General features: G+C 71.2%; 48 protein-coding genes, 1 tRNA gene and 1 pseudogene (1 of these 50 cut by a window edge). 31 read left to right on the top strand and 19 right to left on the bottom strand.

Annotated features, from left to right (window positions below; all coding sequences use genetic code 11):
• The 5 genes from ACGFWI_RS02505 to xerC form a co-directional block, all read left to right on the top strand.
• Positions 1 to 183, top strand: partial view of a hypothetical protein gene (locus tag ACGFWI_RS02505; protein WP_393904049.1) — the 3' portion only. It extends 198 nt beyond the left edge of the window; only the last 183 of its 381 coding nucleotides appear in the window; its start codon lies beyond the left edge, outside the window; it ends in the stop codon at positions 181 to 183.
• 116 nt (positions 184 to 299) lie between these two features.
• A complete protein-coding gene (locus ACGFWI_RS02500; RefSeq protein ID WP_393904048.1) occupies positions 300 to 1,199 on the top strand; it encodes a bifunctional DNA primase/polymerase in 900 nt (299 codons plus the stop codon).
• Positions 1,196 to 2,359 carry an AAA family ATPase gene (locus tag ACGFWI_RS02495; RefSeq protein WP_393904047.1) on the top strand — a complete coding sequence of 388 codons (1,164 nt, stop codon included), beginning with the start codon at positions 1,196 to 1,198 and terminating at the stop codon, positions 2,357 to 2,359. Before ACGFWI_RS02500 ends, ACGFWI_RS02495 begins: the two co-directional genes overlap by 4 nt.
• Positions 2,356 to 2,577, top strand: a complete 222-nt coding sequence (locus ACGFWI_RS02490; protein WP_393904046.1) for a helix-turn-helix domain-containing protein — start codon at positions 2,356 to 2,358, stop codon at positions 2,575 to 2,577. The genes ACGFWI_RS02495 and ACGFWI_RS02490 overlap by 4 nt, the downstream gene beginning before the upstream one ends.
• Positions 2,574 to 3,740, top strand: coding sequence for a tyrosine recombinase XerC (xerC, locus tag ACGFWI_RS02485; RefSeq protein ID WP_393904045.1), 1,167 nt, complete (start codon positions 2,574 to 2,576; stop codon positions 3,738 to 3,740). The genes ACGFWI_RS02490 and xerC overlap by 4 nt, the downstream gene beginning before the upstream one ends.
• A 77-nt stretch (positions 3,741 to 3,817) precedes the next feature.
• Here the strand turns inward: xerC and ACGFWI_RS02480 are convergent.
• The 3 genes from ACGFWI_RS02480 to ACGFWI_RS02470 all read right to left on the bottom strand — a co-directional run bounded on the left by ACGFWI_RS02480 (position 3,818) and on the right by ACGFWI_RS02470 (position 6,021).
• Positions 3,818 to 3,891: transfer RNA gene (locus ACGFWI_RS02480), tRNA-Pro, on the bottom strand.
• Between the two features lie 12 nt (positions 3,892 to 3,903).
• Positions 3,904 to 4,632, bottom strand: coding sequence for an integral membrane regulator (locus tag ACGFWI_RS02475; protein ID WP_393904044.1), 729 nt, complete (start codon positions 4,630 to 4,632; stop codon positions 3,904 to 3,906).
• A gap of 462 nt (positions 4,633 to 5,094) precedes the next feature.
• The gene (locus ACGFWI_RS02470; protein WP_393904043.1) at positions 5,095 to 6,021 is read right to left on the bottom strand and encodes a metallophosphoesterase; all 927 of its coding nucleotides are present in this window, start codon (positions 6,019 to 6,021) and stop codon (positions 5,095 to 5,097) included.
• 129 nt (positions 6,022 to 6,150) lie between these two features.
• Here ACGFWI_RS02470 and ACGFWI_RS02465 point away from each other — a divergent pair, with 129 nt between their 5' ends.
• Positions 6,151 to 6,615 carry a GatB/YqeY domain-containing protein gene (locus ACGFWI_RS02465; RefSeq protein ID WP_393904042.1) on the top strand — a complete coding sequence of 155 codons (465 nt, stop codon included), beginning with the start codon at positions 6,151 to 6,153 and terminating at the stop codon, positions 6,613 to 6,615.
• A gap of 134 nt (positions 6,616 to 6,749) precedes the next feature.
• Here the strand turns inward: ACGFWI_RS02465 and ACGFWI_RS02460 are convergent, their stop codons facing one another.
• Positions 6,750 to 8,954, bottom strand: a complete 2,205-nt coding sequence (locus ACGFWI_RS02460; RefSeq protein ID WP_393904041.1) for a transglycosylase domain-containing protein — start codon at positions 8,952 to 8,954, stop codon at positions 6,750 to 6,752.
• 382 nt (positions 8,955 to 9,336) lie between these two features.
• Between ACGFWI_RS02460 and ACGFWI_RS02455 the strand changes: the two genes are divergently transcribed.
• On the top strand, positions 9,337 to 9,678 hold the full coding sequence (locus tag ACGFWI_RS02455; protein WP_159482098.1) for a WhiB family transcriptional regulator: 342 nt from the start codon (positions 9,337 to 9,339) through the stop codon (positions 9,676 to 9,678).
• 260 nt (positions 9,679 to 9,938) lie between these two features.
• Here ACGFWI_RS02455 and ACGFWI_RS02450 read toward each other — a convergent pair whose 3' ends face one another.
• On the bottom strand, positions 9,939 to 11,351 hold the full coding sequence (locus tag ACGFWI_RS02450; RefSeq protein ID WP_393904040.1) for an ArsA family ATPase: 1,413 nt from the start codon (positions 11,349 to 11,351) through the stop codon (positions 9,939 to 9,941).
• Positions 11,348 to 12,406: an ArsA-related P-loop ATPase gene (locus ACGFWI_RS02445; RefSeq protein ID WP_393904039.1), complete on the bottom strand. Its 1,059-nt coding sequence runs from the start codon at positions 12,404 to 12,406 to the stop codon at positions 11,348 to 11,350. The genes ACGFWI_RS02450 and ACGFWI_RS02445 overlap by 4 nt, the downstream gene beginning before the upstream one ends.
• Before the next feature lie 209 nt (positions 12,407 to 12,615).
• On the opposite strand from ACGFWI_RS02445, the gene ACGFWI_RS02440 reads away from it, so the two are divergent.
• The 4 genes from ACGFWI_RS02440 to ACGFWI_RS02425 all read left to right on the top strand — a co-directional run bounded on the left by ACGFWI_RS02440 (position 12,616) and on the right by ACGFWI_RS02425 (position 15,143).
• Entirely contained in the window at positions 12,616 to 12,774 is a 159-nt protein-coding gene (locus tag ACGFWI_RS02440) for a DUF4177 domain-containing protein (protein WP_003967454.1), read from the top strand.
• The gene (locus ACGFWI_RS02435; RefSeq protein ID WP_393904038.1) at positions 12,771 to 13,247 is read left to right on the top strand and encodes a RidA family protein; all 477 of its coding nucleotides are present in this window, start codon (positions 12,771 to 12,773) and stop codon (positions 13,245 to 13,247) included. Before ACGFWI_RS02440 ends, ACGFWI_RS02435 begins: the two co-directional genes overlap by 4 nt.
• Before the next feature lie 124 nt (positions 13,248 to 13,371).
• A complete protein-coding gene (locus ACGFWI_RS02430) occupies positions 13,372 to 14,310 on the top strand; it encodes an NUDIX hydrolase (protein ID WP_393904037.1) in 939 nt (312 codons plus the stop codon).
• Positions 14,307 to 15,143: an MBL fold metallo-hydrolase gene (locus ACGFWI_RS02425; protein WP_393904036.1), complete on the top strand. Its 837-nt coding sequence runs from the start codon at positions 14,307 to 14,309 to the stop codon at positions 15,141 to 15,143. The genes ACGFWI_RS02430 and ACGFWI_RS02425 overlap by 4 nt, the downstream gene beginning before the upstream one ends.
• A gap of 103 nt (positions 15,144 to 15,246) precedes the next feature.
• On the opposite strand, the gene ACGFWI_RS02420 is transcribed toward ACGFWI_RS02425, so the two are convergent.
• Complete coding sequence (locus ACGFWI_RS02420) at positions 15,247 to 16,065, bottom strand: nucleotidyltransferase domain-containing protein (protein ID WP_393904035.1); 819 nt, start codon at positions 16,063 to 16,065, stop codon at positions 15,247 to 15,249.
• 237 nt (positions 16,066 to 16,302) lie between these two features.
• A complete protein-coding gene (locus ACGFWI_RS02415) occupies positions 16,303 to 16,977 on the bottom strand; it encodes a Crp/Fnr family transcriptional regulator (protein WP_006604164.1) in 675 nt (224 codons plus the stop codon).
• A 182-nt stretch (positions 16,978 to 17,159) separates the two neighbouring features.
• On the opposite strand from ACGFWI_RS02415, the gene nth reads away from it, so the two are divergent.
• Genes nth through ACGFWI_RS02400 form a run of 3 tightly spaced genes read left to right on the top strand, consistent with a single transcriptional unit; the run spans position 17,160 to position 20,497 of the window.
• Complete coding sequence (gene nth, locus ACGFWI_RS02410) at positions 17,160 to 18,503, top strand: endonuclease III (protein WP_393904034.1); 1,344 nt, start codon at positions 17,160 to 17,162, stop codon at positions 18,501 to 18,503.
• A gap of 52 nt (positions 18,504 to 18,555) precedes the next feature.
• Complete coding sequence (locus ACGFWI_RS02405; RefSeq protein WP_393904033.1) at positions 18,556 to 19,284, top strand: NUDIX hydrolase; 729 nt, start codon at positions 18,556 to 18,558, stop codon at positions 19,282 to 19,284.
• Between the two features lie 13 nt (positions 19,285 to 19,297).
• Complete coding sequence (locus ACGFWI_RS02400; RefSeq protein WP_393904032.1) at positions 19,298 to 20,497, top strand: MarP family serine protease; 1,200 nt, start codon at positions 19,298 to 19,300, stop codon at positions 20,495 to 20,497.
• 111 nt (positions 20,498 to 20,608) lie between these two features.
• Here the strand turns inward: ACGFWI_RS02400 and ACGFWI_RS02395 are convergent, their stop codons facing one another.
• The 7 genes from ACGFWI_RS02395 to ACGFWI_RS02365 all read right to left on the bottom strand — a co-directional run bounded on the left by ACGFWI_RS02395 (position 20,609) and on the right by ACGFWI_RS02365 (position 30,302).
• Complete coding sequence (locus ACGFWI_RS02395; protein ID WP_393904031.1) at positions 20,609 to 20,806, bottom strand: hypothetical protein; 198 nt, start codon at positions 20,804 to 20,806, stop codon at positions 20,609 to 20,611.
• A gap of 242 nt (positions 20,807 to 21,048) precedes the next feature.
• Positions 21,049 to 21,987, bottom strand: a complete 939-nt coding sequence (locus ACGFWI_RS02390; RefSeq protein WP_393904030.1) for an alpha/beta fold hydrolase — start codon at positions 21,985 to 21,987, stop codon at positions 21,049 to 21,051.
• Positions 21,984 to 22,442 (bottom strand): phage holin family protein, encoded by a 459-nt coding sequence (locus tag ACGFWI_RS02385; protein ID WP_393904029.1) that lies wholly within the window; start codon positions 22,440 to 22,442, stop codon positions 21,984 to 21,986. Before ACGFWI_RS02385 ends, ACGFWI_RS02390 begins: the two co-directional genes overlap by 4 nt.
• A 44-nt stretch (positions 22,443 to 22,486) precedes the next feature.
• Positions 22,487 to 23,881, bottom strand: a complete 1,395-nt coding sequence (nhaA, locus tag ACGFWI_RS02380; protein WP_393904028.1) for a Na+/H+ antiporter NhaA — start codon at positions 23,879 to 23,881, stop codon at positions 22,487 to 22,489.
• 320 nt (positions 23,882 to 24,201) lie between these two features.
• Entirely contained in the window at positions 24,202 to 26,166 is a 1,965-nt protein-coding gene (gene acs / locus ACGFWI_RS02375; protein WP_393904027.1) for an acetate--CoA ligase, read from the bottom strand.
• A gap of 148 nt (positions 26,167 to 26,314) precedes the next feature.
• Positions 26,315 to 28,651, bottom strand: coding sequence for a SulP family inorganic anion transporter (locus tag ACGFWI_RS02370; RefSeq protein WP_393904026.1), 2,337 nt, complete (start codon positions 28,649 to 28,651; stop codon positions 26,315 to 26,317).
• A 664-nt stretch (positions 28,652 to 29,315) separates the two neighbouring features.
• Positions 29,316 to 30,302, bottom strand: coding sequence for an ATP-binding protein (locus ACGFWI_RS02365; RefSeq protein ID WP_393904025.1), 987 nt, complete (start codon positions 30,300 to 30,302; stop codon positions 29,316 to 29,318).
• Positions 30,303 to 30,403: 101 nt separating this feature from the next.
• On the opposite strand from ACGFWI_RS02365, the gene ACGFWI_RS02360 reads away from it, so the two are divergent.
• Positions 30,404 to 31,306: an oxidoreductase gene (locus tag ACGFWI_RS02360; RefSeq protein WP_393904024.1), complete on the top strand. Its 903-nt coding sequence runs from the start codon at positions 30,404 to 30,406 to the stop codon at positions 31,304 to 31,306.
• Positions 31,307 to 31,672: 366 nt separating this feature from the next.
• Here the strand turns inward: ACGFWI_RS02360 and ACGFWI_RS02355 are convergent, their stop codons facing one another.
• Entirely contained in the window at positions 31,673 to 32,581 is a 909-nt protein-coding gene (locus ACGFWI_RS02355) for an HAD family hydrolase (protein WP_393904023.1), read from the bottom strand.
• Positions 32,582 to 33,065: 484 nt separating this feature from the next.
• Here ACGFWI_RS02355 and ssd point away from each other — a divergent pair, with 484 nt between their 5' ends.
• The 7 genes and pseudogenes from ssd to ACGFWI_RS02320 all read left to right on the top strand — a co-directional run.
• On the top strand, positions 33,066 to 34,322 hold the full coding sequence (ssd, locus tag ACGFWI_RS02350; RefSeq protein ID WP_393904022.1) for a septum site-determining protein Ssd: 1,257 nt from the start codon (positions 33,066 to 33,068) through the stop codon (positions 34,320 to 34,322).
• Positions 34,319 to 35,485, top strand: coding sequence for a TadA family conjugal transfer-associated ATPase (locus ACGFWI_RS02345; RefSeq protein ID WP_393904021.1), 1,167 nt, complete (start codon positions 34,319 to 34,321; stop codon positions 35,483 to 35,485). Before ssd ends, ACGFWI_RS02345 begins: the two co-directional genes overlap by 4 nt.
• Positions 35,482 to 36,402: a type II secretion system F family protein gene (locus ACGFWI_RS02340; RefSeq protein ID WP_393904020.1), complete on the top strand. Its 921-nt coding sequence runs from the start codon at positions 35,482 to 35,484 to the stop codon at positions 36,400 to 36,402. The genes ACGFWI_RS02345 and ACGFWI_RS02340 overlap by 4 nt, the downstream gene beginning before the upstream one ends.
• Before the next feature lie 13 nt (positions 36,403 to 36,415).
• Positions 36,416 to 37,252 (top strand): type II secretion system F family protein, encoded by an 837-nt coding sequence (locus ACGFWI_RS02335; protein WP_393904019.1) that lies wholly within the window; start codon positions 36,416 to 36,418, stop codon positions 37,250 to 37,252.
• Between the two features lie 185 nt (positions 37,253 to 37,437).
• On the top strand, positions 37,438 to 37,644 hold the full coding sequence (locus ACGFWI_RS02330) for a DUF4244 domain-containing protein (protein ID WP_393904018.1): 207 nt from the start codon (positions 37,438 to 37,440) through the stop codon (positions 37,642 to 37,644).
• On the top strand, positions 37,631 to 38,053 hold the full coding sequence (locus ACGFWI_RS02325) for a TadE family type IV pilus minor pilin (protein ID WP_393904017.1): 423 nt from the start codon (positions 37,631 to 37,633) through the stop codon (positions 38,051 to 38,053). The genes ACGFWI_RS02330 and ACGFWI_RS02325 overlap by 14 nt, the downstream gene beginning before the upstream one ends.
• 55 nt (positions 38,054 to 38,108) lie before the next feature.
• Positions 38,109 to 38,300: pseudogene (locus ACGFWI_RS02320) on the top strand (Rv3654c family TadE-like protein); the annotation flags it as partial.
• Between the two features lie 123 nt (positions 38,301 to 38,423).
• Here the strand turns inward: ACGFWI_RS02320 and ACGFWI_RS02315 are convergent.
• Positions 38,424 to 40,787, bottom strand: coding sequence for a DEAD/DEAH box helicase (locus tag ACGFWI_RS02315; protein ID WP_393904016.1), 2,364 nt, complete (start codon positions 40,785 to 40,787; stop codon positions 38,424 to 38,426).
• A 162-nt stretch (positions 40,788 to 40,949) separates the two neighbouring features.
• Between ACGFWI_RS02315 and bldG the strand changes: the two genes are divergently transcribed.
• From bldG to ACGFWI_RS02280, 7 genes are all read left to right on the top strand, one after another.
• Positions 40,950 to 41,291, top strand: a complete 342-nt coding sequence (gene bldG, locus ACGFWI_RS02310) for an anti-sigma factor antagonist BldG (protein ID WP_004571875.1) — start codon at positions 40,950 to 40,952, stop codon at positions 41,289 to 41,291.
• A gap of 111 nt (positions 41,292 to 41,402) precedes the next feature.
• The gene (locus ACGFWI_RS02305; RefSeq protein ID WP_393904015.1) at positions 41,403 to 41,846 is read left to right on the top strand and encodes an ATP-binding protein; all 444 of its coding nucleotides are present in this window, start codon (positions 41,403 to 41,405) and stop codon (positions 41,844 to 41,846) included.
• A 950-nt stretch (positions 41,847 to 42,796) separates the two neighbouring features.
• Positions 42,797 to 45,202 carry a sodium-translocating pyrophosphatase gene (locus ACGFWI_RS02300; protein ID WP_393904014.1) on the top strand — a complete coding sequence of 802 codons (2,406 nt, stop codon included), beginning with the start codon at positions 42,797 to 42,799 and terminating at the stop codon, positions 45,200 to 45,202.
• Between the two features lie 217 nt (positions 45,203 to 45,419).
• A complete protein-coding gene (locus tag ACGFWI_RS02295) occupies positions 45,420 to 46,004 on the top strand; it encodes a small secreted protein (RefSeq protein WP_393904013.1) in 585 nt (194 codons plus the stop codon).
• A 140-nt stretch (positions 46,005 to 46,144) separates the two neighbouring features.
• The gene (locus ACGFWI_RS02290; protein WP_393904012.1) at positions 46,145 to 47,683 is read left to right on the top strand and encodes a methyltransferase; all 1,539 of its coding nucleotides are present in this window, start codon (positions 46,145 to 46,147) and stop codon (positions 47,681 to 47,683) included.
• 129 nt (positions 47,684 to 47,812) lie between these two features.
• Positions 47,813 to 48,010 (top strand): hypothetical protein, encoded by a 198-nt coding sequence (locus ACGFWI_RS02285; protein ID WP_030088845.1) that lies wholly within the window; start codon positions 47,813 to 47,815, stop codon positions 48,008 to 48,010.
• A 328-nt stretch (positions 48,011 to 48,338) separates the two neighbouring features.
• The gene (locus ACGFWI_RS02280; RefSeq protein ID WP_393904011.1) at positions 48,339 to 48,743 is read left to right on the top strand and encodes a hypothetical protein; all 405 of its coding nucleotides are present in this window, start codon (positions 48,339 to 48,341) and stop codon (positions 48,741 to 48,743) included.
• Positions 48,744 to 48,803: 60 nt separating this feature from the next.
• On the opposite strand, the gene ACGFWI_RS02275 is transcribed toward ACGFWI_RS02280, so the two are convergent.
• Positions 48,804 to 49,250: a DUF2752 domain-containing protein gene (locus tag ACGFWI_RS02275; RefSeq protein ID WP_393904010.1), complete on the bottom strand. Its 447-nt coding sequence runs from the start codon at positions 49,248 to 49,250 to the stop codon at positions 48,804 to 48,806.
• Positions 49,247 to 49,912 (bottom strand): hypothetical protein, encoded by a 666-nt coding sequence (locus ACGFWI_RS02270; RefSeq protein ID WP_393904009.1) that lies wholly within the window; start codon positions 49,910 to 49,912, stop codon positions 49,247 to 49,249. Before ACGFWI_RS02270 ends, ACGFWI_RS02275 begins: the two co-directional genes overlap by 4 nt.
• Before the next feature lie 507 nt (positions 49,913 to 50,419).
• Between ACGFWI_RS02270 and topA the strand changes: the two genes are divergently transcribed.
• A complete protein-coding gene (gene topA, locus ACGFWI_RS02265) occupies positions 50,420 to 53,263 on the top strand; it encodes a type I DNA topoisomerase (RefSeq protein ID WP_393904008.1) in 2,844 nt (947 codons plus the stop codon).
• Positions 53,264 to 53,395: 132 nt separating this feature from the next.
• Positions 53,396 to 56,686, top strand: a complete 3,291-nt coding sequence (gene tmk, locus ACGFWI_RS02260) for a dTMP kinase (RefSeq protein WP_393904007.1) — start codon at positions 53,396 to 53,398, stop codon at positions 56,684 to 56,686.
• Positions 56,687 to 56,824: the final 138 nt, after the last annotated feature.

Here is a 56,824-nt window from a genome sequence, read left to right as displayed (position 1 = left end):
CTCACGTGCCTGCACCTGGAAGGCACCCTCACCGCCGACTACGGCCTGGTGGCTGATCACGTGAGCGCGGCCACGACCGCGCTTGCAGATGCGTCCCGCTGCGCGGACATGCTCGCCGACGCCCTCAACCGCGCCCACAGCGCCCTGTCGCCCCTCGGCTACAGCGGCGAAATCGAGGACTGAATACGCCCGGGGCGGTCGCCTCTCGCCAAAGACCGCGACCGCCCCGGCCGGCGCCCTGGCCTCTCGGCCAGTGCACCGGTTCTCCGTCCCTTCGACAGAAACAGGAGACCTCCAGCATGACGCATGACCGCAAGACCACGTTGCTGACCGCAGCTCTGGACGCCGCCGCCCGGGACTGGAACGTTTTCCCGGTCATCCCCGACGACAAGCGCCCGGCGGTAAGCGACTGGGCCGAGCGTGCCACTACCGATCGGCAGCGCATCACCCGCTGCTGGACGCACGCCCCGTACAACATCGGCGTTGCCACCGGGCCCTCCGCGCTGGTGGTCATTGACCTCGACAGGCCCAAGCACCCGCAGGACACCCCGCCGGCGGACTGGGCGGAGCACGGCGTCTCTGACGGCGCTGACGTGCTCGCCGTGCTCTGCGAGCGTCATGGCCAGCCCTTCCCGGCACAGACCTACACGGTGCGTACCTGGAGCGGAGGCACCCACCTCTACTTCGCCGCACCTGGCGGCGAGCCCCTGCGCAACACCACCGGAGACAGTGGCCGGGGACTGGGCTGGAAGGTCGACACCCGCGCGGTTGGCGGACTTGTGGTCAGCGCGGGCAGCACCTTCGCAGGACGCCCCTACGAGATCGTTCACAGCGGCCCCGTGGCGCCGCTGCCGGACTGGCTCGCCGAGCTGCTGCGCCCGGCGCCGCTGCCCCCGCAGAAGCCCATCACGGTCGCACTCGCCGCCCACGACCGGCGCAGCGCGTTCCTGCGGTCCGCGGTTGATGGGGAGTTGAAGCGCGTCACCGCCTCCGGCGAAGACCAGCACAACAACGCGCTCTACATCGCCTCCGTCGCCCTCGGACAGCTCGTCGCCGGGGGAGAGCTGACCGACACCGACGTCACCGGCTGGCTCCTGACCGCCGCCCTCCAGGTGGGCCAGGGCGACCGCGAAGCACGCCGGACCATCGCCTCCGGCCTGCGGGCCGGAGCAGCGCGCCCGAGGACGGTAGCCGCGTGAGCACCAACCCGATTCCCCCGCTCCACCTCTACTCCGTCCCCCGCGACCCCCAGGCCACACCCGAGGCACCACCGGCGCGGGAACGGCCCCGGACCGCATGGACCGCCGATCAGCTCATGGCCGCGGAATTCCCCGAGCCGAAATGGGCCGTTCCCGGCCTCCTCGCCGAAGGCGTCAGCTTGCTCGCCGGACCGCCCAAGGTCGGAAAGTCCTGGCTCTCCCTCGGACTTGGCCTCTCGGTCGCGGCCGGTGGCACGGCGTTCGACTCCGTCCCGGTCAAAGGCGGCCCGGTTCTCTACCTTGCGCTGGAGGACACCCCGCGTCGCCTCCAGACCCGTATGGGCAAGCTCCTGGGCGGACAGAAGGCGCCGGCCGGTCTGACGCTGGTCACCGAATGCCCGCCCTTCCCACAGGGCGGCAGCGACGCCATCGCGCAGTGGCTGGACCGCAACCCGGACGCCCGCATGGTCGTCATTGACGTGTTCGCCAAGATGCGCGGACAGGCGCCCCAGGGCGTATCGGCGTACGACGCGGACTATGTCGCCGTCGGCTACGCGAAACGCATCGCGGACCACTACGGCATCGCCGTAGTCCTCGTTCACCACGTCCGCAAAGCCGGATCTGAGGACTTCCTGACGGAGGTCTCCGGGACCAACGGCATCGCCGGAGCCGCTGACGCCACGCTCGTGCTGAAGCGCGCCCGAGGGCAAGCGGACGGCATTCTGCACGTCACTGGCCGCGACGTGAACGAAGCCGAATACGCGCTCTCCTTCCAGGAAGCCTCCGGCGCCTGGCACTTGCTCGACGGGCCCGCCTCCGACCACACCGTCGGCGACACCCGCGCCGCCATCCTCCGCTACGTCCGCGCCAACCCCGGGGCAAAGCCCAAGGACATCGCGGAAGCCCTCCCGCAGGCCGGCGCAGACACAGTACGCCGGACCTGCTCTCGGATGGCGGAGGACGGCCAGCTCACCAAGGACGGCAGCGGCCGCTACTACTCGGACACCGAGACCCGGACACAGGGCACACCAGAGGTGTCCCAGCTGTCCGACTGTCCGGTTGGCGCATCTGACCTGCAAGAACTACCCGGACAGCAGGAATGGGAGCTGTCCCACCTGTCCGACTCTGGCGTATCGCACAACGTAGGGAGGACCCCGTGACCCTGACCGTTCCCGAGCGGGAAATATCCACTGAACCCCTTCTCTACCGAGTGAAGGACGCCGTGCGTGTCCTGAACATGAGCCGGACCGTCATCTACGAGCTGATCCGCGTGGGCCGTCTCCGGACGGTCAAGGAGGGGCGAACGAGGTTCGTCCCTGCATCCGCCATTTCTGAGTACCTCGCGGTGCTGGAGCGTGAAGCCGGAGGGAAGCAGTGACCAAACGCCGCAGCAGAGGAGACGGCGGACTCCACTGGGACGAGAGGCGGCAGCGCTGGATTGCCACTGCCAGCCTGGGCTACGACCCCAGCGGCAAACGCATCGTGAAGCGCGGCAGCGGCAAGACCAAGACCGAAGCCAAGAACAAGCTGAAGGAAGTCCTCCGGGACCACGAGGACGGGCTTGCCATCGCGCCCACCGGTTACACGGTGGAGAACGCGGTCAATGACTGGCTCATGTACGGGTTGGCCGGTCGGGACAAGGGCACACTCGACAACTGCACGATCCTCAGCCGGACGCACGTGATCCCATCGCTCGGTGCTCGGAAGCTGCGCGACCTGAGCGCGGAGGACGTGGACAAGTGGCTTGCCCAGAAAGCGAAGTCGCTCAGCACGCGAACCTTGCAGAGCATCCACTCATGCCTGAACCGCTCGGTGAAACGGGCGATGGCGCGAGACAAGGTGAAGCGCAACGTGGTGGAGCTGTGCTCCGTTCCTACGGGCCAGGCGGGACGCCCGTCCAAAGCCCTGACACTGGCACAGGCCGAGGCGGTCCTGAAAGCCGCTGAGCGCACATCCATGCACGCGTACATCGTGCTGGCCTTGCTCACCGGAGCACGTACCGAAGAGCTGCGTGCGCTCACGTGGGACCACGTCTTCCTCAAGGGAGACCCGGCCGCGACGCCACCCGTCCCGCCGTACATCGCGGTATGGCGGTCGGTCCGCACTGGAGGCGACACCAAGACACGGAAGTCCCGGCGGACGCTTGCCCTCCCGGCCCGCTGCATCGACGTGCTCTGGCAGCACTGGGAGGACCAAGGCTGGGACCGTCTGGCTGCCGGCGATGCCTGGGAGGAGAACGGACTTGTCTTCTCGTCGGCCGTCGGCAAGGAACTCGACTCGACCAACGTCCGGAGAGCCTTCCGCCAAGCGATCAACAAGGCGGAGGGGGTCAACGCCGCAGAATGGACGCCACGTGAGCTACGCCATAGCTTCGTCTCGCTGCTCTCGGACCGCGGTGTACCGCTCGAAGAGATCTCGCGCCTGGTTGGGCACTCCGGGACGGCGGTCACTGAGGAGGTCTATCGCAAACAGATCCGCCCCGTGATCCAGACGGGAGCGGTCGCCATGGACGGCATCTTCAAGGCGAATCCGAAGCACTAGTCACGCAGTTAGTCACGCACAATGCAGGAGAGGCACCTACCAAGATTGGTAGGTGCCTCTGACCTGTGTTCCTTCAGTCGGGGTGGCGGGATTTGAACCCACGACCTCTTCGTCCCGAACGAAGCGCGCTGCCAAGCTGCGCTACACCCCGAAGCAACGAGCTCTACTTTAGCGGACCGATCCCCGTAGGTGAAATCCGGTTGTTGTGGAGCCGGGGAGCGGGCCTGACCTGGTCGATCCCGATGGTGATCAAGGGGAGGGCGCAGAGAGCCAGGCCGAGGGTGAGGGCGGTGGTGACGGTGGGGGAGGGGGCTCCGGTGGTGGCGGGGAAGGCAACGGTGAAGGCGAGGTAGAGCAGGGGATAGGCGGGCCACTGCCAGGCGTACGACAGGCGGAAGCCGCGGGGGGTGGTGAGCAGGAGCCAGTCGGCCAGGGTGGCGAGGGGGGTGAGGGTGTAGAGGAGCTGGTGGGAGAGGGCTTGGGTGATGCCGGGGGCGGTGGCGGCCGGCAGGGTGAAGGCGGTGGAGTCGGCGGCCGGCAGGACGTAGTGGAGGAGGGCGGGGAGGGAGAGGAAGGGGAGGAGCGCGCCGGAGAGGCGGGGGCTCACGGGGCGGCGGCCCGTCCAGGCGCGGTGGGCGGAGCAGGCGGAGACCAGCGCTGCGGCGATGTTGGCCTGCACGGTGAAGCGGGTGAGGAGCTGGGCCGGGCCGGCGGTGCCGAGGGCCGCGAGAAGCAGGCCGGTCAGGGCGGCCACGGTGATGAGGGTGCGGAAGGCGGCCGCCAGGGGGTGGCGGCTCGTGGGGGCGACGGCTGCTGCCGGGGTGCGGGCGGCAGCGCCGGCCGGGCCGGTGGCGTGGCGCGTGGACTGCGAGGTCCGGGTGGGATCGGACATCCCTCCACGTTAAGGGGATGATCAACGGGTGCGGGAGACCCCATCCGGCCCGCGTCGGGGAATACCCGTCCGGGAGACCGCGTCCGGGAGACCGCGTCCGGGAGACCGCGTCCGGGAGACCCCGTCCGGGGGCCCGGAAGGGCGGAGCCCCGGGGTGAGGGAGCTCCGGTCCGGGGAAGCCGCAGTCCGCGCGGTCCGAAGCCGGGGGCGCAGTCCGCACGAGCCGGAAGCCGGCAAGGCCGCGCGGGGTCCGGAGCCGGGGAGGGACACAGCCCGCGGGATCCGGAACCCGGCAAGGCCGCGCGGAATCCGGGCCGGGGCCGGGGCCGGAGTCGGATACGGCCGCAGTCCCATACAGCCGGATTCCGGGAACGCCGGACTCCGGAAACGCCCCCTCCGCCCCTCGGCCGACGGCCGCCCCTCAGCCGACGGCCGCCCCCTCGACCGCCGGCCCCGGGCGCCTCAGTCCCGTGCCGTCAGGGTCAGCAGCGTCGCCTCCGGGGGGCAGGCGAAGCGGACCGGGGTGTAGCGGTTGGTGCCGCAGCCGGCGGAGACGTGGAGGTAGGAGGTGTGGCCGTCGGCGGTGTGGGTGGACAGGCCCTTCACACGGTCGGTGTCGATGTCGCAGTTGGTGACCAGGGCGCCGTAGAAGGGGATGCAGAGCTGGCCGCCGTGGGTGTGGCCGGCCAGGATCAGCGGATAGCCGTCGGCGGTGAAGGCGTCCAGGGAGCGCAGGTAGGGGGCGTGAACGACGGCCAGCGAGAGATCGGCGCCGGATTCCGGGCCGCCGGCGACCTCGGCGTAGCGGTCACGCTTGATGTGCGGGTCGTCCAGGCCGGTCAGGGCGATCTCGATGCCCTCCAGCTTGAGGCGGCCGCGGGAATTGGACAGACCGACCCAGCCGGCGGCGTCGAAGGCGTCGCGCAGCTCTTCCCATGGGTTGTGGACGACGCCCACGGCGGGTGCGTTGCCGTTGAGGCCGTGGCGGCCCTGGGCCCGCTCAAGGAGGTAGCGGGCGGGATTGCGCAGCTTGGGGCCGTAGTAGTCGTTGGAGCCGAAGACGTAGGCGCCGGGGAACTCCATCAGCGGGCCGAGCGCGTCCAGTGTCTCGGGGACGCCTTCGGGGTCGGAGAGGTTGTCGCCCGTGTTGATGACGAAGTCGGGGCGCAGCCCGGCGAGCGACTGCAGCCAGCGCTGCTTCTTGCGCTGTCCGCTGACCATGTGGACGTCGGAGACCTGCAGGACGCGCAACGGCCGCATGCCGCGGGGCAGTACGGGCACGGTGACGCGTCGGAGACGGAAGGAGCGGACTTCGAAGCCGGCGGCGTAGGCCAGGCCGGCCGCGCCGACTGCGGTCAGGGTCAGGGGTACTCCGTATCGCGCGCGCATGGTCCCCATCGTTGCAGAGTGCGGGGGGTGGATGCAGCGGGATGCAGCCGCCCCGCCGGGCGGTGGGTGCGGCGGGGCCGGGAGGAAAAGGCTCGGCGGTTGTCGGTGGGTGGGGGCATACTCAACGTCATGACCACGCTCAAGTCCAAGCTGCAGGACGACCTCACCACCGCGATCAAGGCGCGCGACGAGCTGCGTTCCTCCACCCTCCGTCTCACGCTGACCGCGATCCAGAAGGAGGAGGTCGCGGGCACCGAGGCGCGTGAGCTGTCCGACGGCGAGGTCGAGAAGATCATCGCGCGGGAGGCGAAGAAGCGCCGGGAGGCCGCGGAGGCCTTCGACAAGGGCGGCCGGGCGGAGTCGGCCGAGCGGGAGCGCGCCGAGGGCGAGCTGCTCGCCGACTATCTGCCCAAGCAGCTGACCGACGACGAGCTGGAGCAGCTGGTCGCGGCGGCCGTGGCGGAGGCCAAGGGCGCCGGTGCCGAGGGGCCGCGGGCGATGGGCGCCGTCATGAAGATCGTCAACCCGCAGGTGGCGGGCCGTGCCGAGGGCGGCCGGGTGGCCGCGGTGGTGAAGAAGCTGCTGGCCGGCTGAGCGGCCGGACGGAGTTTTCAGGGAAAGATGAGGGGCGCCCCCATGGTGTGGGGCGCCCCTCATCTCTCGTCATACCGCCCGGCATCCTTCGTCGTAGGGGTCGGCAACCTTCGCCGTACGGGCCAAGCGGCCGTTCACCAGCCGCCGTTGCCGCCGCCCAGGATGTCGGGGAAGCCGGGAATGCTCCAGCCGCCGCCCGGCTTGTTGCCGCCGCCGTGGCCGCGGCCGGGCTTGTGCTTGCCGCGGCCCTTGTCGCCCTCGTCGCCCTGGTTCTTGTCCTTGGCGGGGTCGTCGATCGGGACGGTGGGCAGGGTGGGTGCGGGCCGGTCGGCCAGCGCGCCGGACATGGCGTCGCGCCAGATGGGGCCGGGGGTGTCGGCGCCGTAGACCTTGTCGTGGGGGACGCCGCCGATGGTGATGTTGTACATCTTGCGCTTGTGCTGCGGGTCGCCGACCCAGACCGCACCGGCCGCGTTGGGGGTGTAGCCGACGAACCAGGCGGCGTAGCGGCTGTCGGTGGTGCCGGTCTTGCCGGCGCTGTCGCGGCCCTTGAGCCCGGCCTCCTTGCCGGTGCCGTCCTCGACCACGCCCTTGAGCAGGGTGTTGATCGTGTCCGCGGTCTTCTTGGACATGGCGGTACGGCAGCTGGTCTGCGGGACCTTCAACGCCCGGCCGCGCGCGTCGGTGATCGACTCGATGGCCACCGGTGAGCAGTACTGGCCGCCACTGGCGAAAGCGGCGTACCCGGCCGCCATCGTGAGCGGCGACATCTCCTGTGTGCCGAGCGTCATCGACGGAACCTGCTGCAGCGGCTTGCCGTCCGCCCGCTCGATGCCCATCTTCTGCGCCATCCTGACCGCGGGACAGACGCCGATATCGCTGATCAGCTGCACGTAGTAGGTGTTGACCGACTTCGCGGTCGCCTCCTTCATGGCGTACGGGCCGACCTCTTCCTTGTTCTCGTTCTCGACGTTCTCGGAGCCGCTGCCCCGCCATTCGCCCTCGCAGGTCTGCACCGGACTGGGATACGGCATCCGGTACGGCGCCGGGTACTCCTGCTCCGGATCCGTCCCCTGCTCCAGCGCGGCCGCCGCGACCACCGGCTTGAACGTCGATCCGGGCAGATAGCCGGCGCCCCCGCCCATGTCGTGGTTCACCGAAAGGTTGATCACGGTCTCGTTCTCACGGAATCCGTACGGGCGCGACTGGCCCATGCCGAGGATCTTGCCGGTGCCCGGTTCGACGATGGTGGCGGCGGAGGCGACCGGGTCGTCGTCGTAGACGTGGTCCTTGATCGACGCCTGTACCGACGTCTGGGTCTGCGGATCGAGGGTGGTGCGGATGGTCATGCCGCCCTCGTTCCAGCGCTGCGCCCGGACCTTCCGGCTCTTGCCGAACGACTTGTCGCGGAGAAAGACCGTGCGGATGTAGTCACAGAAGAAGCCGGCGCCATGGGTGGCGGTGATACAGCCGTTCTTGGGGCGGCTGACCGCCAGCTTGATCGGCTTCTTGGCGGCCGCGTCGGCCTGCTCCTGGGTGACGTCCTTCACGTCGGCCATCCGCTGCAGCACGGTGTTGCGCCGCCGGGTGGCCTCCTGCGGGTCATTCACCGGGTCGTAGCGGCTGGGGGACTGGACGATGCCCGCCAGCAGCGCCGACTCCTCGAGGTTCAGATCCCTGGCGTGCTTGCTGAAGTAGCGCTGGGCGGCCGCCTCGATGCCATAGGCCTGCTGCCCGAAGAACGTGATGTTGAGGTAGTTCTGCAAGATCTTGCGCTTGCCGAGCTCTTTCTCGACCTGGATCGCGTACTTGAGCTCCTTGACCTTGCGGCCGAGGGTCTGCTGGGTGGCTTGGGCGACCTTGTCCGGGTCGTTGCCCGCCTCCTCGATGAAGACGTTCTTCACATACTGCTGGGTCAGCGTCGAGGCGCCCTGGGAGACGCCGCCCGACTGGGCGTTCTTGTTGAGCGCCCGCAGGATGCCCTTCATGTCGACGGCACCGTGCTGGTAGAAGCGCGCGTCCTCGATCGCGACGATCGCCTTCTGGATGTACGGCGACATGTCGTGGAGGCCGATGACCGTGCGGTCACGGGAGTAGACCTTGGCGATCTCGCCGCCCTTGGCGTCCAGAATCCTGGTCCGCTGGCTGAGCGGCGGCGTCTTGAGGTTCGCCGGGATGTCGTCGAAGCCCTCGACCGATCCCTTGGCGGTGAGGCCGAGCGCCCCGGCCGCCGGGAGCGCGAGGCCGGCGAGCACCGCTCCGGCCAGGACGCTGACACCGAGGAACTTGGCGGCCTGCTGCGTCTTGGACAGACCCCCGCCATCGCGCTTCTTAGGCATGGGGGCAGCCTACGTTCTCAATCGCCGGACAGGGGCGCACCTGTTCGCCTAGCCTGTTCTCAGCTACCACAGCTGAACGGTTACGCCTGAGTTCGTCAACCCCCTACTCCCGCGGGCCGCGCCCCCACTTGTCTGTGTCTGTCGAGAGAAATCCCGTGTCAGGGCGGTGAACTGTCCCGCCTTGTGCGCAAAGTGACGTATGCCGTTCGGTCACTCCGTTGGGTGATCTGCCGCGTACGCATAGTCCGTTCGGGCCATTCAAGATTGGGCCCGAAGGGGGTGTTGCGCCCTGCCTGCCTTCCGTAACGTCCTCAACTGGCAACGGTGAATATGCCGATTGCCGCCGTGGGGGAGCCTCGATTCGGGAGAGGACGGCGCCAGCATGAGCTGGGTAACCGACTGGAGTGCACAGGCTGCATGCCGCACTACCGATCCGGATGAACTGTTCGTACAAGGGGCGGCGCAGAACCGCGCCAAGGCGGTGTGCACCGGATGCCCGGTACGCACGGAATGCCTGGCCGATGCCCTGGACAACCGGGTGGAGTTCGGTGTGTGGGGAGGGATGACCGAACGCGAGCGGAGGGCGCTGCTGCGCCGCCGCCCGACCGTGACGTCATGGCGTCGACTGTTGGAGACGGCGCGCACGGAATATGAGCGCAGCACGGGCATCTTGCCGTTGGACTGCGAGGACGAGATCTTCGACGAGTACGCCGCGGTCGGGTAGCCGGGCAGCTACGGGCTCCGGCCCGTGGCCCCGCAGGCTCCGGCCGGCAGATTGGCCGAGAAGGTTCGGCCGGTGGCGCGTTCTGACGGCAGCTTCGTGATGTGTCGTCAGTGTCCGTGGTGTGCCCGCGAGTTGGGGCGTCCACGAGAGCCGGGCGTGCGCTGTGCGCGCGGTTCGTGCCTGTGTGTGAGAGGCGTTTCGTGAGTGGTGACGCGGGCGCTTTGTGGTGGGTGAGTGACTGAGTCGGCCGTGCGTACGGCTCAGTCGTCGGTGTCCGTGGGGTTCAGCGCCAGACGGTCGCCGATGGCACGCAGCCCTGCGAGGTCATGGACATCGCCGGGCAGCGCGGCAACCTCTGTCACCGGAACCTCGGGATGCAGCGCGGTGAAACGGTCTCGCGTGCGGCGTTCGCGCGCGAGGACCTGCATACGTTCCGCGTGCAGCCGTAGCAGCCCGGCGGCCAGTTGCTCCGCTGAGGCTGATGTGGGTGTCACATGCTCCGCCGCGGCAGCGGGGGAGAGGCCGCCGGCGGTACGTGATCCAGCTTTCCCGCCGTCGAGATCCACAATGCCGGTGGCTTCAAGATTATTTTCTGCGCGGCCGGGAGCCGGGTCGGCGTCCATGGCGGAGCCGGGGGCGGTTTCGGCCGCTGTGCCCGCGGCGACCCCGGTGTCCGAAGCGGTGTCCGTGTCCGCGTGGGTGTCCTCCGCCATGCGGTCCGTCAGGGCCTCCGCGGCGGCCAGGGCGCGCTCGGCGCTCAGTTGGGCGGCGCCGCTGCCGTGCACCCGGTTCAGCACCAGGCCGGCCAGCGGCATCTGCTCGGCGGCCAGCCGCTCGACGAAGTACGCCGCCTCGCGCAGCGCGTCCCGCTCCGGGGCGGCCACCACGAGGAACGCCGTACCGGGCGCCTGCAGCAGGCGGTAGGTGGCGTCGGCGCGGGTGCGGAAGCCGCCGAACATGGTGTCCATCGCGGCCGCGAACGTCTGTACATCGCGCAGCAGTTGGCCGCCCATGAGCTTGCTGAGGGTGCCGGTCATCATCGACATGCCGACATTGAGGAACTTCATGCCGGCCCGGCCGCCGACCTTCGCCGGCGCCATCAGCACCCGGATGAACTTGCCGTCCAGGAAGGAGCCGAGGCGCTTGGGCGCGTCCAGGAAGTCCAGCGCGGAGCGGCTCGGAGGGGTGTCGACGACGATCAGGTCCCAGTCGTCGTTCGCGCGGAGCTGGCCCAGCTTCTCCATGGCCATGTACTCCTGCGTGCCCGCGAAACCGGCCGACAGGGACTGGTAGAAGGGGTTCTCCAGGATCGCGCGGGCCCGGTCGGCATCCGCATGGCCCTCGACGATCTCGTCGAAGGTGCGCTTCATGTCCAGCATCATCGCGTGCAGTTCGCCGCCGGCGCTCTCGTCGACGTCCTTGACCTGGCGCGGGACGTTGTCGAGCTCGGAGATGCCCATGGACTGGGCCAGCCGCCTGGCCGGGTCGATGGTCAGTACGACGACCTTGCGGCCGCGCTCGGCGGCGCGTACGCCCAGGGCCGCGGCGGTCGTGGTCTTGCCGACGCCGCCCGAGCCGCAGCACACCACGATGCGGGTGTGCGGGTCGTCGATCAGCGCATCGACCTCCAGCCACGGGGCCGAGGCGTCCAGCGTCGTGTTGTCCGAGGTCATATGGGCCCCTGTTTCCGCAGGTCTCTCGCCAGGCGGTAGAGCCCGGCGAGGTCCACTCCCTCGGGGAGCAGCTCCAACTCGTAGGTGGGAAGGCCGATTGCGGTCAGTTCGGCGTACTCGGCGCGCTCCAGCTCGACCCGCTCGGCGTGTTCGCGCGCCTGCTCCAGCAGGGGGTCGATCAGGCGGTCCGCCAAGCCGCCGCGGCGGGCACCGCCCAGACCGGCCTCGGAGAGCGCCTTGGCGACGCCCGTACGCGCCCCGCGGGCGGCGATGTCGAGGTCTCCGTTGTCCAGCAGCGCCGGGCGGGTCATGTTGATGACGACGCCGCCCACGGGGATGCCGGCGGCGCGCAGCTCGGCGACGCCGTCCGCGGTCTCCTGGACCGGCATCTCCTCCAGGAGCGTCACCAGATGCACCGCGGTCTCGGGCGACTTGAGGACCCGCATCACGGCCTGCGCCTGATTGTGGATCGGGCCGATCTTCGCGAGGCCGGCGACCTCGTCGTTCACGTTCAGAAAGCGGGTGATCCGGCCGGTCGGCGGGGCGTCCATCACGACCGCGTCGTAGACGAACTTCCCGCTCTTGTCCTTGCGGCGCACCGCTTCGCACGCCTTGCCGGTCAGCAGGACGTCCCGCAGGCCCGGCGCGATGGTCGTGGCGAAGTCGATCGCGCCGAGCTTCTTCAGCGCCCGGCCCGCGCTGCCGAGTTTGTAGAACATCTGGAGGTAGTCCAGAAGGGCGCGTTCGGCGTCGATGGCCAGGGCGTGGACCTCACCGCCCGACCGTCTTCCGCCACCGCCCCGGGAGGGCTCTCCCGCGGACTCCGTCCGGGGGGAGCCCCACGGTGACGCACCTTCCGATGCCGGACCTACCGCGATCTTGCGTTCCTCGTAAGGAAGCGCTTCTGTTTCGAACAACTGGGCAATGCCCTGTCGGCCCTCGACCTCGACCAGGAGGGTACGGCGTCCCTCGGTGGCCAGGGCGAGGGCGAGGGCAGCGGCGACCGTGGTCTTGCCGGTGCCGCCCTTGCCGCTGACGACATGGAGCCTGCTCACGCAAAGGAGCCTAACCAGTCCGCGTCCCGGCTACGCACGGGATACGCCTGGGAAGCCCCGGAGAATCTTCCCGCGGGCCCTCCGGGACGGGTCAGGGATGTTCCGTAGGGGGCCGGTGACCGCGCTCCGGGGCGCCGCACGGGACGGGTGTGGGCGGCCCGTGGCGGACGGCGTCCACCGCTGTCGTGGACAGGCATTACGCTCGGCCCATGACCAAGTGGGAATACGCGACCGTGCCGCTGCTGGTGCACGCGACGAAGCAGATTCTGGACACCTGGGGCGAGGACGGCTGGGAGCTCGTCCAGGTCGTGCCCGGCCCGAACAACCCTGAGCAGTTGGTGGCCTACCTGAAGCGGGAGAAGGCGTGAGCGCGGCGGAGGACAAGATCGCGGCGCTTGGGCTGAAGCTGCCGCAGGTCGTGCCGCCGCTGGCCGCCTACCAGCCCGCGGTGCGCTCCGGCGCCTACGTGTACACCTCCGGCCAGCTGCCGATGGTGGACGGCGCGCTGCCGGTCACCGGCAAGGTCGGTGCCGAGGTCAGCGCGGAGCGGGCCCAGGAGCTCGCCGCGACCTGTGCGCTCAACGCGCTGGCTGCCGTGAAGTCCGTCATCGGTGACCTCGACAAGATCCAGCGGGTCGTGAAGGTCGTCGGTTTCGTGGCCTCCGCGCCGGACTTCACGGGCCAGCCGGGTGTCCTCAACGGCGCCAGCGAGCTGCTGGGCGAGATCCTCGGCGACAAGGGCGTGCACGCCCGGTCCGCGGTGGGTGTGGCGGTGCTGCCGCTCGACGCGCCGGTCGAGGTCGAGATCCAGGTCGAGATCCAGGTCGAGATCGCCGAATAGGCACCCCGTAAGGGCCCTGAGCCCCACCACGTGTGCCGTGCGCCGGAGGGCCCCTCGTCAGCAGGGGCCCTCCGGCGTGGAAGACGCCCTCGAACATCCGCCCGCGAGCGCATAGCATCCGGCCATGTCGTCCACGACCAATGGCCAGTGGTACCCGCCGGAGTGGCCGGACCGCATCCGGGCGCTCGCGAACGGCGAGCTGACCCCTGCCGAGCCCCGGCGGGCCGCCACCGTCCTGCTGCTGCGGGACTCCACCGCCGGCCCCACCGTCCACATGCTGCGCAGACGCGTCTCCATGGCCTTCGCGGGCGGCGCGTACGCCTACCCGGGCGGCTCCGTCGACCGACGCGACGAGCGCCCGGTGGCCTGGGCCGGCCCGTCGCGCGCCCAGTGGGCGGTCCGTATGGGCGTCGACCCGGCCACCGCGCAGACCATCGTCTGCGCGGCGGTCCGCGAGACGTTCGAGGAGGCGGGCGTGCTGCTCGCGGGCACCTCGGCCGAGACGGTCGTCGCGGACACCACCGGCGAGGAGTGGGAGGCCGACCGCGCCGCTCTGGTCGCCCACGAGGTGTCCTTCGCCGACTTCCTGGGCCGTCGTGGTCTGGTCCTGCGCTCCGATCTGCTCGGCGCCTGGGCCCGCTGGATCACTCCGGAGTTCGAGCCACGGCGCTATGACACCTGGTTCTTCGTGGCCGCGCTCCCCGAGGGCCAGCGCACCCGTAACGCCTCCACGGAGGCGGACCGTACGGTGTGGATCCGTCCGGAGGAGGCCGCGGCCGGCTACGACCGCGGTGAGCTGCTGATGATGCCGCCGACCATCGCGACGCTGCGCTCGCTCCAGCCGTACGCCACCGCCACGGACGCGCTGGCCGCGGCGGAGGCCCAGAACCTGACGCCGGTGCTGGCGCGGACCCGCCTCGTGGGCGGCGAGATCGAGCTGAGCTGGCCGGGGCACGACGAGTTCACCAAGCACATCGCGCAGGGCGACGCCGATACCGGTGCCCCATGGGACGGCGACGGCCCCCCGGAGCGCCCCAGCCCCTCGGGAGGGACCCCCGCATGACCGAAGCAGCCGCCCTCCCCGGTCAGCCCCGTGGCGGAGTGATCTCGGGGCCCGCCACCACGCGCGCGCAGTGCGTACTGGCCCCGAACCCGTCGCCGATGACGCTGGACGGCACCAACACCTGGATCGTCGCCGAGCCGGACTCCGATCTCGCCGTCGTCATCGACCCCGGGCCGCTCGACGAGAGCCACCTGCGGGCGGTCATCGACACCGCGGAGCGGGCCGGCAAGCGCATCGCGCTGACCCTGCTGACCCACGGTCACCCCGACCACTCCGATGGCGCCGCACGCTTCGCCGAGCTGACCCGGTCGGCCGTACGGGCGCTGGACCCGGCGCTGCGCCTGGGCGACGAGGGGCTCGACGCGGGCGATGTCATCACCACCGGAGGCCTGGAACTGCGGGTGGTGCCCACACCGGGCCACACCGCGGACTCGCTCTCCTTCCACCTGCCGGCCGACCGCGCGGTACTCACCGGCGACACGATCCTGGGGCGCGGCACCACCATGGTCGCGCACCCCGACGGGCGGCTGGGCGACTATCTGGACTCGCTGCGCCGGCTGCGCTCCCTGACGGTCGACGACGGGGTGGCGACGGTCCTGCCGGGCCACGGGCCGGTGCTGAACGACGCCCAGGGGGCGGTGGAGTTCTATCTGGCGCACCGCGCGCACCGGCTCGCCCAGGTGGAGACCGCGGTCGAGGCCGGCCACCACTCGCCCGCCGACGTCGTCGCGAGCGTCTATGCCGATGTGGACCGCTCGTTGTGGCCGGCCGCCGAACTGTCGGTGCGGGCGCAGCTGGACTACCTGGGCGAGCACGGGCTGATCGAGGACTGAGGGCGGGGCCGGTGACCAGGGCCGGCAGCGCGGGCCTTCTTGGAGGGGCCGTTGGCCGGGGCTGACGGCGAGGACCGCTCCCGGGGGCGGCCGAGAGGCGCCGTCAGTCCGCCTGCGGCTGGGGCGCCTTCGCCCCGTGGACGGCCAGGTACTCGGCGGCCAGCCAGGGGGCGAGGCGGGCGAGCAGCTCGTCCAGCAGCTCCGGATACGCGGCGGGCGTCCGGGCGGCGCGCGCCGCGGCGCGCATCTGCTCGGCGTACGCCGGGTAATAGTGCCCGAACACCTCGGCGGACTCGGTGAGATCACTCGTCCAGCCGCCCCAGCGCGGCATGACCAGGGTGAATCCGGTGCGGACGAGCCGGCGCGCCACGCCCCGGGTCAGCCGGGTGCGCGCTGCCTCCGTAGTGGCCGCCGCGGCCTTCTCGCGCAGACCGGGCAGGCTGCGGAAGAGGTCGCCGTTGGTCTCGCGGGCGAGGAGCGAGGTGGGGCGGTAGCGGGGCAGCCCGGTGGCGAGATCCGCGCCGCTGACGGGGGTGCACAGACAGGCCACGAACCATGCGAGGTCGTACCGCTCCCGCTCGCTGCGCAGGCGGTGCACGCCGAACAGCAGGATTCCCACGCCGCTGATCTGCGGAAACGCGGCATCCAGGCCGTACTCGACGGCATCGACGGCAGCGCGGTCGGCATCGGTGGGCTCGTCCCGCAGGGCGATCAGTGCGTCGAGGTCGGAGACTCCGGGGACGGCGGTGCCGCGCGGGATGCTGCCGAAGAGGTAGCTGCTGTGCAGGCGGCCGGGGCCGAAGCGCGCGCCGATCCGGGCGCCGAGCTCCGCCACGACGGGCGCGAACGGCGCGGACACGCGGTCCAGGGACCCTTCCCGCACGAAGTAGCCGTCCCGGTCCAGCCCCTTGCCGTTGGTCATGGCGCCACTATGGCGAGGGGGCGGTGGGTGCGGCGACCTGATTACGGGGGTGACGGGGGCCGTATACGGGGGTGACGGGGCCCGGTGGTCCGGTGGGGCACCAGGAGGCGGCCGGTGGTTCCACGGGCCCCTGACGAAGGAACCGCTGGCCCCGTGGCCCCGACGAACCGGCCGGCAGGATCCATGGCGAAGGGCCCCGCCGGAGCGGGGCCCTTCCAAGGCTGTGTACGAGCCGGGTCAGCGCGAGCGCTTGGCCAGCCGCTCGACGTCCAGCAGGATCACGGCGCGCGCCTCCAGACGCAGCCAGCCGCGGCCCGCGAAGTCCGCGAGCGCCTTGTTGACCGTCTCGCGGGAGGCGCCGACCAGCTGGGCCAGCTCCTCCTGCGTCAGGTCGTGGACGACGTGGATGCCCTCCTCGGACTGCACGCCGAAGCGGCGCGACAGGTCGAGCAGGGCGCGGGCCACACGGCCCGGTACGTCCGAGAAGACCAGGTCGGACATCTGGTCGTTGGTCTTGCGCAGTCGGCGGGCGACCGCACGCAGCAGGGCCGTGGCCACCTCGGGGCGGGCGTTCAGCCAGGGCTGAAGGTCGCCGTGGCCCAGGCCGAGGAGCTTGACCTCGGTGAGGGCGGAGGCCGTGGCCGTACGCGGGCCCGGGTCGAAGAGCGAGAGCTCACCGATCAGCTCTCCCGGGCCGAGGACGGCGAGCATGTTCTCCCGGCCGTCCGGGGAAGTGCGGTGCAGCTTCACCTTGCCCTCGGTGACCACGTACAGGCGGTCGCCGGGGTCCCCTTCGTGGAACAGGGCGTCGCCGCGGGCGAGCGTGACCTCTCCCATTGAGGCGCGCAGCTCGGCCGCCTGCTCATCATCGAGCGCCGCGAAGAGCGGTGCGCGCCGCAGAACGTCGTCCACGAGATCTCTCCTTGTCGACATGCTCCGGGGGACTGTGGTCCCCATCATGCCGGAATGCAAAACAGTGCGATCAATCACAAGTTTGCCGGACCGGTGCCCGGAGCCGTAAGGCAGGGGGCCGATTGGGGTCAGGAATCACAGTGATCAAGCCGGATGTCAGTGGCTGGCCTTAGTCTGGCCGAGTGTCCAATACGCCGGTGAGAGCAGAGGAGTGGGGGGCCGGAAGAGTGAGTACAGGGCGTGATTCCGCTGTGGGCGAACAGCCGTCCGGCCGCACCTCGAATTCCGGCAAAGGTAACAAATCGCCCTCCGGGGTGACGTCCGGCCAGAAGCCGGTCGTCCGCAGGACCGGCGCGTCGCGACCGGCGGCGCAGGACACCACCGCGCAGACCTCCGTGAAGAAAACCTCGGTAGGCAGGACCTCGGCAGGGAAGAAGGCCGCCGTGAACGACACTCCAGAGCAGCCGCCGGCGGCCACGAAGGCCGCAGCGCAGAAGGCCGTCACGAAGAAGGCCGCAGCGCAGAAGGCCGTCGCCAAGAAGGCCACCGCGAAGAAGCCCACCGCGGCCGCGGAAAAGACCACCGCCAAGAAGACGGCAGCCAAGAAGACGGCAGCCAAGAAGGCAACGGCCAAGAAGACGGCCCCCGCCAAGAAGACGGCGGCGAAGACGACCGCAAAGACGGCGGCGAAGGCGTCCGCGAAGACGACCGCCGCGAAGGCTCCGGCCAAGAAGGCCCCCGCGCGCAAGCCCGAGTCGCGCGTCGCCATGGTGCGGCGGGCCCGCCGGATCAACCGTGAGCTGGCCGAGCTGTATCCGTACGCCCACCCCGAGCTGGACTTCACCAACCCCTTCGAGCTGCTGGTCGCCACGGTCCTGTCCGCGCAGACCACCGACCTGAGGGTCAACCAGACCACCCCGCGTCTCTTCGCGGTCTGCCCGACGCCCGAGGACATGGCCGCGATGGATCCGGAGCGGCTGGAGGAGCTGATCCGGCCGACCGGCTTCTTCCGTGCCAAGGCGAAGTCGCTGCTCGGTCTGTCGGCCGCGCTGCGCGACCGCTTCGGCGGTGAGGTGCCGGGCCGTCTGGAGGATCTCGTCACCCTCCCCGGGGTCGGCCGCAAGACCGCCAATGTGGTGCTCGGCAACGCCTTCGGTGTCCCGGGCATCACCGTCGACACCCACTTCGGCCGTCTCGCGCGCCGTTTCGGCTGGACCACCGCGGAGGATGCCGAGAAGGTCGAGGCGGATGTCGCCGAGATCTTCCCCAAGAGCGAGTGGACGATGCTCTCGCACCGTGTGGTCTTCCACGGCCGCCGCGTCTGCCACTCCCGCAAGCCCGCCTGTGGAGCCTGCCCCATCGCCCCGCTGTGCCCCGCCTACGGAGAGGGCGAGACGGACCCGGAGAAGGCGAAGAAGCTGCTGAAGTACGAGCTCGGCGGCCAGCCGGGGCAGCGGTTGAAGCCGCCGGCCGACTACCCGGGGCAGCCCGCGCCCCCGATGGCGCCCCCGGTGGCCGCTTCATGACAGCACCCGCCCAGAGGTGACCGACGATCGACACCAGGCCTGAGGGGCGCGTATGAGGAGTGCACGGGAGCAGCGGTACGGCGAGGAGCCGGACGTCCGCGGCGCGGCGTCCGGCCGGGACGTCACGGTCACGACCGACGGCCTGCCCGAGTGGCTGGCCCCGGTGGCCCGCGCGGCCGCCACGGTCGAGCCGCGCCAGCTCAGCCGCTTTCTGCCGCCGGAGAGCGGCGGCCGGCAGTCCGCGGTGCTGATCCTCCTCGGTCACGGCGCCCGCGGCCCCGAGCTGCTCCTGATGGAGCGCGCCGGGACCCTGCGCTCACATGCCGGCCAGCCCTCCTTCCCCGGCGGCGCCCTTGACCCGGAGGACGGCGACCCCGACGGGCCCGGTCCGGTGCGGGCGGCGCTGCGGGAGGCTCAGGAGGAGACCGGCCTCGACCCGTCCGGTGTACAGGTCTTCGGCGTGCTGCCGCGGCTCTACATCCCCGTCAGCGGCTTCGTGGTGACGCCCGTCCTGGGCTGGTGGCGCCGGCCGAGCCCGGTCGGGGCGGTCGACCAGGCGGAGACCGCCCGGGTCTTCACGGTTCCCGTGGCGGATCTCACGGACCCGGCCCATCGTGTGACAACGCGCCATCCCAGTGGCCACGTCGGCCCCGCGTTCCTCGTCGAAAACGCCCTGGTCTGGGGCTTTACGGCCGGAGTTATCGACCGGATCCTGCACTACTCCGGCTGGGAGATTCCGTGGGACCGTGACAAGGCGGTCCCACTGGACTGGCGCTCATGAGACGGTGTCCGGCGTGAACGTCCTGGACATCCTTCTGCTGGTCGCGGCCGTGTGGTTCGCCATCATCGGCTATCGGCAAGGCTTTGTCGTCGGCATCCTGTCCGTGATCGGCTTCCTCGGGGGCGGTCTGATCGCGGTCTATCTGCTGCCCGTGATCTGGAACGAGATCACCGGAGATGCGACGCCCGGCACCTTCGCGGCCATCGCGGCCGTCGCCATCGTGATCGTGTGCGCATCCGTGGGCCAGGCGCTCACCACCCACCTGGGCAACAAGCTGCGCCGCTACATCACATGGTCACCGGCGAGAGCACTGGACGCGACCGGCGGTGCGCTGGTCAACGTCCTGGCGATGCTGCTGGTCGCCTGGCTGATCGGCTCGGCGCTGGCCGGTACGTCCCTGCCGACGCTCGGCAAGGAGGTCCGCAATTCCAAGGTGCTGCTCGGTGTGTCCCGGGTGATGCCCCAGCAGGCCGGCACCTGGTTCGCGGACTTCTCCTCGGTCCTCGCGCAGAACGGCTTCCCGCAGGTCTTCACGCCGTTCTCCAACGAACCGATCAACAATGTGCCGGCGCCCGACCCCCGGCTGGCCACCAGCCCGGTGGCGGCGCAGGCCAGGCGCAGCATCGTCAAGGTCGTCGGCACGGCCCCCGGTTGCGGCAAGGTACTCGAAGGCAGCGGCTTCGTCTTCGGCCGACATCGCGTGATGACCAACGCCCATGTGGTCGGCGGTGTGCGTGAGCCGACCGTCCAGGTGGGCGGCGAGGGCCGTACGTACGACGCCAAGGTCGTGATCTACGACTGGCGGCGCGATATCGCGGTCCTGGAAGTGCCCTCACTGGAGGCGCCGGCCCTGCAGTTCGCCCGCGCGGACGCGAGCAGCGGCAAAAACGCCATCGTCGCGGGCTTCCCGGAGAACGGCGGCTATGACGTCCGCTCCGCCCGTATCCGCGGTCGTATCCAGGCCAACGGCCCGGACATCTACCACCGCGGCACAGTCGCCCGCGATGTCTACTCCCTCTACGCCACGGTCCGGCAGGGCAACTCCGGCGGCCCGCTGCTCACCCCGCAGGGCAAGGTCTACGGCGTCGTCTTCGCGAAGTCGCTGGACGACTCGCACACCGGCTATGCGCTGACCGCCGACGAGGTCCGCCAGGACATCCTCAAGGGGCGTACGGCCCGGCAACAGGTCGACAGCCAGGGCTGCGCGATCTAGAACCCGTCCGCAAAGCCCTGAGGGCGTGTCCGGCGGTCATGGCCGGACAGACGGTGTGGGGCGCGCCAGGCGCGGGGAGACGTGCTTCCCGCGCCCTGTCGGCGTCCGTGGTCAGGTACGGGGATGGCGTAGCCGCGCGCTCATCCAGCGCGCTCTGCGGCGCAGGATGCGAGGGATGCCCATGGGGTGCGCCGGGTCGGGGGATTGGCCGGACCCGAGGTCCGGGGCTCCCCTGTCCTGAGTACCCACTGCAGCGGCACTGCTGCGGCGGTTGCGTGCCACGTCACGGTAGTCGTGCGTCCAGCCCATACCCTCGACTCTGCCCGTGGCCCAAGGTCCGTAACCGCCTCGGGGACCGCCAATTGGCCTATGCGCCAGGCAAGTGGCTGTTCGTCAGACGGGCGTTCGAGCCCCGGGTGGGCGTGCCCCGCTGAGCGGTTCGGCCCGCCCGCTCAGCGGGCGCGGGCGCACGGAAAAACCGGTATGCATGACTCCTGAACGGTCGGGCCCGGGGCCCTTGTTGTCGCCGGCCCGCTGTCGCGCGCGGCGTGTCAGCGATCGGGTTCCGGGTCCTTGAGCCAGTTGATCAGCTCCGTGGAGAACGCCACCGGGTCCTCCTCGTGCGGGAAGTGGCCCAGACCGTCGAACAGCCGCCAGCGGTACGGCGCCTCGACGTACTGGCCGGAGCCGGCCGCACTGCGGGTGCGCATCACCGGGTCGAGTGAGCCGTGCAGATGCAGCGTCGGGACCCGTACGGGCATCTTCATCCGGCGGTTGAACTGGATTCCGTCGGGGCGCGCCATCGACCGCACCATCCAGCGGTACGGCTCGATCGAGCAGTGCGCCGTCGAAGGGATGCTCATCGCCCGCTGGTAGACCGCGATCGCCTCGTCGTCCGGCAGCCGGGGCCCGGACCAGTCGCGGATCATCCGGCCCACCAGCGCCGCGTCGTCGGCCGTCAGCCGGCGCTCCGGGAGCCAGGGCCGCTGGAAGTTCCAGATGTGCGAACTCTGCGCGCTCTGCCGGGGGTCGGCGAGCATCGCCGAGCGCCAGCGCCGCGGGTGCGGCATCGAGGACACGGCCAGCCGGCGCACCAGCTTGGGCCGCATCACCGCCGCCGTCCAGGCGAGGTAGCCGCCCAGGTCGTGCCCGACGAGCGCGGCGTCCGGCTCGCCCAGGGACCGTATGACGCCGGTGACGTCCAGGGCGAGATTCGCCGGGTCGTAGCCGCGGGGGGTGCGGTCGCTGCCGCCGACGCCCCGCAGGTCCATCGCCACCGCGCGGAAGCCCGCCTCGGCCAGGGCCGGGAGCTGATGCCGCCAGGTCCACCAGAACTGCGGAAAGCCGTGCAGCAGCAGCACCAGCGGGCCGTCGCCCATCTCCGCGATGTGGAAGCGGGCGCCGTTGGCCGCGACGTCACGGTGCGAGACCGCTTTCCCGCCGGGGACATCGAGCCGTACGACCGAGGCGGTGCTGTCAGGGGCTGTCATACCGATGAGCGTGTCACAGACTCCAGCGCCGGGTGTTCCACCGGGGCCACGCGCGGATGCGGCTTGGCCTTCTGGAGCACGGCCGCGGTCTCCTTGGCCGAGGTGATGGACTTCTCCGGCTTCTTGATCTTCTTGACCTTGGCCATCGCGATGAGAGCCAGCAGGCCGGCGAGGACCAGGAAGGCACCGCCGACGATCAGGAACGACCAGGCGAGCCCGAGCCCGAGGTTATGGATGCCGTAGGCCGCCGCGAAGCTCAGCACCGGCAGTGCGAACAGTGCCAGCGCGCCCGCGACCATGAACGCGGCACTGCCGATGCCCGCCCGCTTGGCGTCCTGGCGGAACTCCGCCTTGGCCAGCGCGATCTCGTCGTGCACCAGCGCGGACATCTCGGCGGTGGCCGTGGCCACCAGCTGTCCGAGGCTGCGGTCCGTGCCGTCGTCGGCTGCGCTCATCGCCGTCTCCCTCTTTTCTTCACCCGGATGCAAAGCCTCTCAGATCATGCCGGACCATCGTCTCCGGCATGCCTGCTGGAGGCCACTTCGGCAAGCCGCCGGTGTTCCGCGGCCTTGGCTTCGTGGATTGCCGCCATCCGCAGGTGGTATTCCGGCTTGTCGAGTTCGTAGACGTCAGGGATGCCGTCCTGGTCCTCGTCCCGCTCCTCTTCCTCGCACAGCTTCCTGTACTTGGTGTTACGGAGCTTGAGGAGGATGCCGGCGAAGACGGCCGCCAGCAGCGAGCCGATCAGCACCGATGCCTTGATCTCGTCGGTCAGCACCGGGTTCTCGGAGAAGGCGAGTTCGCCGATGAGCAGCGAGACGGTGAAGCCGATGCCGGCCAGGGAGGCGAGGGCGAAGACATCCGGCCACTTGAGCTCGGGGTTGAGTTCGGCCTTGGTGAAGCGGGCGGTGAGCCAGGTGCCGCCGAAGATGCCGAGTGCCTTCCCCACCAACAGGCCGAGCACGACCCCCAGCGTCTCCGGCCGGGTGAAGACGTCATGGACCGCGCCGCCGGATATGAAGACGCCCGCGGAGAAGAGGGCGAACAGCGGCACGGCGAGGCCGGCCGAGAGCGGGCGGACCAGATGCTCGATGTGCTCACCGGGGGACCGGGTCTCCCCGTCGCGCCGGGTGCAGCGCAGCATCAGGCCCATGGCGACGCCGGCGATGGTGGCATGCACCCCGCTGTTCTCCATCAGGCCCCAGATGACCAGGGCGAGCGGGACATAGACGTACCAGCCCCGGACGCCCTTGCGCAGCAGCAGATAGAAGATCACCAGGCCGGCGACGGCCAGGCCGAGCGCCAGGAAATTGAGCGTCGAGGTGAAGAAGATCGCGATGATCAGGATGGCGAAGAGGTCGTCGACGACGGCGAGCGTGAGCAGGAAGGCGCGCAGCGAGGCGGGCAGGGACGTGCCGATGACGGCCAGTACGGCGAGCGCGAAGGCGATATCGGTGGCGGTGGGGACCGCCCAGCCCTGCAGTGAGCCGCCGCCGATGCTGTTGACGGCGAAGTAGACGAGGGCCGGCATCGCCATTCCGCAGAGCGCGGCGATCACCGGCAGCGCGGCGGCCTTCGGGTCGCGCAGCTCACCGGCCACCAGTTCGCGCTTGAGCTCGATGCCTGCGACGAAGAAGAAGACCGCGAGCAGCCCGTTGCCGGCCCAGTGCTGGATGGACAGGTCCAGGCCCAGCGCGGCCGGTCCCAGATGGAAGCCGCGGACCGCTTCATAGCTCCCGCCGAGGGTGTTTGCCCAGATCAGGGCCGCTACGGCGGCGGCGAGCAGCAGGACGCCGCCGACGGTTTCGGCGCGCAGCGCGTCCGCGATGAAATTCCGCTCGGGCAGCGGCATCCGCCCGAGGAAAGGGGGGCGGCGATTGGTGGGGGCGCTCACGCGGTGACCTCCGGGCCTCTCGGTAGCTGCGTACGGCTGTTGCAGTTGCCGACCAGACTTCCCGGCGCACCCTGAGTTTCTTAGCGTGTCATTGACGCGGCTCCCACTTTACCGGGCAGGTGCAGGCGGCTATCCGGTGGCCTCACTTTACGGGCAATTCGGGCCTCGGGCCGCTGGAGAGGCCGGCCGCAGCCGGGCCCTGGAGCGGGGCCGGGGTGCGCTCTTTGCGGAGCCGGTCCGACCGGAGGGGCGGACCGCCGGGGACGACGGAGGGGCACCCGGCCGCGTCGGCCGGGTGCCCCTCCTGTCGTCCGTTCCGCTCAGTCCTCGGAGGGTGCGCTCGGCAGCTTCGCCTGGATCAGGTCCATCACCGAGGAATCGGTGAGGGTGCTGACATCACCGAGGTCGCGGTTCTCGGCGACATCGCGCAGCAGCCGCCGCATGATCTTGCCGGAGCGGGTCTTGGGCAGCTCCGCGACCGGCATGACCCGCTTGGGCTTGGCGATCGGGCCGAGCTGCTGGGCGACATGGGCGCGCAGCTCCTCGACCAGGCCCTCGTCCTCCGCCGCACCGCCACGCAGGATGACAAAGGCGCAGATGGCCTGGGTGGTCTGCGGGTCGGTGGCGCCGACGACCGCGGCCTCGGCCACCTTCGGGTGCGAGACCAGCGCCGACTCGACCTCGGTCGTGGAGATGTTGTGGCCGGACACCAGCATCACGTCGTCCACCCGGCCGAGCAGCCAGATGTCGCCGTCGTCGTCCTTCTTGGCACCGTCGCCGGCGAAGTACTTGCCCTCGAAGCGGGACCAGTACGTGTCGAGATAGCGCTGGTCGTCGCCCCAGATCGTGCGGAGCATGGACGGCCAGGGCTCGGTCAGCACGAGATAGCCGCCGGCGCCGTCGGGCACCTCGCGGGCATCGTCGTCCACGACGGTCGCGGCGATACCGGGCAGCGCCACCTGGGCCGAGCCGGGCTTGGTGGCCGTGACGCCCGGCAGCGGGCTGAGCATCATCCCGCCGGTCTCGGTCTGCCACCAGGTGTCGACGATCGGCGTCGCATCGGCCCCGATGTGCTTGCGGTACCACATCCATGCCTCGGGGTTGATCGGTTCGCCCACCGATCCGAGGATCCGCAGCGACGACAGATCGAACTTCGCCGGGATGTCGTCGCCCCACTTCATGCAGGCGCGGATCGCGGTCGGCGCGGTGTAGAGGACCGTCACGCCGTACTTCTGCACGATCTCCCACCAGCGGCCCTGGTGCGGGGTGTCGGGCGTGCCCTCGTAGAGCACCTCCGTCGCGCCGTTGGAGAGCGGGCCGTAGGTGATGTACGAGTGGCCGGTCACCCAGCCGACGTCGGCGGTGCACCAGTAGACGTCGGTCTCCGGCTTGAGGTCGAAGACCGCGTGGTGGGTGTACGAGACCTGGGTGAGGTAGCCACCGGTGGTGTGCAGGATGCCCTTGGGCTTACCCGTGGTGCCGGAGGTGTAGAGGATGAACAGCGGGTGCTCGGCGTCGAAGGCCTCGGGCGTGTGCTGGTCGCTCTGCGGCTCGACGATCTCGTGCCACCACACGTCCCGGCCCTCGTGCCAGTCGACGTCCTCCTGGCCGGTACGGCGAACGACCAGGACGCTGCGGACGTTCTCCGTGCCGGGCCTGGTCAGCGCCTCGTCGACGGCGGGCTTGAGGGCCGACGGCTTGCCGCGGCGGTAGCCGCCGTCGGCGGTGATCACGACGCGGGCGTCGGCGTCGTTGATGCGGGTGGCCAGCGCGTCCGCGGAGAATCCGCCGAAGACGACGGAGTGCGGGGCGCCCAGGCGCGCGCAGGCCAGCATGGCGATGACCGTCTCCGGGATCATCGGCATGTAGATGGCGACCCGGTCGCCGCTGTGCACGCCCAGCTCGATCAGTGCATTGGCGGCCTTGGAGACCTCGCGCTGCAGCTCGGCGTACGTGATCGCGCGCGTGTCACCCGGCTCGCCCTCGAAGTGGATGGCGACCCGGTCGCCCAGCCCGTTCTCCACATGCCGGTCCACGCAGTTGTAGGCGACGTTGAGCTTGCCGTCGGCGAACCACTTCGCGAAGGGCGCGTTGGACCAGTCGAGGGTCTGGGTGGGTGCGGTCTCCCAGGACAGGCGTCCGGCCTGCTCGGCCCAGAATCCCAGCCGGTCCGCCGCGGCCTGTTCGTACGCGGCGGCCGTGACGTTGGCGTTCGCGGCCAGATCGGCGGGCGGCGCGAACCGCCGCTCCTCCTTGAGCAGGCTGGCCAGGCTTTCGTTGCTCACAACATCTCCCAATCCCAGGGCGTCCGATGTGTCCCCAGGTCATAGCTCATCAGCCCATGACCGGCCCTGACAAGGCCTGTGGAAAATTATTGGTGTAGACCTGTTGTTCCGAGGGCTGTTCCAGGGATGTTGAGGGCCGCCGCGCAGGTCAGACCGTCACAGGTGCCGGTTCGCCGCGGACCGCGCAGAACCGCCCGGTGGCCTCGTCGAGCACGTATGTCTGGGCCTCGCCGACATGGAAATACATGCCGTGCAGCGTGAGCGCGCCCTCGGCCTCCCGGTGGGCCACACAGGGGTGCGCCCTGAGGTGGTCGAGCTGCTGCATGACGTTGACGAGTGCCAGCCGCTCCTGGTCGTCGCTCACCGGTCGTCCACTCAGGGCGACTTCCCCCCGCCCCAGCCGCCCGATGCGCTGCATACGGGCCAGGCTCGGCCGGCCGTGCCGCAGCCAGCGGGTGAGCGGGGTCGGCTCGGCCTCTTCCGGTGCGGCGGCGCCCAGCAGCGCCCCCATGGCGCCGCAGCCCGAATGGCCGCACACCGTGATCGAACCGACCCGCAGCACCTCCACGGCGTATTCGATCGCTGCTCCCACGGAGTCGCAGGAGGTGTCCGAGCCGGGCGGCGGCATCAGGTTGCCGACATTGCGCACGGTGAACAGGTCGCCCGGCCCACTCGACGTGATCATGCTCGTGACCAGCCGGGAGTCGGCGCAGGTCAGAAACAGCTGACTGGGCCGCTGGCCCTCGCGCGCCAGTCGGGCCAGCTCCTCGCGTACGAGCGGGGCCGTATGGCGCTGGAACGCGCTGATCCCGCCCAGCAGTTGGCTGCCGCTGCTCTCCGGGGCCGCCGCCCGGCCGGGGGCGGGCCGGGTGCAGTGGTGGTTGCGCCACGGTGTCCACGGCCGGCAGGAGTGCGCACTGGCCGGCTCGGCGATCGGCCGGCCCGAGCGGCCCCCGAGGGTCACCCAGCCGCCGTGCGCCCGATGGGCGGTGGACCAGGACTGCAGCGCCTCGTAGGCGGCATGATCCATGAACGAGCCGCACAGCTCGACGACGACATCGGTGTGTGCCGGCACCTGCGCCAGCGCCCGGGTCAGCCGCGGCACCGCCAGAAACGTCAACTGCCCGCTGACGCGCACCCGGTAGCCGCCGGCCTCCTCCGTCACGGTGGTACGGGTGTGTGTCAGCCGGCGCAGCGCCAGGAAGAGCGCGACCGCGATGCCCGTCAGTACGCCCTGGAGCACCCCGAGGAGGACGACGCCGCCCAGGGTGGCGGCGTACACGGGGAATTCGCGGTGCCGCTGTACGTGCCGGATGTGCGCAAAGCTCACCATCCGTACGCCGACGACCATCACCAGCGCGGCGAGCGCCGCCAGCGGGATCAGCTCCAGCACCGCGGCCAGCAGGCCCGCACACAGCAGCACCCATACGCCGTGCAGCACGGTGGCGCGACGGGTGGCCGCACCGGCCCGCACATTGGCCGAGCCGCGGATCGCGCCTCCGGAGACCGGCAGCCCGCCCAGCAGCCCGGAGACGGCATTGGCCACCCCCTGACCGGCCAGTTCGCGGTTGAGCCGCGCACGCCCCGTGGGGGCGCCCGGCCGCTCGGCCGTCAGCCGGTCCACCGCCACCGCCGACAGCAGCGATTCCATACTGGCGACGAGGGTGACGGTCAGCACCGCGGCGGCGAGGGCCGGAAGGGAAGCGTCCGGCAGTGCGGGGGGCTCGGGCAGCCGCCAGGACGGCAGCTCCACCCGCGCCACCGCCGTCCCCGCACTGACCGCCGTCGCGGCGAGCACAGCGGCGAGCGGGGCCGGCAGCACCCGCGCCCACCGTCCGGCACGGCCCGGCAGCCGCCCCCAGCCGATGAGCACGGCGACGGTGACGGCGCCGATCAGCAGCGCGGCGGTGTGCGGATGCGCCAACTGGCCGGGCAGTGCAGTGGCGTTGTCGAGCGCCGAGCTGTCGGGGCTGCCGCCGAGCACCACATGGAGCTGGCCGAGGGCGATGGTGACCCCGATGCCCGCCAGCATGCCGTGCACGACCGCCGGGCTGACGGCCAGCGTCGCACGGGCCACGCGCAGTGCACCCAGGGCGAGTTGGGCGAGGCCGGCCAGGACCGTGATGGCGCAGGTGGCGCGCCAGCCGTAGCGCTGGACCAAGTCGGCGGTGACCACCAGGAGGCCGGTTGCCGCGCCGCTCACCTGGAGCGGGGCGCCGCCGAGCAGACCGGCGACGATGCCGCCGACGGCCGCGGCGACCAGGCCGGCCTGGAGCGGGGCGCCGGTGGCCAGGGCGATGCCCAGCGACAGCGGGACGGCGAGCAGGAAGACGACGACGGAGGCGGAGAGGTCCCGTCGGAAAGCGGCCCGGCCGGCCTTCTTCGTGCGGGGGCCGGGCCTGGAAGATGTGCGTGGCTCGGGAGGGATCTCGGCGTGGTGCGAGGTGCGCGGCGGCTGCGGCGGCGATTTCTCGATCTGCGGCATTCCCGTCTCCTCCGGGGCGACGCGGTCGCGCGGGGCGCGATCGTGGGCGGCGGTGTACTGCGGCGGGACGTGAGCCGGCCGGCGGGCGTCGCCGTTGGGCGACGGTCCGGTGACTCTCAAGCATCGGTAAATGAACCGTAATGACAGGTAAAGGAAAGGAGAAGGCTTTACCGGCATATGCCGCCATCCTTCCCCCTATCAGGTGAATGTGATGACGTTCGGCTTGCCGTTTCAAAGCCTCTTCTTGACGCATGAAGCCATCGCGCAATTATTCCGATTAATCGTCGGGAAGGTGCGTGCGGGCACCAGGAATGCGGTGGCTGATGGCGGCCGCGTCAAAGGCGACGGCGTCAAAGGTGACCGCATTCATTGGGGTGGTGGTCGCACCGGCGGTGGTGGCCGACTGCCCGGCGGCGACCCTCAACGGGCCGCCACCCAGCACGAAGGCAGGGGCGGGCGGCACCCGAGAGCCCGGCCCGTACGGGCCGACTGCTCGGTGACGGGCCGACCGCCTGCGCCGGAGGGCAGCACCAGCTCGGACCTCGCCGCCTCAAGCCGGGCAAACCGCCCCCCAACGGTTCGTGGTCTCCTCCCGGCACGGCACCATCCGTGCCGACGGGCAAGCAGCCCTGGCCGGCCGCGCCCGTCGGCGTCGCCTGGCAGGTCAGGCGGGCTGTGGGGTGGCCGTCCCCTCGCAGAGCACGAAGGACGGGTCGACCTGGGCCGCCAGGTCGACCCCGGTCTTCGCATTGCCCCAGCTCTCCGCGTTCTTCAGGTGGAAGTGCACCATCTGGCGCGTATACCGCTCCCAGTCACGGCGCCCGTAAGCCGCATCGGCCGTGTGGTGCAGTGTCTCCAGGGCCTGGCGGTTGCCCTCCTCCAGGTAGCTGAAGGGGGTCGGGCGGCCCTTCTCCATGGCGCGCACCCAGTCGGAGTGGCCGACGGTCACCAGCAGGTCCTCGCCCACCTCGTCGCGCAGGAACGTCAGATCCTCGGGGCCCTGCACCTTGTTGCCCACGACCCTCAGGGGGACGCCGAAGTCCCGTGCGTACTCCTTGTACTGGCGGTAGACGGCGACGCCCTTACGGGTCGGCTCGGCAACCAGGAAGGTCATGTCGAAGCGGGTGAACATCCCGGACGCGAAGGAGTCGGAGCCCGCCGTCATATCGACGACGACATACTCCTCGCGGCCGTCCACCAGGTGGTTCAGGCACAGCTCCACCGCGCCGACCTTGGAGTGGTAGCAGGCCACGCCCAGGTCGGACTCCGTGAACGGCCCGGTCGCCATCAGCCGCACGGCGCAGTCGTCGAACTCCACCCTCCTGGCGCAGGCGTCGTAGACGGGGTTGTCCTCGCCGACCCGCAGCAGCCGTGAGCCCTCGCCGGGCGGGGTGGTCTTGATCATTGATTCGGAGGACGGGATCCGCGGGTTGCTGCCGCGCAAGTAGTCCTTGATCAGCGGGAGATGGGCGCCCATCGCGGGAAGTGCGGCGCCCTCCCTCTCGTCGAGGCCGAGGGCGGCGCCCAGATGCTGGTTGATGTCGGCATCCACGGCGATCACGGGGAGCCGGGCCGCGGCGAGATGCCGGATGAACAGGGAGGACAGGGTGGTTTTGCCGCTGCCGCCCTTGCCTACGAAAGCGATCTTCATGTTCACCAAGGGTAATCGTCATATCGCTCTGAGTGAGAGGGCTGCGTGAGGAAGACCACTCCTTCGAGGGGTCGGGCGCCGTGGTGCGTAGGGTCGTACCCATGGCTGGAAACACCCGGGGGACGTCCCCCGCACCCCCGAAAGCGAGCGACGACCCGCTCGCGACCCTGGCCTCGCTCCCGGGAGTCGCCGACTCCGTGGACTCCGTACGCAAGGGCGTCGACCGGGTATACGGGCACCGGGTCATGCGACGCCGCAGCAATGAGGTGACATCCGAGGCGGCGCTGCGCGGAGCGCGCGGTTCCGCGGCCCTTTCGGGGGCTGACTGGGCGCTCGAAGAGGTCCGGCGCCGCACCGACTTCGGTATCGAGGGCGAACCGCGGACGGTCGGCGCGGCTCTGCGGCTGACGGCCGAGGCCGGGCAGCTGCTCAGCGTGTGGCGGCAGTCGCCGCTGCGGGTGCTGGCGCGGCTCCACCTGGTGGCGGCATCAGGAGGCGGGCGAAGCTCTGATGAGCCCGAGGGCGGGCGAGAGCCGGGAGGGGCGGCGGACGAGACGGTGGGGCGGCCCCGGCTGGCTGCCGAACCGGTGGAGGAACCGCTCATCGAGCTGGCGCTGCCGGATGCCGACGAGGTCGCCGGGCGACTGGACGGGCTGTCGCGGCTGCTGCTCGCCGGCACCGAGGCGCCGGCCCTGGTGACCGCGGCGGTGGTGCACGGCGAACTGCTCGCCCTGCGGCCGTTCGCCACCTGCAACGGGCTGGTCGCGCGGGCCGCGGAGCGAATCGTGCTGATCGGCAGCGGACTGGACCCGAAGTCGATCTGTCCCGCCGAGGTCGGGCACGCCGAACTGGGGCGCGCGGCCTATGTCGCGGCCCTGGAGGGCTATGTCTCCGGCACTCCGGAGGGCGTCGCGGCATGGGTCGCGCACTGCGGACGCGCGGTGGAACTCGGCGTACGGGAGAGCACTGCGGTCTGTGAGGCGCTGCAGCGCGGCGCGGCATAAGGGGATCCGGGACGAAAGCTTTGGGTAGCGCTCAAGAATTCCGGAAGCTTTGCTTCATTCGCCCCTGAACAGGGTTGCGGCGGTACCAATGGGTGGTACCGCCGCTGGCATGTCCGCCGAGTTACCATGCGTGCTCGAATATGTGCCCATCAGGTCGGAATCTTCGTCCGGTTACCTGGTGCGGCTGGCCCGTAATCGACGGGTCGGCGTCGCGTGGGTGCTTGGCATTCATGCATCGGTCCGTGGGCCACTTCCTGCGTTAAAGGTGTTCCTCTCGGATGTCCTTGGTCTCGCGGGCCGTTAAGTCCTTTGTACTACTCGGGCGGGGCAAGCGGAACCCCAACTTGCAGATCTTTACGTTTGGCTTCAAACGCGGGCATTGCGGGCGCTGCGGCCGGTCCGGCCGATAAGGCCAAGCCGTGGCTTTGTGGTTTTCCGCCGGCTCGCGTACCAGACCAGCGTGGCGGTGGCCATGGCCGCACCCACCGCGGCCATGGCGGCGAGCGCCGGCCGCGAGGGCATCGACAGCACCGGGAGCCGCTGCTTGAGCGGGACCGGACGGTTGAAGGAGAGAACCGGCCAACCGCGCGCGACCGCCTCGCGGCGCAGCGCCCGGTCCGGATTGACCGCGTAAGGGTGACCGACCGCCGAGAGCATCGGTACATCGGTCGCCGAGTCGCTGTACGCATAGCAGCGCTCGAGGTCGTAGCCCTCGGATACGGCGAGCTCCTGGACGGCCTTCGCCTTGGTCGGGCCGTAGGCGTAGTACTCCACCTCACCGGTGAAGCGGCCGTCCTCGCCGACGACCATTCGGGTGGCCACCACCCGGTCCGCGCCCAGGAGTTCACCGATCGGTTCGACGACTTCGGCGCCCGAGGTGGAGACGATCACGACGTCCCGTCCGGCGGCATGATGCTCCTCGATGAGCGACGCCGCCTCGTCGTAAATGATGGGGTCGATCAGATCGTGGAGCGTCTCGGCGACGATCTCCCGCACCTGGGCGACGTCCCAGCCGCGGCAGAGTGAGGAGAGATATTCCCGCATACGTTCCATCTGATCGTGGTCGGCGCCGCCCGCCAGGAACACGAACTGGGCATACGCAGTGCGCAGTACGGCCCGCCGATTGATCAGGCCGCCTTGGTAGAACGACTTGCTGAAGGTCAGCGTGCTCGACTTTGCAATGACGGTCTTGTCCAAGTCGAAGAACGCGGCAGTACGGGGAGTCGAGTGAGGCACGGAGTGGTTTTCCACGGGGCGAGCATAGGCGCCCACCATTCGGCGTAAGGTGTGGCGCGTGGGTTTGCCTGAGAAGGCTCTCGGGTACACCATGGAAGTCACGGATCGTTCGCGACCGTGCTAACCCGGTCCGGCTCCTCCCCCCCCCCGAGTCGGCCGTGGGGACGACCCCCGCTCTCCCCCCCGGCGGGGGTCGTCGCATGTCCGGATGCATTTTCCGCCGTCGGACGCCGATCCGCTCCACTCCCTGCCTGCGCGGCGCTCCGCAGCCTCGGCGCGGACATCCCATTACGCACCGTAGTCGGCGTGCTGCTCTGAGGAAGAGTCCCTCGAGTCCCAGAAGTAGCCGTTCGTCGCCGGAATAGGTGACAGGGATATTCACAGCCCCGGAGTTGTCCACAATTTCGGGTCAAGATCCACAAGATTTTCCCGATCGCTGCAACGTGAAAGGCCGCGAGTTCGCGGATGTGCGAGTTGCGTAGCGACAGGGGGACAGAACGTGGCCGAAACCACGCCATCGAAAGTGAGCGTCCGGACCGACGAAGAGCGGGGCGGACCGCTGATCATCACCGAGGACGAAAGGCTCCTCGACGATCTTCTGCGGCTGTGCGCGGCGGCCGGTGCGCTGCCCGAAGTGGCACAGAGCCTGCCGGCCCGTAAAGGCGACTGGGAAGCACCGCCCCTGGTGATCGTCGGCGATGACTGCGCTCCCCGGCTGCTCGGTGCCCCGCGGCGCGCGGGCGTCATCCTCACGGGCGGGGACGCGGACTCCCCGGACCTCTGGCGCCAGGCCGTCGCACTCGGGGCCGAGCGCGTCCTCGCTCTCCCCGACGGTGAGCGCTGGCTGGCCGACCGGATCGCCGACGCCGTCGAGGGTGTCGGGCCCCCGGCCCTGACGGTCGGAGTCATCGGCGGCTGCGGGGGCGCCGGAGCCAGCACCCTGGCCGGCGCGCTGGCCGTCACCGCGGCTCGCACGGGACGGCGCACCCTGCTCGTCGACGGAGATCCGCTGGGTGGCGGGCTGGACGTCCTGCTGGGCGGGGAGAAGGAAAAGGGCCTGCGCTGGCCCGCCTTCGCCGAATCGCGCGGCCGGGTGGCCTGTGGCGCGCTGGCGGAGTCGCTGCCGCGGCTGCACTCGCTGCGGGTCCTCAGCTGGGACCGGGGGGCCGATGTCACCATTCCGCCCCCGGCGATGCGCGCGGTCATGGCCGCGGCGCGGCGGCGCGGTGGCGTCGTGGTGGTGGATCTGCCGCGCAGGGTCGACGAGGCGGTGGCGGAGGCTCTCGCGCAGGTGGACATGGGCCTGCTGCTCGTCCCCACGGAGTTGCGCGCGGTCGCGGCGGCCCAACGGGCGGCCTCCGGGGTGCAGAAGGCGCTCGGCGATCTGCGGGTGGTGGCGCGCGGGGCTCCCGGACGCCATGGGCACGGACTGCCGCCGGACGAGATCGCCCGTCTCATGGAGCTGCCGCTGGCCGGGGAAGTGCCCTGGGAGGCGGGCCTGTTGGCGGATCTGTCGCGCGGCGTGCCACCGGGGGCGCAGGTGCGCGGGCCGCTGGCACGGTTCTGCGCGGGGTTCTGGGGCCGGGTGACGGAGAGCGGGAACGAGGGCGGCGGGCCGGGGTCCGGCGCGCGGCCGGGGACCTGGCCGGTCAGAGGTCCGGCACCGGAGTCGGGCGGCGGGCCGGGACGGGGCGCGGGACCGGGGGCCGGTGCGGTGTCGTGGCCGGCGGCCGGTCCGATGGCTTCTGGTGCAGCCGTCCGGGACGGAGGCCGGTCATGAGCCAGGGCCAGGACTTGCTGGAGGTGGTGCGCAGGCGGCTCGCCGAGGCAGGGGCGGAGCCCACGCCCGCTCGGGTCGCGGTGGCGCTGCGCGAGCAGGGGCGGCTCCTGGGGGATGCCGAAGTGCTGGGCGTGGTCGCGGCGTTGCGGTCCGAGATGGTGGGCAGCGGGCCGCTGGAACCCCTGCTGGCCGCGCCCGATGTCACGGATGTCCTGGTCACCGCGCCGGACGAGGTATGGGTGGACCGCGGCGGCGGGCTGGAACGTACCGGCGTCCGCTTCCGGGACGCGGCAGAGGTGCGCAGGCTCGCCCAGCGGCTGGCGGCGGTGGCCGGCCGGCGGCTGGACGATGCCCGGCCATGGGTGGACGCCCGGCTCCCGGACGGGACCCGGCTGCATGCGGTGCTGCCCCCGGTGGCGGTCGCCGGGACCTGTCTGTCGTTACGGGTGCTGCGACCGCGGGCCTTCGGCCTCGCGGAACTGGTGGCGGCCGGTACGGTCCCGCCGGGCGGCGACCGGCTGCTCGGGGCGGTGCTGGCGGCCCGGCTGTCGTTCCTCATCAGCGGCGGTACGGGCTCCGGGAAGACCACTCTGCTCAGCACGCTGCTCGGACTGGTCGGCCCGGCCGAGCGAATCGTCCTGGCCGAGGATTCGGCGGAGCTGCGGCCGGACCATCCCCATGTGGTGCGGCTGGAGGCCCGGCCCGCCAACCAGGAGGGGGTCGGCCGGGTGACGCTACGGGACCTCGTACGGCAGGCGCTGCGGATGCGCCCGGACCGGCTGGTGGTCGGGGAGGTACGCGGCGCCGAGGTCACGGACCTGCTGGCGGCGCTCAATACGGGCCACGAGGGAGGCTGCGGCACGGTCCATGCCAACGCGGCATGTGATGTCCCCGCGCGTCTGGAGGCCCTCGGCTCGACGGCGGGCCTGGATCGCGCCGCGCTGCACAGCCAGCTGGCGGCCGCGCTCTCGGTCGTCCTGCATCTTGTGCGCGACCGGACCGGACGCCGCCGGATCGCCGAGCTCCATGTCCTGGAGCGGGACCGCGACGGTTTCGTGGTGACCGTGCCGGCTGCTCTCTGGAGCCCGGACGGCTTTCAAGAGGCGCGGGGCTGGGGGCGCTTGACGCGGCTGTGTGAGCGAGGCGGGGAGGGGCTCCGATGAGTGCGGTCGGCATGGCGCTGGTGGTCGCGGTGCTCTGCGCGGTGGCCGCGGGCCGGTCGGCCGGCGGCCACCGGGACGACCTCCGACGGCGTGCCCGGGTGCTGATCGGGGGCGTCGGAGAAGTGGCACCGGCAGTGGGGTGGCGGGCCTGGCTGCGGGGCGAGGGGGTCCGGAGGTGGTGCGCGGGGCGAGTGGTCGAGGGCGAATCGGGGCGGCGCTGGAGCTTCGGGCGCTGGGGGGACTTCGGGCGGGAGATCTGGTGTCTGCCGGTGGGGCTGGTGCCGGCGCTGCTGGGCGGCTCCGTGCTCCCGGTACTCGTCTCCGTAGCGGCCCTCTTCCTGGTCCGCCGGTGGCTGATCGCCCGCGGAGCGGTGCGTGCGCGCGACCGGCGGGCGGCCGCGGTGATCGGGTTGTGCGCGGCGGTGGCGGGGGAGCTGCGGGCCGGACGGCAGCCCGCCCAGGCCCTGCTCGCCGCGGGAGCCCCGGGGCTCGGGACGGCCGGCTCGGCTGTGGTGGCGGCGGCGCGTTACGGAGGGGACGTGGCCCAGGCGCTGCGGGCCGCGGCGCGGCTGCCGGGGGCCGCGGGGCTGACCGGTATGGCCGCGTGTTGGCAGGTGGCGGTGGAGGGCGGCGCGGGACTGGCCTCGGGGCTGGAGCGGATCGCAGCCGGACTCAGGGCCCAAAGGGATCAACGCGACGAGCTGCGAGCCCAGTTGGCGGGCCCGCGGGCCACCGCGCTGATGCTCGCCCTGCTCCCGGCGGGCGGGCTCCTGATGGGCAGCGCACTGGGCGCCGACCCGCTGCGGGTGCTGCTGCACACCCCGGCCGGGTGGGGCTGCCTGGCGGCCGGTGGGCTCCTGGAGTGGTGCGGGGTGGCTTGGACGGCCCGGATCGTCGCTGCCGCGGAAGACGTGTAGGGAGGGGATCGGTGTGAGCACGGAAGTTGTCCACAGGGTGGGGATGGCGGTTGCCGCGATGACGGCGGTGCTGTGCGCGGTGGCGCTGGTGCGGGAAGCGCGTCACGGACGGGCCGTGCGGCGGCGGGTGTCGGGAGTGTGGGGCGCCGGGCCCGACCGATACGGCGGCGCCCGGACCAGGACGTTCGCCCGGCTCCGGCGGCGCAGGCGAACGGCGATGACGAAGGACGGTGCACCACGGAACGGCAGGCTGAGGGAGTGGGCCGGGCCGCTGGGGGCGGCCGGCTTCATGGTCCTCCTCATCGGTGGCGTGGCAGGTGTCCTGGCGGGACTCGCCGTGGGATACGGGGCGTATCGCCGGCTGGCGCACCAACGAGGCGCGGAGGCGGCCCGGTCGGCGGAGGCGGAGGTACGGGCGGAACTGGCGCCGGCCGGCGATCTGCTGGCGGCCTGCCTCGCGGCGGGGGCCGGGCCGCGGGAATCGGCGGAGGCCGTGGGCCGGTCGCTCGACGGGCCCGTCGCCGAGCGGCTGCGCCAGGTGGCGGCGGAACTGCGCCTGGGTGGTGAACCCGCTGTCGTATGGCCCCGGCTGGCCGCCCTCCCGGGCGCCGAGGGGCTGGCGCGCTGTATGGAGCGCGCCGGGATATCCGGGGTGCCGGCCGTCGAGTCGGCATCCAGGGTCGCCGCCGAACTCCGTGCGGAGCAGGCCCGAGCGGCGACCGCGCGGGCCCGGCGGGCCGGGGTGCTGGTCACTCTGCCGCTGTCGGCGTGCTTTCTGCCGGCGTTTCTGGCGCTCGGAGTGGCGCCGGTACTGATCGGCCTGGCCGGCGGCCTGCTGGGTCGTAACTGAGCCGTAGAAGAAGTGAGTTCGAGCACCGGTGAGAGAGCGGGAGGAAGCCGGGGGACGAAGGCGGAGGCCGAGTCCTGCGACCGGTGGAGGAAGGCCGGCTCACCGGAAGTGTCACCGGTGGCCGAGCCCGGCCCACCGGCCATGTCAGAGGCCATTCATGAAAGGCCATGCAAAGGGGGATGGAAATGTTTCGGGGTGGAGTGGTTCGACGGTGGTGGGCGAAGCTGCGTGCGCTCGGGGCCGACGACCGGGGGATGACGACGGCGGAGTACGCCGTGGGGACGCTCGCGGCGTGCGCCTTGGCGGCGGTGCTCTACAAGGTCGTGACGAGCGGACCGGTCAAGGCGCTCCTTCAGTCGGTGCTCGAGCGGGCGATCAATGTCCAGTTCTGATGGCGGGGCCCCGTGTCTCCGCGCCCTGGGCCCCAGGCCGGCGCGGGCCCGGGGCGCCCCGCGCGGCGCTCGTGACGGCGGATTTGTGACGGCGGAGACCGCCGTGGTCATGCCCGTGCTGGTGGCGGTGGTGGCCGCGCTCATCTGGGGGCTGATGGCGGTCTGCGCCCGTATCGAGTGTGTGGATGCGGCGCGGGCCGGGGCGCGTGCCGCGGCCCGGTCGGAAGCGCGGGCGGCGGTGATCTCCGCGGCGCGGGGCGCGGCTCCGAGGGGCGCACGGGTCGCGCTGGCGCGGGAGGGCGACCTGGTGCGCGTGCGGGTCGAGGCGGAACTGCCCGGCGTGGGGCAACTGACGGTGCAGGTCGGAGGGGAGGCGGTGGCTCTTGCGGAAGAGACGGTGCGCCGATGAGGGCTCGGCGACGGTCTTCACGGTCTTCGCGGCGGCGGCCCTGTGCGCGGTCTTCGTGGCCTTGATCGGTGTGGGCCAGGCGATTACGGCGCGGCACCGGGCGGGTGGCGCCGCGGACCTGGCGGCGCTGGCCGCCGCCGATCACGCCCGGCAGGGCCCGGCCGACGCCTGTGCGGCGGCCCGCCGGGTGGCGGCCGCACAGCACACCCGCCTGGTGCGCTGTGCGGTGGCCGGGCCGGTCGCCGATGTCTCCGCCGAGGCGGGCCGCAGCCCGTTCACCTCCCGGGTACGGTCCCGAGCCGGGCCGGCGGGGCGCAGCGACCAGACGCGCCCCCGGGCCGGGCCGGCCAGGGCTGCCGTGGCCCGCCCGCTAGGCCCCCTGCGGCACTCCGCGCAACAGCTCGCCCAGCAACCGGATGGCTCCGCGCTTGTGGAGCGGGTCGTTGCCGTTGCCGCACTTGGGGGACTGGATGCACGACGGACAGCCGGCCTCGCATTCGCAGGAGGCGATGGCATCGCGGGTGGCGGTGAGCCAGCCGACGGCCGTGTGGAAGGCGCGCTCGGCGAATCCGGCGCCGCCCGGATGGCCGTCGTAGACGAAGACGGTCGGAAGCAGGGTGTCCGGGTGGAGGGGCACGGAGACGCCGCCGATGTCCCAGCGGTCGCAGGTGGCGAACAGCGGCAGCATGCCGATGGAGGCGTGTTCCGCGGCGTGCAGCGCGCCGCCCAACTGCTCGGGATTGACGCGGGCGGCGTCGAGCTGGTCCTCGGTGACCGTCCACCACACCGCGCGCGTGCGCAGCGTACGGGGCGGCAGATCGAGCTTGGTCTCGCCCAGGACCTCGCCGGTGATCAGTTTGCGGCGCAGGAAGGAGACGACCTGATTGGTGACCTCGACCGACCCGAAACACAGCCGGCCGTCCCCCCACGGGATTTCGGTGTCGGTCTCGAGGACGGCGATGGCGGTGGTGTCGCGGGCGGTCGTGGAGTAGGGCGGGTGGGCCTCCTCGACGAGCGCCACATTGTCGGCCAGGTCGAGCTGCCGGACGACATAGGTACGGCCCTGGTGAAGGTGGACCGCGCCGTCGTGGACGGTGGTGTGCGCGGCGGCGGCATCCACGGTGCCCAGCAGCCGTCCGGTACCGGCCTCCACGATCTGCACCGGCGAGCCGCCCTGGCCGCGGATGTCGGTGAGGTCGGCAGCCCGCTCGCGGCGCGTCCAATGCCACGCCCTCGCGCGCCGTCGCAGCAGATTCGCGGCCTCCAGCTGCGGCATCAGACCGTCGGCCGCGGGTCCGAAGAGCGCGAAGTCGGATTCGGTGAGCGGGAGTTCGGAGGCGGCCGCGCACAGATGCGGGGCGAGCACGTAGGGGTTGTCGGGGTCGAGGACGGTGGATTCGACGGGCTGGTCGAAGAGCGCTTCGGGGTGGTGGACGAGATAGGTGTCCAGCGGGTCGTCGCGGGCCACGAGCACGGCGAGCGCGCCCTGCCCGGAGCGGCCCGCCCGGCCGGCCTGCTGCCACAGGGACGCCCGGGTCCCCGGATAGCCGGCGATGACCACGGCATCCAGACCGGAGACATCCACGCCCAGTTCGAGCGCGGTGGTGGCGGCCAGACCGAGGAGATCGCCACTGTGCAGAGCGCGTTCCAGGGCGCGGCGCTCCTCGGGCAGATATCCGCCCCGGTACGCGGCGACCCTCCCGGGCAGCGAGCGGTCCACCTCCGCGAGCCGCTCCTGCGCGATCAGGGCGATCAGCTCGGCGCCGCGCCGGGAGCGGACGAAGGCGACGGTGCGTACGCCCTGGACGGCGAGGTCGGTGAGCAGGTCCGCGGTCTCGGCGGTGGCGGTCCGGCGGACCGGGGCGCCCTGCTCGCCGTGGAGTTCGGTGAGCGGCGGCTCCCACAGCGCGAAGACCAACTCGCCGCGCGGCGAGGTGTCCTCGGTGATTTCCACCACGGGCAGACCGGTGAGCCGGGTCGCGGCCTGCGCGGGCTTCGCGGCCGTGGCGGAGGCGAGCAGAAAGACCGGCTCGGAGCCGTACCGGGCGCAGAGGCGGCGCAGCCGGCGGATGACCTGCGCGACATGGGAGCCGAAGACACCGCGGTAGCTGTGGCATTCATCGATGACGACGTAGCGCAGCGCGCGCAGGAAGGAGGACCAGCGGGGGTGCGCCGGCAGGATGCCGCGGTGCAGCATGTCGGGGTTGGTCAGGACGTAGTTGCCGTACTGGCGGACCCATTCGCGCTCCTCGACGGGGGTGTCGCCGTCGTAGACCGCGGGCCGGACGGCCGTGCCCAGCGGGGCGGCCAGCTCGCGTACGGCACGCCGCTGATCGGCTGCCAGCGCCTTCGTGGGGGCCAGATACAGGGCCGTGGCGCCCCTTCCGTTCGGAGCCTCGGAGCCGTCCAGGAGCGTGGAGAGGACCGGCGCGAGATACGCCAGGGACTTCCCCGAGGCGGTGCCGGTGGCGACGACGACCGACTCGCCGCGCAGCGCGTGTTCGGATGTCCGTGCCTGGTGGGCCCAGGGACGATCGATTCCGGCCGAACGGATGGCACCGATCACTTCCGGCCGGATCTGTTCCGGCCAGTCGGCATGGCTGCCGATGCGCGGGGGCAAGTGCTCCGTATGAGTGATGCGCGCAGCGCGGGTCGCGCCCCGGGCGAGACGTTCGAGAATCATGCCTGGGGAAGGGCTTGCGCCCGCATCCGGCGGGACTGGATTGGAGGCCATCGGCACCGAGTGTGTCACCGGAGTGACGGACAATGCTCAAAGGGCGTCGTGCGCGCCTGCCGGTAAGTGATTGAATGCCATCGCGGCTGCCAGATCCGCCCCTACCTTCGGTGGGGAGGCCCCAGGGGGGCGACCGCTCGATAGCAAGGTGCTGGAGGATCCGTGGACCTGTCCCTGTCGACCCGGACCGTTGGCGACCGTACGGTCGTCGAGGTCGGTGGCGAGATTGATGTATACACCGCGCCCAAGCTGCGGGAGCAGCTGGTCGAGCTTGTGAACGACGGAAGCTACCACCTCGTGGTGGACATGGAACGTGTCGACTTCCTGGACTCCACTGGGCTCGGCGTGCTGGTCGGCGGACTCAAGCGGGTGCGTGCCCATGAGGGCTCGCTGCGCCTGGTCTGCAACCAGGAGCGCATTCTCAAGATCTTCCGAATCACCGGACTGACCAAGGTGTTCCCGATTCACACCTCGGTCGACGAGGCCGTCGCAGCTACTGACTGACGGCTTTGCCGGTCCCCCGCGCCCTCAGGCGCGGGGGGAGGAAGCAGTGGGGGGTTCCGGACACGGTGTCCGGCCCCCTGCGTCGCACGCCCGCAAAACGAGGGGGATGGCATGGCCACCGTCGAACTTCGCTTCAGCGCCCTTCCCGAGCACGTCCGCACCGCACGTCTGGTCGCGGCTGCCGTGGCACGGCGCGCCGGGGTGGACGAGGCCGTGCTGGACGAGGTGCGGCTCGCCGTCGGTGAGGCGTGCAGCCGGGCCGTGGGGCTGCACGAGAGCCATGACATCGACACGCCCGTGCGCGTGCTGCTGATCGAGGACGAGAAGAAGTTCTCGATCGAGGTGGGCGACGGGGTGTCCGACGACTCCGGTACGGCCGGGGCGCGCGGCGGCGACGAAACCGAGGGCGCCGCGGAGAGCGACGCCGAGGGCGAGGACGAAATGGGCCTCGCGGTGATCAGCGGACTCGTCGACGATGTTGAGGTGACCGCCGGCAAGGACGGCGGGCTGATCCGCATGACCTGGCCCACCGCGGCGGCCGCGGTCCTGCCGTAGCGCCCGCGCGGAGCGCCCTGGGGATGCCTCCAGGAGCCGGGCTTCGCCCGTAGGCGGTGCGGCACACTTCGTGATGCCTGCGCCGTCCTCGCACCCCTTTCGGCCGCATCCTTGCCACCCCCACGCCCCGGTCGCTGGTGCGCTGACCGGGCTCCGTTCCCCCTCGGCCGGCATAGCGCTCGTTCGTATGCGCCCGCCCTTTCTTGATCTTGCTCGTCGGCCTTCTCGTGCTGGGCGACGGGGCCAGTCGGCGCGAGGGTGAGCTGAGCGGGGCCGTCCATGGGGCGGCCGGTGCGTTCGACGGCGGTGTGGACTCCGACGGTGTGCCGGGCGACGCCCCTGGCCGATCAGCGATGCCATGGGGGCGGCGGGCCGGGTACGGGCCGTGGCGGGGCTCGCCTCCGCCCGCCGTGCCCCGAATGGGCCGCCTCCGGTGCCCGGCGGCGGCCGTGGCCGGCCGCGGCACCAGAGCGTCCGTGGGCCCGGCGCCGGGGACCCGCGGCCGCGCGCGCCGACCCCCGCGCCCCGGCCTCATGCGTTGCGATCCGGACTCGATCTGACGGGACCTCACCGGGCCACGGAGCGCGGCCCGCGCGCCGTGGGTCACCCGTTCGGCCGTAGCCGGGCGGATCAATTCTCTCCGGCGTCACGCGGGTCTCCGTCGTCTCAGGTTCCGAGGCGGCGTCCTTGAGCAGCGACGATCAGCTTGCGGTCCATTGACGATCAGTACGACAGAGAGATCATCAGGCGGTGGTCAGCGAATTCGTCGCTTTCCTTCGTCCGGGCGAATTCCGCGCGGCGTCGGCCTATTGATCTTCGCTGCTAACGGCGAATTCCCTTTGACGCGTACTGTTTTGATCAACCGTGGCTCCCTACAATCCGTCCACATCTTGCTCAGGACGCCTGAGCGTGCTTCCGCGCGCCCATGTGCCAAACGTCAAGGAGGACGAATGGCGGGGCCTTACACCCCTCAGTTGCTTGACACCCCCACTTTTCTGGCCGGGCCCTCACTCACGGCGGGCAACCGCGCCATCGTGATGGTGATCGCCGTGGTCGCCCTGGCGGCGCTGGCCGTCGCGGCGGTGCTGGTCCGCCAAGTGCTCGCGGCCGGTGAGGGAACCGACAGTATGAAGAAGATCGCGGCGGCCGTGCAGGAAGGCGCAAATGCCTACCTGACACGGCAGTTGCGGACTCTCGGCGTATTCGCCGTCGTGGTGTTCTTCCTGCTCATGCTGCTGCCCGCGGACAATTGGACGCAGCGCGCCGGACGCAGCGCCTTCTTCTTGATCGGCGCCGGATTCTCGGCGACCACCGGCTATATCGGGATGTGGCTCGCCGTACGCAGCAATGTGCGCGTGGCGGCGGCCGCACGGGAAGCCACTCCGGCCGAGGGCGATACCAAGGAACGGGATCTTACGGCCGTCTCCCACAAGGCGATGAAGATCGCATTCCGTACCGGTGGCGTCGTCGGCATGTTCACCGTGGGGCTGGGCCTGCTCGGCGCGTCCTGTGTGGTGCTCGTGTACGCGGTCGACGCGCCCAAGGTGCTGGAGGGCTTCGGTCTCGGCGCCGCGCTGATCGCGATGTTCATGAGGGTCGGCGGCGGCATCTTCACCAAAGCCGCGGACGTCGGCGCCGACCTCGTCGGCAAGGTCGAGAAGGGCATCCCCGAGGACGACCCGCGCAACGCCGCGACCATCGCGGACAACGTGGGCGACAACGTCGGTGACTGCGCCGGTATGGCGGCCGACCTCTTCGAGTCGTACGCGGTGACCCTGGTCGCCGCGCTCATCCTGGGCATGGCCGCCTTCGGTGACGCCGGGCTCGCCTTCCCGCTGCTGGTCCCGGCCATCGGTGTGCTCACCGCGATGGTCGGCATCTTCGTCGTCGCGCCCCGGCGCAGCGACCGCAGCGGTATGACGGCGATCAACCGTGGTTTCTTCATCTCCGCGGGCATCTCGCTGGTGCTGGTGGCCGTTGCGGTGTTCCTCTACCTGCCGTCCAGCTACCAGGACCTGACCGGTGTCATCGACACCCAGATCCTCGGCCGCAGCGGTGACCCACGGATGCTGGCGCTGGTGGCGGTCGCCATCGGCATCGTGCTGGCCGCGCTGATCCAGCAGCTGACCGGCTACTTCACCGAGACCACCCGGCGGCCCGTCAGGGACATCGGGAAGACCTCGCTGACGGGCCCGGCCACGGTCGTGCTCGCCGGTATCTCGATCGGCCTGGAGTCGGCGGTCTACTCGGCGGTGCTGATCGGCCTGGCCGTCTACGGGGCGTACCTGCTGGGCGGCGCCTCCATCATGTTGGCGCTGTTCGCGGTGGCGCTGGCCGGCACCGGTCTGCTGACCACCGTCGGCGTGATCGTGGCGATGGACACCTTCGGCCCGGTCTCCGACAACGCGCAGGGCATCGCCGAGATGTCCGGCGATGTCACCGGTGACGGTGCGCAGGTGCTGACCGACCTGGACGCGGTCGGCAACACCACCAAGGCCATCACCAAGGGCATCGCCATTGCCACCGCCGTACTGGCCGCGGCCGCGCTCTTCGGCTCGTACCGGGACGCGATCGCGACCGCCGTACAGGGCATCGGCAGCGCCGCGAGCGGGATGGGGCTCAGTCTGGACATCTCGCAGCCGAACAACCTGGTCGGGCTGATCCTCGGCGCCTCGGTCGTCTTCCTGTTCTCCGGGCTGGCGATCAACGCGGTGTCGCGGTCGGCGGGAGCGGTGGTCTTCGAGGTGCGCCGGCAGTTCCGCGAGCACCCGGGGATCATGGACTACACCGAGCAGCCCGAGTACGGGCGGGTCGTCGACATCTGCACCAAGGATGCGCTGCGCGAGCTGACCACCCCCGGGCTGCTGGCGGTGCTCACCCCGATCGCGGTCGGCTTCTCGCTCGGCGTCGGCGCGCTCGGCTCGTTCCTGGCGGGCGCGATCGGCACCGGCACGCTGATGGCGGTCTTCCTCGCCAACTCCGGTGGCGCGTGGGACAACGCCAAGAAGCTGGTCGAGGACGGCCATCACGGCGGCAAGGGCAGTGAGGCGCATGCCGCGACGGTCATCGGTGACACCGTGGGTGACCCGTTCAAGGACACCGCGGGCCCGGCGATCAACCCGCTGCTGAAGGTCATGAACCTGGTGGCGCTGCTGATCGCGCCCGCTGTGGTGAAGTTCTCATACGGCCAGGACAAGAGCATCGGCGTACGGATCGTCGTCTCCGTACTGGCGATCGCCGTCATCGTCGGTGCCGTGTACGTCTCCAAGCGGCGCGGAATCGCCGTAGGTGACGAAGACAACTCCGAAGATCCCGAAAGCATCGCCAAGTCGGCCGAGACGGCGGTGGCGTCCTAGCCCGAAAGGATCTCCGGAAGGCTCCCTGACCGCTCAACTGGGCGGGTGGACGGCGTATGTTGCGGACGCCGGCCACCCGCCTTCCGTGTGCTCGGGTGGCCCTGCGGTCCTTGGTGCAAATGGCTGCAATGAGGGCGGGACGGGATGCCCGACCCGTGGCCCAGGCCCTTTGGACGTGTATGTTCCGGGGCCGAGAGCCATGGAAGGGACCAATCCGGTGAACAAGAAGCTTGTGGCTGCACTGTCCGGCGGTGCGGCACTGGTGCTCGCGCTGACCGGCTGCAGCGACGACAGCAACAAGAAGCTCAATGACTGGGCGAAGAGTTTCTGCGACCCTGCGCAGGCCCACTTCAAGCAGATCCAGGACGCCAACGGCGCCATGCAGACGGCCGACAACGGCAGTACGGACTCCAAGAAGGTCCAGCAGACGGACTCGGCGGCCTTCCAGAAGATTTCCGGCGCCTATTCCTCGCTGGCCAAGTCCCTGGAGAAGGCCGGGGCGCCGCCCACCGACCAGGGCAAGCAGGCCCAGCAGAACGCCGTCAAGGAGCTCAACTCGCTCTCCAAGGGCTACGCGGACCTCCAGAAGCAGGTCAACAACCTCGACACCTCGGACAAGCTGAAGTTCGCGGACGGTCTGCGCACTCTCTCCAACGGGATCAACAAGCTCAACAAGCAGAGCGAGGCGGCCTTCAAGAACCTGGAGTCCGGCGATGTCGGCAAGGCAATGGCCGCCCAGAAGGGCTGCCAGAACCCGGCCGCGTCCGGCTCCCCGGCCCCGACGCAGTCCAAGAAGTCGTAGCGAAAGGAACGCCGCCACGCGCGGGGAAGCCCGCGGCGCACGCGCACAGCAACGGCTCCGTACGGCCCGGCGACGCGCCCGAGAAGGGTGTGGCGCCGGGCCGTCGCCGATTGTCAGTGGCAGGGCCGACAATGGTGGGCGTGAGTACGCACCTCCCCACCGCAGATGTCCAGGACCCCGAGAGCAACGCCCGCACCGCCCGGCTGCGCGAGGCGCTGCTGGCCGCCGCCTTCACCGCCGACGGGCTGCTGGATCTGCTCGGCGCGCCGGCCTATGCCGCGCTGGCGCGCAGCGAGACCGTCCCCGCCCTGCGGGCGACGCGCGGCGACAGCCCGTTGGAGACCCTGGTGCGGCTGTTCCTGCTGCAGCGCCCCGTGGAGCCGCGGCGGGCGCAGGCCGCGCTGCCGGTGGCGGACTGCCTCGCCGACGGCTGGCTGGTGCAGGACGGCGACGAGCTGCGCGCCAGTGTCGATGTGCGCCCGTACGGCGGCCCCGAGGGGCAGGACTGGTGGATCGTCTCCGACCTGGGCTGCGCGGTCGGCGGCGCCGGCGGCATCCGGGGCATCGGGGAAGCGGACCGCTCACAGCTGGTGCTCGGCGTCGGCGGTGCCTCCACGACCCTCGCGGGGATCACGGTGCGCAGGCCGGTCGCCAAGGCGCTCGATCTCGGTACGGGCTCCGGCATCCAGGCGCTGCACGCCGCTCAGCACGCCACCCGCGTCACGGGCACCGACCTCAACCCGCGGGCGCTGCGGATCGCCGCGCTGACCCTGGCGCTCTCCGGGGCGGGGCCGGCGGACCTGCGGGAGGGCTCGCTGTTCGCGCCGGTGGGGGACGAGACGTACGACCTGATCGTGTCCAATCCGCCGTTCGTGATCTCGCCGGGCGCCCGGCTCACCTACCGCGACGGCGGCATGGGCGGCGACGACCTGTGCCGGACGCTCGTCCAGCAGTCCGCCGCGCATCTCAACGACGGCGGGTACTGCCAGCTGTTGGCCAATTGGCAGCATGTGGCGGGCGAGGAGTGGCACGACCGGCTGCGTTCCTGGGTGCCGCGTGGCTGCGACGCCTGGATCGTGCAGCGCGAGGTGCAGGACATCACCCAGTACGCCGAGCTGTGGCTGCGTGACGCGGGCGACCACCGTGCCGGTGACGAGGCGTATGCCGCGCGGTACGACGCCTGGCTCGACGAGTTCGAGGCACGCAAGACCAAGGCCATCGGCTTCGGCTGGATCACGCTGCGCAAGTCCGGGTCGGACTCCCCGTCCGTCACGGTCGAGGAGTGGCCGCATCCGGTGGAACAGCCGCTGGGGGAGTCCGTCGTTCGGCACTTCGCCCGCCAGGACTATCTGAGCGCCACGGACGATGCGGCGCTGCTGGCCGGCCACTTCCGGCTCGCCGACGAGGTGGTGCAGGAGCAGGTCGGGCTGCCCGGGGCGGAGGACCCCGAGCATGTGGTGCTGCGTCAGAACCGCGGTATGCGGCGGGCGACGAAGGTGGACACGGTTGGCGCGGGCTTCGCCGGGGTGTGTGACGGCTCGCTGCCGGCCGGGCGGATTCTGGACGCCATCGCCCAACTCGTCGGCGAGGATCCGGTGCTGCTGCGGGACCGTACGCCGGCCTCGATCCGGATGCTGGTCGAGCAGGGGTTCCTGGAGCCGGTGGCCGCGGGCGGCTGACGGGGAGAGACGGGGGAAGGGGGACGGGGGACGGGGGACAGGGCCGGGAGAAGAGGGAAGGCAGGGGCGGGCGGGAGTCGTTCATCCGGCGTTCGCCGGGATGCCGTCCTGGAGTGCCACGCTGCCCGCATGGAGAGTGGACCCGAGGCGTTCGCCGGTGCGGCGTTCGCGCTGTTCGGCGCAGGACTGCTGGTGTGGACGGGCGTGTGCGTACGGACCGGTGCGCCGGTCGCCGAGGGCGTCAGCCGTCCGGTCGCCACCGTGACGGCGCTGCTGTCCGGGGTGGTGTTCCTGGCCACGGGCGGCTGGCTGCTGGCAGCGTTGTAGCGGGGAGCCGGGAGCTGGGAGCCGGGAGCCGGGAGCCGGGAGGCGAGGGTCGTCGTCCCGCCAGCTGTCGCGCCGGGAGTCGTCGTCCCACGAGCCGCCGTCCCACGAGCCGCCGTCCCACGGGCCGCCGTGCCGTCGGCTCTGCGGCCCCAGGTTGGGCGACGGCCCCAACTGCCGCCGAGAGGCGCTACGTTCACTTTCGGACAGTTCTGTGACAGATGGCCGATGTGCGGTGGTACACGGGAACTTTCCCGGGCCGACGGACATGTTCCTCAGTGAAGGTCACCAACGACCGGCAGGCTCACCGACCCTTGAGTGAGGAACCCATATGAACCGCGCATTCCGCTACGTCACCGTCGGCGCCATCGCCGTCTCCCTGCTCGCCGGCGGCTCGGCGGCGGCCTTCGCCGCGCCGCAGGACCTCCACTCGCCCGCGCCGGTCGTGGCCACCGCCCCGGCCACCGCGGCACTGACGGCCAAGGCCAGCGCGACCACGGTCAACGCCTGGCAGCAGTTCCGGATCTCCGGCACCGCCAAGGGCATCAAGGCCGGCACCAAGGTCACCGTCCAGCAGAAGCAGGGCACGAAGTGGGTCTCGCTGCCCGCACAGACGCCGGTCAACTCCGGCGGGACGTACTCGGTGCGGGTCAAGCTCGGCCTCAAGGGCGTCAACCAGCTCCGTATGGGAGCCGGCAACACCGTCTCGCCGGTGGTCACGGTCACCGTTCGCTGACGTCCGACGGTCCGGGCCGTGCCCGGACCGTCCGCGTCTCAACGTGCCGGGACAGCAGACCTAGGCCTGGCCGACAAGGTTGCGGGCGATCATCCACACCGCGGCAATGCCGAGCACCACGGCGTTGCCGCGGGCCGAGAGCGGTGGCCGGTACACGCGCCCGCCGAGTCCCGCCACCAGCCAGCGCCCGGCGGCGTACGCCACGGCCGGTCCGGCCAGCGTGAGCAGCACGGCGTTGTCGTGGAAGGCCGTCACGACATCGCCGTGCATCAGGTCGTACGCCATCCGCGTCCCGCCGCACAGCGGGCACAGCAGACCGGTGGCCCATTTGAACGGGCAGGGGATCAGCAACTGCCCTGGCTGGTGCGGGTTGGTGTGCCAGAGATAGGCCGCGGCCGCCACCCCGGCGCCGAGGGCGAGCGACGCCCGGCGGACGGTACGCGTCCGGATCGACGCCCCGGTGGGTCCCGCAGGCTCGGCGGGACCCCAAGACTCACCGGGGCTCACACGCTCAGCGACCTGGCGTAGTTGACCTGGTTGAGCACGAACATCACCTGCTCGCGTGACTGCACCGGGATCATCGTGGAGTGATGCCGGCCTCCGCTGTTCACCGTGACCTGTACGAACCCGGTGGTCACCCGCTCCTTCATCAGCAGGAAGAGCAGGCCGAGCAGACAGAAGAGGAAGAAGACGATGGCGAGCACGACCGCGTGCGCCGGCATCTTCTCCTCGGTCCGCGACATATCGGTCGCCGTCCACACCGCGCCCTTGAGCGGCATCGGCCCGGCCGGCGTCATGATCGTGTCGCCGGTCACCGCTATATCGCCGAGGGACAGCGCCATCCCGCCGGGCTGGGCTCCGGCCTGGAACCCCGGCCCGCCCTGGAATCCCGGCCCGCTCTGGAATCCACCGGGCGCCGGCTGCGGCGGAGCGCCCGGCGGGAAACCGGGTGCGGGCGGCGGCGGGGGGACATCGTTCGGGTAGCCGTATCCGGGCTGCGGCGGCGGGCCGGCCTGCGGATAGCCGTATCCGGGTTCCCCGGGACGGCCGCCCTGCGGGTACCCGTATCCGGTATCGGCGGGCTGCCCGCCGTCCGGCTTGGCATACGGGTTCTGGCCGGGCCCGCTGGGCGGCTGATCCGGAGGCGGTCCGGGGTACTGGTTCGCCATGGGTGATGTCCCCCCGAGAGTGCGTGATGACGGCAGTACTCGACTCGAACGGCGAGCCGTGCCGTGTCCATCCTGCCAGCCCGCTCACGTGCTGTATCAAGGCAATGACAGGATCCGGCACTGCCTTGTGGCAGTCGTCCGGTCCGCGGACGGTGTGGCGTGCGACCGCGGGCGGGCGGCGCATCGCCGGGGATCCGTCACTGTGTGAAATCGCCGACGGCGCCGCAGCCACGGCGCACGGGGAACGTCCGAGGTGGGCGCCGGGGAGCTGTGCGGCGCCGCCATGATCCACAAGGCGCGTCCCGGGCCCGTGGCGAGCGCCTGATGCGGTCCGGGCGGCATGAAGGCATGTAGTCGGGTTACCGTTCGAGTGGCGTTGCGGGGTTTTTCCGTTTGACACGGGGCCGGGAGGTACCGTCACACTCCGCAGCGTCAAGCGTCACCGCAGTGCACCCCCAGCGTCCGGCCGGGGGGCATTTCCAGCGTCGACCGGAGAGAAGAGCGAAGTTGTCCCCGACCAGCGAGACCGCAGACGGCGGCGGCCGCCGACTTGTCATCGTCGAGTCGCCTGCCAAGGCGAAGACGATCAAGGGCTACCTCGGCCCTGGCTACGTGGTCGAGGCGAGCGTCGGACACATCCGCGACCTGCCCAACGGCGCCGCAGAGGTCCCGGCGAAGTACAAGGGCGAGCCCTGGGCCCGCCTCGGCGTGAATGTCGACGCCAACTTCGAGCCGATCTACGTCGTCAACAGTGACAAGAAGGACCAGGTCAAGAAGCTCAAGGAGCTGCTGGCCGAGTCCGACGAGCTCTACCTCGCCACAGATGAGGACCGCGAGGGCGAGGCCATCGCCTGGCATCTCCAGGAGATCCTCAAGCCCAAGGTCCCCGTCCACCGGATGGTCTTCCACGAGATCACCAAGGACGCGATCCGCGAGGCCGTCGCCAATCCGCGCGACCTGAACCAGAAGCTCGTCGACGCCCAGGAGACCCGTCGTATCCTCGACCGCCTCTACGGCTACGAGGTCTCGCCGGTCCTGTGGAAGAAGGTCATGCCCCGGCTGTCGGCCGGCCGGGTGCAGTCCGTCGCGACCCGTCTCGTCGTCGAGCGGGAGCGCGAGCGCATCGCCTTCCGCTCCGCCGAGTACTGGGACCTGACCGGCACCTTTGCCACCGGCCGGGCCGGCGACGCCAGCGACCCGTCGGTGCTGACCGCCCGCCTGAACAGCGTCGACGGCCGCCGTATCGCCCAGGGCCGTGACTTCGGTTCCAACGGGCAGCTCAAGAACGACGTCCTCCATCTGGACGAGGCGAACGCCCGCGCGCTCGCCGTCGCCCTGGAGAACACCGATTTCGCGGTGCGCTCGGTCGAGTCCAAGCCCTACCGCCGCTCGCCGTACGCCCCGTTCCGTACGACCACCCTCCAGCAGGAGGCCAGCCGCAAGCTCGGCTTCGGCGCCAAGTCCACGATGCAGGTGGCACAGAAGCTGTACGAGAACGGCTTCATCACCTATATGCGTACGGACTCCACCACGCTCTCGGACACCGCGGTCGCCGCGGCCCGGGCCCAGGTGACGCAGCTGTACGGCGCCGACTACCTCCCGGACAAGCCGCGCACCTACGCCGGCAAGGTCAAGAACGCCCAGGAGGCGCACGAGGCGATCCGCCCCTCCGGCGACCGCTTCCGTACCCCGGCCGAGACCGGTCTGACCGGCGACCAGTTCAGGCTCTACGAGCTGATCTGGAAGCGGACCGTCGCCTCCCAGATGAAGGACGCGACCGGTAACTCCGTCACCGTCAAGATCGGTGGCCGGGCCGCCGACGGCCGGGACGCCGAGTTCAGCGCCTCCGGCAAGACCATCACCTTCCACGGCTTCCTCAAGGCCTATGTGGAGGGCGCCGACGACCCCAACGCCGAGCTCGACGACCGCGAGCGTCGGCTGCCGCAGGTCGCCGAGGGCGATGCGCTGGCCGCGCAGGAGATCACCGCCGACGGGCACGCCACCAAGCCGCCCGCCCGCTACACCGAGGCCACGCTGGTCAAGGAGCTGGAAGAGCGCGAGATCGGCCGGCCGTCGACGTATGCGTCGATCATCGGCACGATCCTCGACCGCGGCTACGTCTTCAAGAAGGGCACCGCGCTCGTCCCGTCCTTCCTCTCCTTCGCGGTGGTCAACCTCCTGGAGAAGCACTTCGGCCGGCTGGTCGACTACGACTTCACCGCCAGGATGGAGGACGACCTCGACCGCATCGCGCGCGGCGAGGCGCAGTCCGTGCCGTGGCTGCGGCGCTTCTACTTCGGCGAGGGCGATGCCGAGGGAGCCGCCTCGGACGCCGGCAACGGCGACGGTGACCACCTCGGCGGCCTGAAGGAGCTGGTCGAGGACCTGGGCGCGATCGACGCCCGGGAGATCTCGTCCTTCCCCGTCAGCGACGACATCAAGCTGCGGGTCGGCCGCTACGGCCCGTACGTCGAGCGCGGGGAGAAGGACGCCGAGGGCCATCAGCGCGCCGATGTCCCCGACGACCTGGCGCCCGACGAGCTGACCGTGCAGTACGCGGAGGAGCTGCTCGCCAAGCCGAGCGGCGACTTCGAGCTGGGCATGGACCCGCAGTCCGGTCACCAGATCGTCGCCAAGGACGGCCGCTACGGCCCGTACGTCACCGAGATCCTGCCCGAGGGCACCCCGAAGACCGGCAAGAACGCGGTCAAGCCGCGCACCGCCTCGCTCTTCAAGTCGATGTCCCTGGACACGGTGACGCTGGCGGACGCGCTCAAGCTGATGTCGCTGCCGCGCGTCGTCGGCAAGGACCCCGAGGGCGTGGAGATCACCGCGCAGAACGGCCGCTACGGCCCGTACCTCAAGAAGGGCACCGACTCGCGCTCCCTGGAGAACGAGGAGCAGCTCTTCACGATCACCCAGGACGAGGCCCTGGTGATCTACGCACAGCCCAAGCAGCGCGGGCGGGCCGCCGCCAAGCCGCCGCTGAAGGAGCTGGGCACGGACCCGGTGAGCGGCAAGCCGGTGGTGGTCAAGGACGGCCGGTTCGGTGCGTACGTCACCGACGGCGAGACCAATGCGACGCTGCGGCGGGACGACGACGTCGAGACGGTCACCGCCGAGCGGGGCTACGAGCTCCTGGCGGAGAAGCGCGCCAAGGGCCCGGCGAAGAAGACCGCGAAGAAGACGACCGCCAAGAAGGCGCCGGCCAAGAAGACGGCCGCGAAGAAGACCACCACGGCGAAGAAGACCGCGGCGAAGAAGACCACCACGGCGAAGAAGACGACCGCCAAGAAGGCCACCGCCAAGACGGCGGCGGCGAAGAAGACGGCGGCGTCGACGGAGGACTGAGGCCTGCGCGGTTACCGGCGGCGCCGGTAAAAGCGCAGGACATGGGCGGGCACACCGGATGCATTCCGGTGTGCCCGCCCATTTGTTCGGGTGGGCGCTCGACGGCGGGCGCCCTCCCGATAGGCTGGCGGGATGACGCGTGCCGAGCAGCCAACGGTCGTGACCCCCACTTCAGGCGCGCTAGCGGCGGATTCCCGCGAGCGCGCCGTGCGAGCCCTGCTCCGCTTCCCCCCATTGAAGCGACTGTGGAGCGCCCAATTTGTCGGGGGTATCGGCGATGCCCTGTCCATGCTTGTCCTCGTACTGCTCGCCCTGCAGGCGGCGTTGTACGTACCGCTGGGCGGCGAGCCCGTCTTCGGCGGCGGTTATCGGGGCGCAGCCCTCGCGGTCACCGTGGTCTTCGCGGCCCGGATGCTGGCGATGCTGCTCTTCGGGGCCGTCCTGCTGGGCCCGCTGTCGGCGCTGACCGCGCCCACCGGGCCGCTGGACCGGCGCTGGACGATGATCGGCGCGGATGTGCTGCGGCTCGCGCTGCTGGTCATCGCCCCCCTCTGGATCAACTGGACGCCGGACGACGCACTGGCCTGGCTGCTGGTCACGGTCTTCGTCACCGGTGTCGCCGAACGCTTCTGGACCGTCGCGCGGGAGAGCGCCGCACCCGGGCTGCTGCCCACACCGCCCCCTGAGGGCGCCGCCGTACGGCCCCTCCCGGACAACATGGACGCCCTGCGCCGCCTCTCGCTGCGCACCGGCTTCGTGTCGCTGCCGATCGCGGCCGCCGCCCTGGTGGTCGTCACGCTCATCAGCAAGCTGCTGGGCACCGGCATCGACTGGTTCCACCTGCACCAGGCCGCGCTCGGCTCGTATGTCGCCGCCGGTCTGTTCGCCGCCTCCGTATCGATCCTCTACTTCATCGAGCTCCCCGGAGTGCCGACGCCGCGACCGCGCTCCCCCCTGGAGGGACTGCGCCGCCCGAAGGCCGCGGGAGCGAAGACCGGACAGCCGGGACCGGGCGAGAAGCCGGAGAACGGCACGGCCCGTACGGCCGTCGACAAGGGCCGTACGGGCGCGCTCCCGCTCCTGGTGGCGTCCTGCGCCGCGGTGGCCGGCGCGATCGCCGCGGCCGTCTCGCTCGCCGTCCTGCACGGCTACGACCTGGCCGGCGGCCCGGCCACCTTCGCGCTGCTGGTGCTCGCGCTGACCGGCGGTACGGCCGTCGGCATCCGTGGTGCCCACCGGGTGCTGCCGGCCCTTCCCCGGCGCCGGCTGCTCGCCCTTGCGGTGGCCGCCACCGGCCTCGGGCTGCTGGCCATGGGGCTGATCCCGGATCCGACGTCGGTGCTGGTGCTCGCGCTGCTGTCCGGCGTCAGCGCCGGTATCGCCGCCAATACGGGGCATGTGCTGCTGGAGCAGGAGTCCGAGGAGTCCCGCACCGCCCGCACGACCGAGCATCTGCACGCCGTCGTGCGGCTCACGGTCGCGCTCGCCGCCGTCCTCGCGCCGCTGCTCGCGGCCCTCATCGGCCCGCACCAACTCGGCAGCGGCACCTTCAACTTCGCCTACGGCGGCGCCGCCTACACCCTGATGCTGGTCGGCGCGTTGCTGCTGCCGGTTGCCGCCCTGGTGCTCGGCAAGGTCGACGACCGGCAGGGCGTACCGCTGCGGCGCGATCTGCGTGAGGCGCTGCGTGGCGGCGACCCGGCGCAGGCGCCCGCCGCCACCGGCTTCTTCATCGCCCTGGAAGGCGGCGACGGCGCCGGTAAGTCCACCCAGGTCGAGGCGCTCGCGGAGTGGATCAGGAGCAAGGGCCACGAGGTCGTGGTGACCCGCGAGCCGGGCGCCACCGCCATCGGCAAGCGACTGCGCTCGATCATCCTCGACGTCTCGACGTCCGGGCTCTCGGACCGTGCGGAGGCGCTGATGTTCGCCGCCGACCGGGCCGAGCACGTCGACAGCGTCATCCGGCCCGCCCTGGAGCGCGGCGCGATCGTCATCACCGACCGGTACATCGACTCCTCGGTCGCCTACCAGGGAGCCGGGCGTCATCTCGCACCGACGGAGATCGCCCGGATCTCGCGCTGGGCCACCGACGGCCTCGTCCCCCATCTGACGGTGCTGCTCGACATCTCCCCGGAGACCGCACGGGAGCGCTTCACCGAGGCACCGGACCGGCTGGAGTCCGAGCCCGCCGAGTTCCACCAGCGGGTACGGGCCGGCTTCCTGACTCTGGCCGCCGCCGACCCCGCGCGCTATCTGGTCGTCGACGCCGGGCAGGAGCCCGCGGCCGTCACCACCGTCGTACGGCACCGTCTCGACCAGGTGCTCCCGCTGTCCGAGTCCGAGGTCACGGCGCAGGCCGAGGCCCGTAAGGCGGCCGAGGAAGAGGCCCGCCGCAAGGCCGAGGAGGAGGCCGCGCGCAAGGCGGAGGAGGCGCGCCTGGAGCGCGAGCGCCAGGAGCAGCTCGCCAAGCTGCGCGCCGAGGAGGAGGAGCGCAAGCGCCGCGAGGCCGAGGAGATCAGGGCACGCGAGGCCGCCCACCAGGCGGAGGAGGCCCGTAAGCGCGCCGAGGAGGCCCGGCAGGCCGCGGAGGCGGAGCGGCAGCGCCGCGAGGCCGAGGAGCGGGCCCGGCAGGCCGAACAGGAGCGGCTGCGCAAGCAGCACGAGGAGGAGGCGCGGCTGCGCCAGGAGGCGGAGGAGCGCCGCCTGGAGAAGCAGCGCAAGGCCGAAACGGCTCTGCTGCGCGCCGAAGAGGCCCGGGTCGCGGCAGCCGAGGCGGCGTCCGCGGCGGAGGCCAGGGCGGCGGCCGAGGAGACGGAGGCGGCCGAAGCGCCCACCGCGGAGACGCCGGTCGCGGATCTGCGGAAGCGGCTGGGGCAGGGCACCTCCGACGACGCCGCCCCGTCCGGTTCCGGCTCGGACAGCGAGCGGACGGCGGAGTCGCTGCCGCAGCCCGGGGCGGCGGACGAGACGGCGGTGCTGCCTCCGGTGCGGGACGCGCAGGACGCCTGGAGCGGCCGTGGCGCCGGGCCGGACGTGGAGGAGACCGCCGTGCTGCCGCCCGTACGGGGCGAAGGCGCCGCCCGCGGCGACGACCGACGGGGCGACGCCCCCGCCGACCGGGTGCCGCCGTGGATGTTCCGCAAGGAGACGCCCGAGGCGGGGCGCGCGGCGTCGGGGCAGCAGTCCGGCCCCGCCGAGTCGCGCGTCGAGCGCACCCGCGAACTCCCGCAGATCGACCCGGCGACGGGCCACCCCGTGGAGAACCCGTCACGCGGCCGCCCCCGCCCCGAATGGGCGGAGGAGACCCCGCTGGACGATCTGCCGACGCTCGCCGACGAGCTGCTCGGCCCGCGCGCCGACGAGGAAGCGGACGACAGTGGGGGCGAGGACGGCCGTCGCGGCGGCCGGGGGCGGCGCGACTAGCCCATCGGGAAGCCCCAGGACGACCGGCCGTGGGGGGCGCGCGCCCCCCGCGGCCCCGCCCGGGTGCGGGGGGGGGGGGGGGGGCCGGCCGGCCCCCCCGGCGGGGGGGGCGGGGCGGTTGTGTGGTGGGTTGAGCAA

Origin of the sequence: Streptomyces sp. NPDC048434 (genome assembly GCF_043200375.1) — a bacterium.
GTDB lineage: Bacteria > Actinomycetota > Actinomycetes > Streptomycetales > Streptomycetaceae > Streptomyces.
This window is presented reverse-complemented; position numbering and strand designations above follow the sequence as displayed.

Excerpts from the sequence above, each read along its gene's own strand:
- ACGFWI_RS02475 (WP_393904044.1), bottom strand. The coding sequence starts at position 4,632 with ATGTCCGATCCCACCCGGACCTCGCAGTCCACGCGCCACGCCACCGGC.
- ACGFWI_RS02395 (WP_393904031.1), bottom strand. The coding sequence starts at position 20,806 with ATGGGCTGGACGCACGACTACCGTGACGTGGCACGCAACCGCCGCAGC.
- ACGFWI_RS02390 (WP_393904030.1), bottom strand. The coding sequence starts at position 21,987 with ATGACAGCCCCTGACAGCACCGCCTCGGTCGTACGGCTCGATGTCCCC.
- ACGFWI_RS02280 (WP_393904011.1), top strand. The coding sequence starts at position 48,339 with ATGAACCGCGCATTCCGCTACGTCACCGTCGGCGCCATCGCCGTCTCC.
- ACGFWI_RS02365 (WP_393904025.1), bottom strand. The coding sequence starts at position 30,302 with ATGAAGATCGCTTTCGTAGGCAAGGGCGGCAGCGGCAAAACCACCCTG.
- ACGFWI_RS02370 (WP_393904026.1), bottom strand. The coding sequence starts at position 28,651 with ATGCCGCAGATCGAGAAATCGCCGCCGCAGCCGCCGCGCACCTCGCAC.
- ACGFWI_RS02455 (WP_159482098.1), top strand. The coding sequence starts at position 9,337 with ATGAGCTGGGTAACCGACTGGAGTGCACAGGCTGCATGCCGCACTACC.
- ACGFWI_RS02315 (WP_393904016.1), bottom strand. The coding sequence starts at position 40,787 with ATGGCCTCCAATCCAGTCCCGCCGGATGCGGGCGCAAGCCCTTCCCCA.
- ACGFWI_RS02450 (WP_393904040.1), bottom strand. The coding sequence starts at position 11,351 with ATGACCTCGGACAACACGACGCTGGACGCCTCGGCCCCGTGGCTGGAG.
- ACGFWI_RS02340 (WP_393904020.1), top strand. The coding sequence starts at position 35,482 with ATGAGTGCGGTCGGCATGGCGCTGGTGGTCGCGGTGCTCTGCGCGGTG.
- ACGFWI_RS02330 (WP_393904018.1), top strand. The coding sequence starts at position 37,438 with ATGTTTCGGGGTGGAGTGGTTCGACGGTGGTGGGCGAAGCTGCGTGCG.
- ACGFWI_RS02425 (WP_393904036.1), top strand. The coding sequence starts at position 14,307 with ATGACCGAAGCAGCCGCCCTCCCCGGTCAGCCCCGTGGCGGAGTGATC.
- ACGFWI_RS02420 (WP_393904035.1), bottom strand. The coding sequence starts at position 16,065 with ATGACCAACGGCAAGGGGCTGGACCGGGACGGCTACTTCGTGCGGGAA.
- ACGFWI_RS02385 (WP_393904029.1), bottom strand. The coding sequence starts at position 22,442 with ATGAGCGCAGCCGACGACGGCACGGACCGCAGCCTCGGACAGCTGGTG.
- ACGFWI_RS02470 (WP_393904043.1), bottom strand. The coding sequence starts at position 6,021 with ATGCGCGCGCGATACGGAGTACCCCTGACCCTGACCGCAGTCGGCGCG.
- ACGFWI_RS02305 (WP_393904015.1), top strand. The coding sequence starts at position 41,403 with ATGGCCACCGTCGAACTTCGCTTCAGCGCCCTTCCCGAGCACGTCCGC.
- ACGFWI_RS02500 (WP_393904048.1), top strand. The coding sequence starts at position 300 with ATGACGCATGACCGCAAGACCACGTTGCTGACCGCAGCTCTGGACGCC.
- ACGFWI_RS02430 (WP_393904037.1), top strand. The coding sequence starts at position 13,372 with ATGTCGTCCACGACCAATGGCCAGTGGTACCCGCCGGAGTGGCCGGAC.
- ACGFWI_RS02270 (WP_393904009.1), bottom strand. The coding sequence starts at position 49,912 with ATGGCGAACCAGTACCCCGGACCGCCTCCGGATCAGCCGCCCAGCGGG.
- ACGFWI_RS02440 (WP_003967454.1), top strand. The coding sequence starts at position 12,616 with ATGACCAAGTGGGAATACGCGACCGTGCCGCTGCTGGTGCACGCGACG.
- ACGFWI_RS02405 (WP_393904033.1), top strand. The coding sequence starts at position 18,556 with ATGAGGAGTGCACGGGAGCAGCGGTACGGCGAGGAGCCGGACGTCCGC.
- ACGFWI_RS02360 (WP_393904024.1), top strand. The coding sequence starts at position 30,404 with ATGGCTGGAAACACCCGGGGGACGTCCCCCGCACCCCCGAAAGCGAGC.
- ACGFWI_RS02325 (WP_393904017.1), top strand. The coding sequence starts at position 37,631 with ATGTCCAGTTCTGATGGCGGGGCCCCGTGTCTCCGCGCCCTGGGCCCC.
- ACGFWI_RS02465 (WP_393904042.1), top strand. The coding sequence starts at position 6,151 with ATGACCACGCTCAAGTCCAAGCTGCAGGACGACCTCACCACCGCGATC.
- ACGFWI_RS02345 (WP_393904021.1), top strand. The coding sequence starts at position 34,319 with ATGAGCCAGGGCCAGGACTTGCTGGAGGTGGTGCGCAGGCGGCTCGCC.
- ACGFWI_RS02355 (WP_393904023.1), bottom strand. The coding sequence starts at position 32,581 with ATGGTGGGCGCCTATGCTCGCCCCGTGGAAAACCACTCCGTGCCTCAC.
- ACGFWI_RS02300 (WP_393904014.1), top strand. The coding sequence starts at position 42,797 with ATGGCGGGGCCTTACACCCCTCAGTTGCTTGACACCCCCACTTTTCTG.
- ACGFWI_RS02285 (WP_030088845.1), top strand. The coding sequence starts at position 47,813 with ATGGAGAGTGGACCCGAGGCGTTCGCCGGTGCGGCGTTCGCGCTGTTC.
- ACGFWI_RS02460 (WP_393904041.1), bottom strand. The coding sequence starts at position 8,954 with ATGCCTAAGAAGCGCGATGGCGGGGGTCTGTCCAAGACGCAGCAGGCC.
- tmk (WP_393904007.1), top strand. The coding sequence starts at position 53,396 with ATGACGCGTGCCGAGCAGCCAACGGTCGTGACCCCCACTTCAGGCGCG.